The sequence below is a fragment of the Massilia agrisoli genome, assembly GCF_020831365.1.
GTDB lineage: Bacteria > Pseudomonadota > Gammaproteobacteria > Burkholderiales > Burkholderiaceae_D > Telluria_A > Telluria_A agrisoli.
The window spans coordinates 285,110-339,705 of record NZ_JAJHPV010000014.1 but is presented as its reverse complement, the minus strand read 5'-3'; the positions used below and the strand labels follow the sequence as shown (position 1 = coordinate 339,705).

The following is a 54,596-nucleotide window of genomic DNA, read 5'->3' as shown; positions in this document are numbered from 1 at the left end:
TCAGCATGACGATCGACGACCTCGAGGATATCCGCGAAGACGAGGCGCGCCACTTCCTGATGGTGGCCGATGCCATTGACGCGCTGGGCGGCGATCCCACCTCGCAGACGCCAAGCGCCGACCTGTGCGGCGTCGAATCGATGGGACTGGTACAGGTGCTCAATGACCCGCGCACCAGCATTGCCCAGTCGCTGCACGCCATCGTCACGGCCGAACTGAGCGACAAGGCCGGATGGGAAACCCTGATAGCGCTGGCCGATGAACACGGACTGACCGACATGGTGACCAACTTTACCGTGGCATTAAATGACGAACGGGAGCACCTGGCGCTGGTACAGACCTGGTATGAAGAGGCCATTGGCCTGACCTACGGCGACGTGGAGGTGGGTGGCGACGACGAGGGCACCTGACGAGACGGGCAAGGGGTTCGTTAAACATGCTGCACCTGGGTGGCCGCCAGCGCGTGGCCACATCGTTGCGTCCAAACCTCGGTAATTTCTCCTCGACACACCATATGAAATACAATGCGGCATGACCCAGATTTCGCTTGTCCTGCCGTTTGCCCTGCCCCCTCCTGAACTGGCTCCTGACCTGGTGCGTGCACTGGAGGTCCCGACCCTTGCCAGCCTGATAACCCGCACCTCGTCCTTCGATGCGGTTCCTTTCGACGGCCCGCTGCGGATGCTGCCGCATGAGTTGTGGCTGGCGCGCGCAATCAGCCTGGACGCAAGCGACCGGCCGGCGCTGGCGGCGCAAGCGATGCTTGGTTACGGGCTCGACCCGGCCGACGGCAACTGGTTTATCGTCCACCCGTCCCACATCGAAATCGCGCGCAGCCACATGCTGATGGCCGACATGCGCACCCTCGACCTGGACGAGCGCCATTCGCGCATGCTGTTCGATGCCGCCAAGCCCTACTTCGACGAAGCCGGCAAGCCGCTGCTTTATGGCGACGCCTGCACCTGGTTCATGCGCGCCGATGGCTGGACCGGGCTCGATACGTCGACCCCGGATTCGGCCGCAGGCATGAACCTGTCGGACTGGCTGCCGCGCGGCGACAAGTCGACCGAATACCGCAAGCTGCAGAACGAAGTCCAGATGCTGTGGTTTCAGAACCCGGCCAACAGCGAGCGCGAAGCCCGCGGCCAGCGCGCCATCAACGCATTCTGGCCATGGGGCTGCGCGAGCGCGCTCGAGTCGGTTCCATCCACGGCCCCGACACTGGCCACGCGCGATGCGCCGGGCTGGTTGTCGTCCCTTGCCCAGGTGCGCGATCCCGCGCTCAAGGACGTGCTGGCGAGCGGCGATGGCGATGCTATTTTCGTCTGCGGCACCGTCACCCAGGCCGCCATCGGCGCCGACTGGGCGGCATGGCTGGCGCAGATGAAGCACCTCGAAAAGACCGTATTTGCACCAGCGCTTGCGGCGGTACGCGATGGCCGCATCAAGAAACTGCGCCTGGTCCTGAGCCACCGCGACCGCCACCTCGAATTGACCACGACCAAACTGGCCCAGAACATGTTCTGGCGCCGCCCCACGCTTGACCGACTGCTGCCATGACCCGTATCGCCATCCGCCCCTGCCCGTTCCGAACCTCCGAGATGCTGCGCCAGGGCGGCGTGCACCCGGTGCTCGCCCGCCTGTTCGCTTCGCGCGGACTCACCGACGCGCGCGAGCTGTCGAGCGAACTGGCGGCGCTGGTGCCACCTTCAGGCCTGCTGCACATCGACGCTGCGGCGGCCTTCCTCGCTGACGCCATCGCGGCGCAAAAGCGGATGGTCATCGTGGCCGACTACGACTGCGATGGCGCCACTGCCTGCGCCACTGCGCTACGCGGGCTGCGCGCGATGGGCGCGCACGTGGACTACATCGTGCCGAACCGCTTCGAGTACGGCTATGGACTCACGCCGGAAATCGTCGCGCTGACCGCGCGCGAAAAGACACCGGACATCATCATCACCGTCGATAACGGCATCGCCAGCATCGATGGCGTGCTGGCGGCGAAGCGCCTTGGCATCGACGTGGTCGTCACTGACCACCACCTGCCCGGCGACACCCTGCCGGAGGCGCGCGTCATCGTCAATCCGAACCAGCCGGAGTGCGGCTTCCCGAGCAAAAACCTCGCTGGCGTGGGCGTCGTGTTCTACGTGCTGCTGGCCTTGCGCGCGGAACTGCGCCGGCGCGGGGTGTTCGACGCACAGACCCAGCCCAAGCTCGACAACCTGCTCGACCTCGTCGCACTGGGCACCGTGGCCGACGTCGTCAAGCTCGACGCCAACAACCGCATCCTGGTCGCCCAGGGCATCAAGCGCATGCGCGCCGGCCGCATGCACCCCGGCGTGGCAGCGCTGTTCCGCGTCGCCGGGCGTGAAGCGCGCAGCGCATCGCCGTTCGACCTTGGCTTCGCAGTCGGCCCGCGCCTGAACGCCGCCGGCCGGCTCGACGACATGTCGCTTGGGATTGAATGCCTGATCACCGATGACGAAGGCCGCGCATGGGCGATCGCCCAGCAGCTCAACGACATCAACCTGAAACGGCGCGAGATCGAAGCCGACATGCAGGACACCGCCCTGCTCCACCTCGACGCCTTCGAGCCGGCCAGCAGCAGCACCATTTGCGTGTTCGACGAAAGCTGGCACCAGGGCGTCATCGGCATTGTCGCCTCGCGCCTGAAAGAGAAATTCTTCCGGCCGACGATCACCTTCGCGCCGGGCAGCGACGGCTGGCTGAAGGGCTCGGGACGGTCGATTCCCGGCTTCCATTTGCGCGATGCGCTCGACCTGGTGTCGAAACGCGCACCGTCGCTCATCGACAAATTCGGCGGCCATGCGATGGCGGCCGGCCTGACGATCCGCGCCGACGCACTGGCAGCCTTCTCGGAAGCCTTCGAAGCGGTCGGCCGGGCGCTCTTGACCCAACAGCAGCTGGAACGGGTGATCGAGACCGATGGGCCGCTTGAAGACGCGTATTACACGACCCAGTTCATCGAAGTGATGGACGGGCAGGTCTGGGGGCAGGGTTTTGCGCCACCGGTCTTCTGCGACGAATTCCGCGTGATCAGCCAGCGCATCCTTAAGGAGCGGCACCTCAAGCTGCTGTTGGAGCGCAATGGCCAGCGGTATGACGCAATCTGGTTCGGCCACACTGCCTCGGTCGGCGACCGCGCGCGCGTGGCGTTCAGGCTGGACGCCAACGAGTACAACGGCGTCACCAAGGTTCAGCTGATGGTCGAACACGCCGAACCGGCGTGACGCAGCTGCGGCGCGAAGCGGTCAGCCCAGGTTCTTCTGCGCAGCCAGCAGCAAACCTCCAACCACGCCTGCGGTAGCGATCCACACCGCCACCCGGGTCATGAGCGCCATATACTTCGCGCGCTCGGCCGGGTTATTGACCCAGTTCCGGCTAAACCTGGCGCCGTCGCGGCCAACCACAAAGTACACCGCCGGCAGGAAGATAAATACCGCCGCGACGCCGAGCCAGGCCGCATTCTCCGCAAGGCCGGACGAAAATGCCCCTTCCCCGGACCACGCCGCAAACAGCAGCACGCCCAATCCCGTCCAGATTCCTGCAAGGGCTGCGGTTCGGTTGCTCGGTTGATTGTTCATCTCTTCCCTTCTGTGAATGGCGGACACGCCTCGGCTCCGCCCATTCTGCCACGATATTGCCACAAAACAAATATCCTGCGATTGGGCTTTACGCCCGCGAACCTTACTTGCGCTGATTGCAAAATCGGAGTATAAATAGTCCATTACCGGAGGTGCCATGAACAACCTTGCTTATGCTTACCCAAAAAGCCGCTTCGAACCGGCCGTGCTGGTTGACCTGAACGCCCGGCCGGAGCGCGAACGCCTGTCCAAATCCGCCCTGAAGGGCTTCTTCAAGCTGGCGGCAGCGTGGAAGCTGCGCGATGAAGACGCGCGCGAGCTGCTGGGCGGGCTGTCCTCCTCCACATTCTACGAGTGGAAGAAAAATCCTGAGCGCGTGCTGGAGGTCGACCGCATCACCCGCATCTCCTACCTGCTTGGCATCTACAAGGCGCTGCATATCCTCTACGGCGACAAGCTGGCCGACGAGTGGGTGACGCTGCCGAACAAGAACCCGGTCTTCGGTGGCCGCACGCCGCTGTCGCAGATGCTGGCCGGCGGCCTGCTGGCGATGCAGATGGTGCGCAAGCTGCTTGACGCCCGCCGCGGAGGCCTTTGACCTTGTCGCGCGAACCAAAGCTGGCGCAGCTGCGCCAGTTCGATACCTGCCGCCTGATCCCCTCGCGCTTCGCCGATGTCGAGGATTCCGTGCTGGGCCCCCTCGCCGATAGCAACGACGAGCTGCGCGACCTGTTCGACCTCGACAACGCCACCAATGAGCGGCTGCGTGGCGAGTACGGCGGCCTGCCCGGCATTGGGGTCGACGAGCTGGTGTTCGGCGTGCCCAACTTCAGGATCATCAACGCCGCCTACACCTATCCGCGCCCGGAAGGCAGCCGCTTCAACGATGGCGAACGCGGCGCGTGGTACTGCGCCTTCGACGCCGCGACCGCGCTGGCCGAGATCACCTTCCACAAGACCGTGGAATACCAGGAGATCGACCGTTTCGACGACAGCGTCACCTACCAGGTCATGCTGGCCGATTTCACCAGCACCTTCCATGACCTGCGGGGCGAGAAAGGGTTTGAGAAGGTGCTCGACCCGTCGAGCTACATCGACTCGCAGAAGCTCGCAGCACGGCTGCTCGACGCCGGCTCCATGGGCGTCATCTACCCCAGCGTGCGCCTGGCGGGCGGCGTCAACCTGGCGTGCTTCCGCCCCGCACTGGTAGGCAATGTGCGCAAGGGGCAGGCGTATCGGTTAACATGGGCGGGTTCGCCGGTTCCGGTGATCGAATCCATCTGACTTAATACCGACTCAAGCATGAAGACCAAGCCCGAAAACGATACCGACCTGCGTATCAAGATCAACCGTGAGACCGCGCGCCTGCCGTGGTCCGAGCTGCAGAAGCATTTCGCGCAAGGGAACGTGGTGTACGTCAGCCCCGAACTCGACCTGGTCGATGTCGCCGTTCGCATCTCGCATGACGACAAGGACAGCATCAGCCGCTGGATGGCCGAAGGCAAAGTCGCCAAGGTCTCGGACGTGCAGGCGGCCACCTGGGCCGCGGCCAATTCAGAAGTGTGGGCGTCAGTCGTCAGTCCCTTCGTGCTGGTGCAGCCTGAGAAAACGAAACTCCATTGAAACCGCTCAGCGATGAGAAGATCATCGATTCATGGTCGAAGAATACCGGCCCATGGACCAATGCGGTGCGCGGCGGCGAAATCGAAAGCCGCAAACTCGTCACTGACCAGGCGATCGTCGATGCGGTGCGCAGCCGCTCGCCACGCACCGGCATCGACATTGGCTGCGGCGAGGGCTGGCTTGTGCGCGCCCTTGACGGCATTCGGATGATCGGCGTCGACGTCGTGCCGGGCCTGGTGGAAATGGCAAACAGCGCGGGCGGGGGCGACTTCCGCGTCATGTCATACGAGCAGATCGGCGCGGGCGCTCTCGACGCAACCGCCGATGTCGCGATCTGTAATTTCTCGCTGATTGGAAAAGAGTCGGTCGAAGGCCTGCTGCGCGCCGCGCCATCGCTGCTGGGCGCCGGCGGCGCATTCATTGTGCAGACCCTGCACCCGCACCTCGCTTGCGGCGATGCGCCTTACCAGGACGGCTGGCGCGAGGGATCGTGGTCGGGCTTCAGTGCCGATTTTACCGATGCGCCACCCTGGTATTTCCGCACGCTCGAAACCTGGGTCCGGCTCTTTGGCGAGAGCGGCCTGCGCCTCGTCGAGATGCGCGAACCCGTTCATCCGGCGACCGGCAAACCGGTTTCCGTCATCTTTATCGGCGAACGCGCCGCTTAAATTACTGTTAGCGACAATGAAAACTATCTTTACTGCGCCCGTCTTCGATGCAACCGTCATCGTGAACGGGAACGAATTGTTCAAGGGCCAGGGCTCGGCAAGCATGTGGGCCGAAAAGCTCGCCGCTGAAATCGGCAGTCCCGTGACAGTCGAAAAAATCGGTACCGGATGGGCGCTGCGCGGCCAGGTCGATGGCGCCGACTGCACCTGGGGCATCCACGGCCAGCGCCTGATGCAGATCGACCGTACCTGACCGCTGCCCGTCGTTTTACGGCGCCGGCGCGCGGTGCTTCATGGCGTGCGCCATTTCCTTGATCAAGACAGCCGCGCGCGGCTCATCGCGTGCAAATCCCATTGCGCCGTCGCGCAGGGCCATCGCCAGCTGCTGCATCGCTTCCGGATGCTCGAGTTCTGCCGCGGCTTCCAGCCACCGGCGCGCGCCATCCTCATCCCTTGCCAGGCCATCGCCCGAAAAGAGCATGTTCGAGACCATGAACATTGCAGCGGGAACGCCAGCCTTGGCCGAGGCGAGCATCGCATTGGCAGCTTGGTCCCGGGCGCGCGGCGTATCGACTCCCTCCAGCCGCACCGAGCCGCGCTCGCCGGGCGCAGTACCGCCGCCGCGTGCCAGGTCCACCGAATAAAGCGCAAAGCCCTTGCCCAGGCCATCATCGGCGCGCAGCTGCGATACATTGTGCAGGCCTGCTTCATGCGCCAGCGCGGTCATCCCTGGCGCTGAATGGAACACGACGGGTCCTGCGGTCTTCACTTTGGCAAACGTCCAGCTGCGGCCGCCGCCGTGCATGGCGCGCTCCAGGTTCTTCGTCGACTTGATGTAGGCGATCAGCACTTCGCGGTTATTGTCCGGCGATGCGATCACCGTTTTGCTGCCGTCGAGGCCAGGGAAGCCGCCACCACCGCTGGCGCGGTAGTTGTTGGTCGCGACCAGGAATTCGTCAGCCGCGCTTACCGCCTTGCCCCGGTAACTGAGGCCGCGGATCCGGTCGCCCACCGGGCGCGTCACGTCGATTTCATAGCGCACGTCCGGCGAAGTCAGCGTGTCGAAGTTATAGGAAGCGAAGGCCGGGTTGACCAGCTCCTGCGCGTCCTTGCGCGTCGGGTCAATGGTGTTGAAGCGTCCGGCGGCGTGCTCCAGCCAGGCCTTCAGTTCCCTGCCGTTGACCTTCACCGCATACAGCGCGTTCGGGTACAGGTACAGGTCTGCCGCGTTGTTCAGCGCGAGGCTGCCCGCCGCCACGTCGGTGAAGTCCGTCACGCCCGCGTTACCGCTCTTGAAAGGTGCGGACATCGACAGCACCGGCAGGCTGCCGTACCGCGGCATTGATGCCTTGACGTACTTCGCGACGTACTCTGCCTGCGCCAGGTTCACCACGGCCATTGCGGAGACGTCGCCGACATCCGCAAAATAAGTCGACATCCGGAAGGCAGTCGTGCCCACCGGCGTCTTGACGTAACGGATCGTCGCTTCATGCTCCTTTGCCACCAGCGCCGCCACGGCAGGATCGGCGGCGACATAGCTTTTGTCCGCGCGCTGGGCACTGCGCGCCTCCACCGTCGTCCTGGTTTTATCGACCACCCAGCGCTGTCCGTCATGCGCCAGCTGCAGGCCGATCACGCCCAGATGCTTGCCCCACAGGTTCGCCATCACCGTGGGCACGCCGTGCACCAGGCCTTTGGCCTTGTCGACGCCCGGCAGGTTGAACTGCGCGACCGTGCTCCTGGCGTTCGGGAAAACCTGGTGCGAATGCCCGATCAGCATGGCGTCGATGCCCGGCACCTGCGCGAGGTAGTAGTTGGCGTTCTCCATCGTTGGCGAGTACGGCGCCGCATCCAGGCCGCCGTGCGAAATCGCGACAACCAGGTCGGCCCCCTTGGCGCGCATCTCCGGGATGTACTTTTGCGCCGATTCGCGAACGCCTTCCGTGTAGACCTTCCCATCGAGCCAGCGCTTGTCCCACGACATGATGGTTGGCGGCGCAAAGCTGATAATGCCTACCTTGAGCGTGGCCAGAAACGGTTTCCCGGCCGCGTCCTCGGCGCTAATACGCTTCTCGATGATGTGATACGGGGCGAACAGCGGCTGGCGTGTCTTCAGGCTGTAGACGTTCGCCAGCACCTGCGGGAACGCCGGTCCGGCGCAGCGCGGCTTCGACGGGTCGACGCCATCGACCTGGAAGCGGTTGCCGGTAACCTGCGACAGGTGCGCCAGGCCGTAGTTGAATTCATGGTTGCCGATGCCGCCGCCGTCGAACTCCAGGTGGTTCATCGCCTTGTAGATCGACAGGACCTGGTCGCAGGCGAGCGGCGCCACCAGCGCCTCGTAGTCCGAGAGCGCGGTGCCCTGGATGGTGTCGCCGTTATCGAGCAGCAGCGTGTTGGCGTACTGTTTGCGCGCCTCGGCGATCAGCGCGGCGGTGCGGTCGAAGCCGAAAGAGGCATCGGGCGCGAGCTTGTAATAATCGTAACCGACCACGTTCGAGTGCAGGTCCGTCGTCTCCAGCAGCGCGACCGTGGCGCGGCTTCCGGCAGGGGCGCTGCCCGGCACGGTGGCGCAAGCGGCCAGCAGGGCTGGAACGAGCAAAGTGTAAATTTGATAACGCATGGTAGGCCCGGGTGTGGAGTATGGGCCCGATGATACGGGACTGCCGCCAGCGCGGGCAAGCTGCCGCCTTGCAGCGCCCGTCATCGGGTATAATCTAGGGTTCGATTCAACCAATTATTTAGACCGGAACGCCATGGAAGCCGAACGCATCAACGCCCTCTCCGCCCTGCTGAACGATCTCACCGATCGTGAAGCCGAACTTCGGAGGTATCTTTGACTTCGATAAAAAGTCAGAGAAGCTCGAACAAGTAAACGAAGAACTCGAAGATCCGACCGTCTGGAACGATCCGAAACGCGCGCAGGATCTCGGCAAAGAGAAGAAGGCGCTGGAGGCGGTCGTCGACACGCTGACCAAGGCCAAAGCCAACCTGGCCGACGCCAACGACCTGTTTGCGATGGCGCGTGAAGAAGGCGACGACGACACGCTCGAAGCGATCATCGGCGACGCGGAAGAAATCCGCAAGGTCATCGAATCGATGGAGTTCCGCCGGATGTTCAACAATCCGATGGACCCGAATAACTGCTTCATCGACATCCAGGCTGGCGCGGGCGGCACCGAAGCGCAAGACTGGGCGTCCATGCTGCTGCGACAGTACCTGCGCTACTGCGAACGCAAGGGCTTCAAGGTCGAGATCATGGAACAGTCCGACGGCGAGGTCGCGGGCATCAAGACCGCCACGCTGAAGGTCGAGGGCGACTACGCCTACGGCCACCTGCGCACTGAAACCGGCGTTCACCGCCTGGTGCGCAAGTCGCCGTTCGACTCGGCCAACGGCCGCCACACCTCGTTCACCAGCCTGTTCGTGTACCCGGAAGTCGACGATTCGATCGAGATCGACGTCAACCCGGCCGACATCCGCATCGACACCTACCGTGCGTCGGGCGCGGGTGGACAGCACATTAACAAGACCGACTCCGCGGTGCGCATGACGCACATGCCGTCGGGGATCGTGGTCCAGTGCCAGAACGACCGCAGCCAGCACCGCAACCGCGCCGAAGCGATGGACATGCTGAAGGCGAAGCTGTACGAACTCGAACTGCGCAAGCGCATGAGCGAGCAGCAGAAGCTGGAAGACTCCAAGACCGACGTCGGCTGGGGCCACCAGATCCGTTCGTACGTGCTGGACCAGTCGCGCATCAAGGATTTGCGCACCAACTTCGAGACCGGTAACACCAAGGGCGTGCTGGACGGCGACCTGGACGATTTCATCTCCGCGTCCCTGAAGCAGGGCGTATGACGATGAGCGATACGAAACGCGCATTCGTCTTCGACATGGACGGCACCATCGTCGACAACATGTCCTTCCATACCGATTCGTGGATCGCGTTCTTCAAGCGCCGCGGCAAGGACATCGACGCCGATGAATTCTTCCGCACGACGGCTGGACGCCAGGGCAAGGAGATCATCCGTGCGCACATGGGCGAGCACCTGCTCGACCATGAAGTGCTGGAGCTGAACCTCGAGAAGGAATCGGTTTACCGCGAACTGTATGAGCCGCACCGCAAAACCGTTACCGGCTTCGACGACCTGATCGAGCAGGCCAAGCTGCGCGGCGTCGCGCTGGCGGTGGCCACGGCTGCGTCTAACGCGAACATCGAGTTCACCCTTGACGGCCTCGACCTGCGCCGCCACTTCGACACCGTCGTCGGCGCGGCCGACGTCGCGCGCGGCAAGCCGTATCCGGACGTATTCCTGCTCGCGGCGGAACGCTGTGGCGTCAAACCGGAAAACTGCATCGTGTTCGAAGACGCGCCGCTTGGCGTCGAAGCGGCCCGCCGTGCAGGCATGCGCTGCGTCGTGCTGACGACCACCCTGCCCGCAGAAGCCTTTGCCGAATTCGACAACGTCATCCACATCGCCAGCGACTTTTCCGAGCTGACGATCGACGAGCTGTTCCCCGCATAATTACACAAACTAGCGATACTTATCATGACTACGGATATCCAAGAACAAGCCGCCGCACCGGCCGACGACAACAAGATCATCGCCGAGCGCCGCGTCAAGCTGGCAGCCCTGCGCGAAAAAGGCGTGGCATTCCCGAACGATTTCCGTCCACAGCACAAGGCGGCCGACCTGCACGAACAGTACGGCGCCAAATCGCGTGAAGAACTGGAAGCTGAAGCGATTCCCGTGGTCCTGGCCGGGCGCATGATGCTCAAGCGCGAAGCCGGCAAGAAGGCCGCTTTCGCCACCCTGCAGGATTCGTCAGGCGCGCGCGCCGACGGCCGCATCCAGATCTACGCCACCCTCGACCTGACTGGCGAGGCGGCGATGGAAGCGCTCCACCACTACGACCTGGGCGACATCCTTGGCGTTGAAGGCACGCTGTTCAAGACCAAGACCGACGAACTGACCATCAAAGTCACCAGCCTGCGCCTGATCACCAAGTCGCTGCGCCCGCTGCCGGACAAATTCCACGGCTTGGCCGACCAGGAGACCAAGTACCGCCAGCGTTACGTCGACCTGATCATGAGCGAAGAGACGCGCCGCACCTTCAAGGCGCGTACCGCCGCAATGTCGTCGATCCGCCGCTTCATGGAAAAGCACGAGTTCATGGAAGTCGAAACGCCGATGCTGCACACCATTCCTGGTGGCGCCGCAGCGAAGCCGTTCATCACCCACCACAATGCGCTCGACATGGAGATGTTCCTGCGTATCGCGCCGGAGCTGTACCTGAAGCGCCTGGTGGTCGGCGGCTTTGACCGCGTGTTTGAAGTGAACCGCAACTTCCGCAATGAAGGCGTCTCGCCGCGCCACAATCCAGAATTCACGATGATGGAGTTCTACGCGGCCTACGTTGACTACCAGTGGCTGATGGACTTCACGGAAGCGGTCATCCGCCAGGCCGCGATCGATGCGCACGGCACCGCGATGCTGACCTACGGCGGCCGCGAGCTGGACCTGTCGAAGCCATTCAACCGCCTGACCATCGTCGGCGCGATTAACAAGTACGCACCGCACTACACCAACGAGCAGCTGAACGATCCGGCATTCATCCGCACCGAGCTGAAGAAGTTTGGCGTGAACCCGATGGCAGGCTGGGGACTGGGCGCGCTGCAACTGGCGCTTTTCGAAGAAACGGCCGAATCCCAGCTCTGGGAACCGACCTACATCATCGACTACCCGGTTGAAGTGTCGCCGCTGGCGCGTGCTTCCGACACGCGCGAAGGCATCACCGAGCGCTTCGAACTGTTCATCGTCGGCCGTGAAATCGCCAACGGCTTCTCGGAGCTGAACGACGCCGAAGACCAGGCCGCGCGCTTCCACGCACAGGTCGCGGCGAAGGACGCCGGCGACGAAGAAGCGATGTTCTATGACGCGGACTACATCCGCGCGCTGGAATACGGCATGCCGCCAGCCGGCGGCTGCGGCATCGGCATTGACCGCCTGATGATGCTGATTACGGATTCGCCAAACATCCGTGACGTGATCCTCTTCCCGCACCTGCGCCGCGAAGAGTAAGCAAAATGAGAATGGGGCCCGGAGGGGCCCCATTTTTATGCCTGAAGTGCTTCAATTGACGTTCTTCGCTATAAAGAAAACGACGGCCACAAGAAGTGTCCCGAAGCCATACATTTTCCAGGTAAGCGTGTTGATCGCCTTTAGCAGATCTTCCTTGGTAGCATAGGTCGCACGTATCACAGCCACGTCAAGTTTCACTGCCGCCAAGTCGGCTTTTACCGTTGTGAATTCGTCTTTGACAAAAACCAGATCGTCTTTGGCCGCATGATTTGAACGAATGACGGCCAACTCCGCCTTGACCGACGACACCTCGGCGTCCAGCACTGCGATTTTGCTTTCGATGTCCATACTCGCATCATCGAAGCGCGCGCCGCAGCTGTCAACCAGCGCACGATTAGTTCATCGGCGTGGTTGACGTTGCTCAAGTTACTGAACGATCCGATAGCAAGGAATATAGGCCTTGCCCGGCAATTTCATCCGGCTCTGCTCGACAAACGACGTCAGCAGCGCATCCATCGGCCCCATGATTGCCGGGTCGCCGTGGATTTCAAAATGCCCGTATTTTTCAATTGCGCGGATACCCTCGTCCTTGACGTTACCCGCCACTACGCCTGAAAACGCGCGCCGCAAATTGGCCGCCAGCTGGTGCTTTTCCTGGTTTTTATGCAGGCTCAGGTTGCGCATGTTCTCGTGGGTCGGCTTGAACGGACGCTGGAATTCGTGATCGATGCGCAGCAGCCAGTTGAAGTAATAGGCATCGCTGCGCGACTTGCGGTACTCGCGCACTTCCTTGATACCGGTCTGCATTTCGCGCGCCACCAGTTCGGGATCGTCGACGATGATCTTGTAGCGCTTCTGCGCGTCTTCGCCGAGGGTGTGGCCGATAAAATCGTTAATCTGGATGAAGTAGTCGCGCGAGGTTTCAGGGCCGGTGAAGATCAGCGGGAATGGCATCTCGGCGTTATCCGGGTGAAGCAGGATCCCGAGGATATACAGGATTTCTTCAGCAGTACCGGCGCCGCCCGGGAACACGATAATCCCGTGACCGGTCCGCACAAACGCTTCAAGGCGCTTTTCAATATCCGGCATGATCACCAGGTCATTGACGATCGGGTTTGGCGACTCGGCCGCGATAATGCCCGGCTCGGAAATGCCCAGGTAACGGCCGCTGCTGCGGCGCTGCTTGGCGTGGCCGATGGTGGCGCCCTTCATCGGGCCTTTCATTGCGCCCGGGCCGCAGCCGGTGCAGATATCGAGGTCACGCAGGCCAAGCTGGTAGCCGACCTCTTTCGAATAGTTGTATTCGATCCGGTTGATCGAGTGGCCGCCCCAGCAGACCACCAGGTTCGGATTGCGCTGCGGTTGCAGCACATTCGCATTGCGCATGATGTGGAAGACCGCATCGGTAATGCCTTCGGTGCGGGTGAGATCAAAATGCGGGTTATCGGTGATTTCGCTGCTGATGAAAATAATATCGCGCAGTACCGCGAACAGGTGCTCGTGAATCCCCTTGATCATTTTGCCATCGACAAACGCGATGGCCGGGGCTCCCTTGATTTCGAGCTTGATGCCGCGCTCGCGCTGCACGATGCTGATGTCAAATGATTTGTAACGCTCCAGCAGTTCCTTGCCATCGTCAATCGAGCTGCCGCAATTGAGCACGGCGAGCGCGCAATTACGGAAAACCTGGTAAAGGCCGCCCTGGCTGGTATCGAGAAGCTTGACGACTTCGGACTTCGACAGCACTTCAAGCCGGCCTTCCGGCGAAATGAGGGTATCGATAACGTCGTGCTCCATAGTACAGATTCCTTTTTCAATTTCTGTGAAACGATCAATGCCTGCATTGCCAATATACGACAACTGGCGCAAATACGTGCATGGCTTTCGCAAGGCGTGTGGCAGGTAAGTACACGCCGAATACCACATCTGGCAAAAATTCGCAGAATGTGAAGGATTTACATTAAAATGCAGCCCAGTTGGAAATATCGCCCCCTCTGTGGCGCGGTTTTTCCACCGATGATCGTATCAACCATAACCAGTCAGGAGACCCCCGCATGAGCGGAGCCGCTACCACACCAAATCAGGAAGTCGCCATTCCCGAGTTCAAGCAGATGATGGGACACCCAAGTCCGCTCTGGATGTTATTCATGACCGAATTCTGGGAGCGCTTTGCTTTCTACGGCATCCGTTGGGCACTTGTGCTTTACATCGTCGCGCAGTTCTATGAAGGTTCGGGCGCCGGCGAGGCAGCCGCCAACCTGACCTATGGTTCCTATCTCGCGCTGGTGTATGCCGGCGCAGTATTCGGCGGCTATGTCGCCGACCGCGTCATCGGCTATCAGCGCTCGATCCTGATCGGCGCGCTGTTCATGGCGGCAGGCCTGTTCGCCATTACCGTCCCCGACCCGCAGATCTTCAACCTCGGCCTGGCCACCATCATCGTCGGTAACGGCTTGTTCAAACCGAACATCTCGACCATGGTCGGCAAGCTGTACGCGCTGAACGACACCCGCCGCGATTCCGGCTTCACGATCTTCTACATGGGTATTAATGCAGGCGCGTTTGTCGCACCGATCCTGACCCAGGTGCTGGCGCAAAAAGTGTTCGGCACCGGCGATATGCCAGCGTACAAAGTCGTCTTCTTCGCATCCGGTATCGGCATGTTGATCAGCCTCGTATGGTTCTACATCGGCCGCGCTTCGCTCAAGGGCATCGGCGCACCGGTCGAAGGCGGCGAAGGCCGCGGCCGCGCGATCCTGGTCGCAGTTGGCGCGCTGGTGGTTATCCCGCTCGTGTACTTCCTGCTCACGCTGGGCGCTGCGAAGCTGCAGATCATCCTGACCATCCTGTTCGTGGTCCTGGCCATCATGCTGATGATCGAAGGTATCCGCGAAGGTAAAGTCGCACGCGACAAGACCATCGCGATGATGATCATCTTCGCTTTCAACGTGCTGTTCTGGATGTTCTTCGAACAGGCTGGCAGCTCGTTCACCTTCCTCGCGGAGAATATCGTTGACCGCGCCGGCGCGCTGGGCATGGACGTATTCCCGACCGCCTGGTTCCAGAGCGTGAACTCGGTCGCCATTATCGTCTGCGCACCGATCATCGCCTGGGTATGGGTGGCGATGGGCCGCAAGAACGTCAATCCTTCGATCCCACGTAAATTCGGCCTCGGCATCCTGTTCAACGGCCTGGCTTTCGGCCTGCTGATGTACGCCCTGTCGTTCCTGGTCGATCCAACCTACGGCAAGATCCCGTTCTGGACCCTGTTCGCCGTGTACTGGATCCAGTCGATCGGTGAGCTGTGCCTGTCGCCAATCGGCCTGTCGATGGTCACCAAGCTGGCGCCAACCCGCCTGGTTGGCCTGGGCATGGGCGGCTGGTTCCTGTCTACTGGTATCGGCAACAACCTGTCGGGCATCTTCGCGAGCCACGTCAGCGGCACCGAAGGCATGTCGATTGCGTCGGCGCTGTCCGGCTACACCTTCGGCTTCTGGTCGCTGATGGTCGGCGGCTTGATCCTGTTCCTGCTCGCACCGCAGATCCAGAAGCTGATGCACGGCGTGAAGTAAGCGTCAGACAGCTTCATGGAAACGGCGGCCTGCGGGCCGCCGTTTTTTTTATGCGTTCTGCTCCAGCTGGCGCCGCATATCGTCCATCTCCGCGACCAGCCAGGCGCGAAAGCGCTGCACCTTCGGCATATTCTCCTTGTGCGGATTGACCAGGAAGCGGTAGCCACTCGCAAACGGCGCGCTGCGGCAGTTGATCTGCCTGAGCGAGCCTTTCAGGATATCCTGGCATGCGATCCCGTACGCGACCAGCGCGATCCCCTGCCCCGCCACCGCTGCCTGCGCCAGCACGCCCCAATGGCTGTACCCGCGCGAGAAATCATACTTGCCCTTCAAAGCCCGGTTCTCATTGAGCAGCTGCAGCCATGACTCGGGCGACTTCTCGTACAACAGTGGGAAATTCGGCAGGTCCGCCAGGGTCAGCTCCGACTGGCCGGGCGCCAGCAGGTCGGGACTGTAGACCGCGATCAGGCGCTCGCGGAACAGCAAGGCCGGGTCGCCGTCGGTGACCGGCCCATACCGTACCGCGACGTCGGTCGAATCATCTTCCAGGTCGACCTGTGCATCGTTCGAATCGAGGCGGATGTCGAGCTCCGGATACAGCTTGGTAAAGCGGTGCATGCGCGGCACCAGCCATTTGATGGCGAACGAATGGGTCGTCGAGATGCGCAGTACCGACTCTTCGCTGCCAGCCTGCAGGGCCCCGATCTTCGCGCGCAGTTCGCCCAGCATGCGGCCGACGGCAATCGCCAGCTCCTGCCCTTTTTCAGTGAGCGTCACGTGGCGCGGATGGCGGATGAACAGCGCGAACCCCAGGTTTTGCTCCAGGTGCCGGACCTGCTGGCTGATCGCCGCCGGTGTCTTGTGCAGCTCCTGCGCCGCCAGCTTGAAGCTTCCCCAGCGCGCCGCGCAGTCGAAGTCAATCAAGCCAGAAAGACTACGCACTGGTTTCATACCCGCACCATGGATAAGTTTTTCTTAGTCATTGCAATAATTTTTCTCGGTTGATCAATTGCCATCAGGAGAAGAAAATATACGGCATCCAAGAGGAAAACGCCATGCACAAGAATATATTGGTGATCGGTGGAACTCGGCATGTCGGCAAGCTGCTCGTGCAGAAGCTCGTCAATGCCGGCCACCAGGTCACTATCGCCACCCGCGGCCGCGCACCCGACCCATTCGGCGCGCGCATCCAGCGAATCCGCGTCGACCGCCGCGATGAAGCTGCCATGCGCCGCGCCTTCGCCAGCATCGAAGGCTACGACATCGTCTACGACCAGATGTGCTACAGCCCACTCGACGCGGCTATCGCGGTGCGGGTGTTCGCAGGGCGGGTGAAGCGTTACATCGTCGCGTCCACCGTCGATGTATATCGGGGACTGATGGGGAACCAGGAAAGTCCGTTCGCCGAAAACGACCTGAATGTACTGGGGCAGCTGATCGACACTCGCTACCCATGGCACGACCCGTCGCGCGCGGTGGAGAGCTACGTGGCAGGCAAGCTGCAAGCCGAAGCCTACCTGTACCGCGACGGCTCGCTGCCGCTGGTGACAGCGCGCATGGGCCATGTGCTGGCGGGTCCCGAGGACTTTACCGGGCGCCTCGCGCATTACGTGGACCTCGTACGCCTGCGTGCGCCGCTGCGCTATTCCAACGCGGCCGCCGCCAGCTCATTCATCAACGCCCACGTCGCCAGCAGCTTCCTGGCCTGGACTGGCGCCCAGGACTTCACCGGCCCGATCAACGCAGCATGCGACGGTGGCATGTCGGCGTTCGACCTGCTGCATCGCGCCGGTCGCGCGCTGGATGAAACGGTAAGCGCCATCCCTGCGGCCAAGCTGGCGGCGGCGGGCGAACTAAGCCCGTTCGACTATCCTCACGCGCTGATGATGGACACCAGCCGCGCGGCGCTCCTGGGCTACCGCTTCGGGCACATCGACGAGTGGGCCGACGACGTCATTCGCCAGCACGACCTCGCCTTCGTCTGACCGAAGGCGCAGCGTCAAAAAACGGGGGCTTCTGCCCCCGTTTTTAATTCCAGCGGAAAAGCAGCGAGATTCCAATCGACTATAATTCGCCCGACCAAGGCGCCCACGCCCCCCTTCCGGCCTTTTCGTTTCCAAAATCGGGGTCAGACCACCGGTTTTTTGAAAGATTTCGCAAAATCGGGGTCAGACCACTGGTTTTTTGAAAGATTTCAAATTCGCGGTGGTCTGACCCCGATTTTGGAAATTCAAATTGGCGGTGGTCTGACCCCGATTTTGGAAATTTCCCCAGAGAGTGCAGCTTGAGAATTTCTTCCCGCTTGTCGCGAAAACCTTCTGTTAGTGCAAACCGCGGTTTTGTCCTGGTTATCCTGATCTTGCTGTTGGCCGGTGTTGGCGCGGCCGGGTGGTTCTTGTGGTCGATCGCCAAGAACGTGCCAGAGATCGATGCCGTCACCGATTACAAGCCCAAGATCCCGCTGCGTATTTATACTGCCGACCAGGTCTTGATCGGTGAGTTCGGCGTGGAGCGGCGCGACTTTGTGCCGATCGCGCAGATGCCGGACCTGATGAAGAAAGCCGTGCTGGCGATTGAGGACACGCGCTTTTATGAGCATGGCGGCATCGACTGGATCCGCGCGATGGGCGCCGCCAGGGCAAACCTGAAGGGCGGCTTCCGCGAGGGCGCATCGACCATCACCATGCAGGTGGCGCGCACCTTCTTCCTGTCGCGCGAGAAGGTGGTTTCGCGCAAGCTGACCGAGATCGCGCTGGCGCTGAAGATTGAGAAGGCGCTGTCCAAGGACCAGATCCTTGAGCTGTACATGAACCAGATCTACCTCGGCCAGCGCGCCTACGGCTTTTCCAGCGCGGCGCGCGCATACTTCGGCAAGCAGCTCGACCAGTTGTCGGTCGGCGAAATCGCCATGCTCGCGGGCCTGCCGCAGAATCCGTCGCGCCACAACCCTGCCGTCAACCTGAAACGCGCTACCCAGCGCCAGCACGCGGTCCTCAAGCGGATGCATGACCTGGACTACATTACCGAGGCCCAGTACCGCGAAGCGGTGGACCAGCCGGTGCGGGTCAAGCCAGGCGGCCAGCAATTCGCCACCCACGCCGAATATGTCGCCGAGTTGGCGCGGCAGGCCGTGTTCGAGCAGTTCAAGGACGAGGCTTATACATCGGGCATTCGCGTGACGACGACAATCATGTCGAAGGACCAGGACGCCGCTTACGAATCCGTGCGGCGTAACGTGCTGGCCTACGACCAGCGCCACGGCTACCGCGGCCCCGAGGGCTTTATCGACCTGCCGGCCGACCCAGCCGAGCGCGACATCGCCATCGACGAGGCGCTCCAAAAGCGCCCTTCTTCCGACGGCTTGATACCAGCAGTGGTCACCGCTGCGTCGGCGCGCCAGGTTAGTGTCGAGACTCAGGGTGGCGATTCGCTCGAAATTAGCGGCGCCGGGCTGCGCTTCGTCGGGCAGGCGTTGTCGGAGAAGGCAAAGGCGTCGATCCGCTTGCGCCCTGGCGCGCTGGTGCGCGTGATGCAGGACAGCCGCAGCAAGGCGTGGTCCATCGTGCAGGTCCCGCAGGTGGCGGCAGCCTTCGTCGCGCTCGACCAGAACACCGGCGCCTATCGCGCGCTGGTGGGCGGCTTCGACTTCAACCTGCAGAAGTACAACCACGTCACGCAGGCATGGCGCCAGCCCGGCTCCGCGATCAAGCCTTTCGTTTATTCGGCGGCGCTCGAAAAAGGCTATTCGCCGGGTACGATGATCCTGGACGAAGCGCTCGACCTCCCCGGCGAGAACGCGGGAGCTACCTGGTCTCCGCAGAACGATGACGGCAAGTTCGATGGCGTGGTGTCGATGCGCGATTCGCTCGCCCACTCGAAAAACGTGACCACGGTGCGGCTGCTGCGCGCGGTATCGGTACCATACGCGCACGAGTACTTGCGACGGTTCGGCTTCGACCATACCCGCCATCCGAAGAACCTGACGCTGGCCCTCGGCACCGGCGCTGTCACGCCGCTGCAGATGGCTGGCGGCTATGCCGTCTTTGCCAACGGCGGCTATTCGGTACAGCCTTACCTGATCGCGAAAATACAGGATGCCAGGGGCGCCGTGATCCAGCAAGCCACGCGACCGGCCACGCCGCCCGAAGAACAGCGCGTGATCGACCAGCGCAATGCCTTCGTCACCGACACCATGCTGCGCGCGGTGACCTTGTATGGAACCGGCGCCGCGGCCAGCGACCGTCTCGGCCGAACCGACCTGGCCGGAAAAACCGGCACGACCAGCGATGCCATCGACGGCTGGTTTGCGGGATACGGCGGCAACGTGGTCGCGGTGGCGTGGATGGGCTATGACGAGCCGAAATCATTGGGCGGACGTGAATTCGGCGCCACCTTGTCGCTCCCGATCTGGATCGACTATATGAAGGTGGCGATCGCAAAGACGCCCACCCCGGAGCGCGCGCCGCCGCAAGGCGTAATGCAGGAGAACGGCGAGTGGATCTACTCCGAATTTGCGGAGCTGGCGGATTTCAAGTCCATCGACATCACGCCTTTGCCCGAGGCCGCCCCCGATGATCCGGCTGAGGAAGAGCAGCCGCCGCCACCGCCCGAGCTGCCACCCGATTGATGTAGCGCGCACGTTAGCGAATCCGGGATTTTTGGCAGGCTGGTACACTCGTTATCACTTCAATATCCTGTGCCAAACCCGTATGGCGACGCCTGCCCGACTGAGCCTACTGACGTCCATCCCGATCGTGGTTGTGTCGGCGCTCGCGCTTTGGCTGGGCATCTCGGCGGGGCTTGGCCACCTTGAGCGCGAACTGCAGGCCGTGCAGGAATCACACCTGCGCTTCACCTTGGGCGAGCTGCGCGCCAGGCTCCGCTCCGGCCTCGACCTTGACGTGCATTTTGCGGCGGCCGGCAAGGCCCAGGGGCTTCTTGACGCGGCGGTTCGTGCCGAGCCGCGCATCGCGAGCATCACGGTTGTCGACGCCAGCGGCGCGGTCATATTTAGCAGCGGCGCCGCCGCCAGCGCGCCGCGTTTATCTCCCAAAGAGCAGCGCATGCCCAGCTTCAGCATGCGTGAAGCCGGCTCGCTTGTCATGTCCTCGTCCCTCGTCGATGATAACGGGGCGCACTCGGGCGCCGTCGCAATACGGTATGACCCCGCCGAGCCCCTGGCTGCCATCGGACTGGCTCGCCGCGAACTCGCACTGGCCGCCACGGCAGCGTTGGTGGTGCTCGCCCTTTGCTGCGTGCTGGGTTTTCATGCACTGATCCGGCACAGCCAGCGCCGCTTCGACCTGATGGCCTCACGCCTTGGCTCCGTGCGCTCCCGTGCCGGACTCGATGCCGGTCTCGTGCTGGTCGAGCAGGCCAGCATGGCGTCGAAGACGGCGCTGCACGAAGTGAACGCCGCCCGCGATGCGCTGGCCAGTCGCGAGCCGTCGCGATGAATCAGGCATTACCCGGCCAGCGCCAGCTGTACGCCAGTCCTGCCAGCCGTTACTGCATGCTGGTGCTGGCGGTGCTGCTAATGGCGCAGCTGGCCGTGGCCGCGTACTCCTGGTCAATCTCGAACCGTATCCTGCTGCCCGAACTCGAACGAAAAGCGCAGGCCGTCGCAACGACCCTTGCAAACGAGATGACCGGGGCGCTGGCGCAAGGCGGCAGTGCGAAGGACATCCAGCGCTACTTCGACGCGACCCTGCGCGAGCACCCTGACGTCGCCTTTGTCGTGCTCACCGGCGCCGACGGCCGGGTGCTGTATCGCAGCGGCCAAGGCGGCGAGATCATGGAGCCGGAACGCTACCTGCGCAAGTCGGCCGAGATCGTGCACCGTTATATCCATTACGGCCTGGTAGAGGCAGGCGTCGACCGCCGCTACCTGCGTAGCCGCAGCGGCAGCATGCCCTGGGTGCTGGGCGCAATCGCACTCGCAAGCCTGGCCGCCGCGCTAGAGTTCCTGCGCTGTTCGGTCACCCTGAACGTCATCGCGCCGATGCGCCAGGCGCTCCATCTGATCGGGCGGATGGCGACAGGCGACTTTCGCTACCGTGCCGAGGGCAGTTCGCCGCAAGTGCTGGTGGCAGGCCTGAACCAGGCTTGCGCCAGCATTAACCGCGCGTTCGGGGACCTGGCGCGGCTGGCGGCCACGCCGTCACGACGCGCCCTCGCGGAGCCGGTGGTGCGACGGCTGCGCAAGGCCTACCGCTTCGCCGAGCATGGCATCAGCCGGGACCTGTTGCAAGAACGCGCCATTGCAGTCCGTGTGCTTGCCTTCGTTCCGATGTTTGGCGATACGCTGGCGCGCGCCCTCCTTCCGATCCACGCGGGGACAATGTCGAGCAGTGCCGGACTGCTGCCATCTGGGGTTGGAGCGGCGCTGCCGCTTGCCGCATTCATGGCCGGTGCTGCGGCCGCCCTCCCATTTGCCGGCGGTTGCCTGGCACGCGCCGACCGGCGCTCGGTCTACCTGGCCGGGGCACTGGTGACCGGTGCAGCACTGGCGGCCACCGGACTGGCGAACGACTACATCACGCTCTGCGCGGCACGCATCGCAGCAGGCGCTGGCTACGCCATGCTGTTTGCGAGCTGCCACAGCTATGCCTGCGACAGCACTGGCCCGGCAGACCGGCCGGCAGCGTTGGCCAGCTTGTTCGGTGCGATGCTGCTCGCCGAGTTGTGCGGCCCATTGATCGGCGCCGTATTAGCCGAACAGGGCGGCGCGCGGACAGTCTTCACAGCGGGCGGATGGCTTCTGCTCGGCGCGGCGAGCATCAGCTTCGCATTGCTGGGCGACGGCAACGCGCAACCAAGGGTGAGCGTGCTGCCCACCATGCGCCGTCCGCGCGTAAATGCCCGCGCGCTGGCGCTTGGCGTGCTTTCCATCGCACCGTCAACGTTCATCTATGCTGCTTTCCCGATGCTGCTCGCGCCGCTGGCCTTGTCAAAGCTCGGCTATCCGCTGCTCGATGCCGCTTATATCCTCGCCGCGTATGGCGCGACAGCGGCGCTGCTGACGCCCGCTTTCGGCCGCCTCGGCCGGCGTTTTAATATCCATGCGCCGATGGCATGCCTCGGGGCCATGCCTGGCGGGCTGGGATTGATGCACCTCGCCGGCGCCGGGGATGCGAATGCGCTCGCGGTAGCACTGGCCCTTCTCGGCTTTGGCCATGCGATGAGTATCCCCGCGCAGCTCGCGCTCGCCACCCGCTTTAACAAATCCAGCAGCGCTGCGGGAAATGGATTTTCAGGCACCGGCGTGAGTGGTTTGGCCGCATTCGGCGGCGCTGCGTGCGGGGCAATGGGCGCGGGTTCGCTTTCTTCGGCATTGGGCGCTGCCCAGGCCGCGCACGTTCTCGGGATAGCGTCGATAGCATGCGCCTTTGTCTTCGCGCTGGCATTCCTGAAGCTCGGACCGGGAGAGGCTGAGGAAGCCCCCGACGATCACGACCTGCCTTAGCGCGCCTGGCAAAGCCTCTTGCTTGCTGCGATTACAACATGACCAGTACACTGCGCTTTTTCGAACATCGATCCGCTGCCAGCCAGGCGGATATAAGTGATGAAGTGGAGCGAACCGTGGGTTCAGATGCTGGGTAGGCAAGCGACGTTTAATCCAGACCCGGATTAAAACGTGGTGCGACCTGGAGTGCGATGCTGCTGGCCCTTGGGTTCGCGAACGTGCTCATGAGTGATCAAGCGCCCATCGGCATGATTGAGAGAATGCCGATTGTCATCGCACTGGGTTTTTCACTTGCTACCCTGATTGATTTTTGGCATTGGGGCAGCCCGCAATCGATTTCCTCGGGCCCTAACGGCATCGTGCGGTCCAAAGGGATACCCATACGTTAATCCCGTGGAAGCATGACGTAGCCCAGTCGCTAAGCCTCGCCTGCCTCCCCCCTCACCTGTTACGCTACGTCAGCAGCTGATGCCAGGGGTACTTACCCCGAACGCGCCGCACTGCCAGCGCCAGCTTCCGTGATCACCCTCCGAAAGAAGCCAGCCAGGCCGGGGGCGTGCTGGTCAAAGGTGAACTGCCCACGCTCCTGCCATACGTTCGCCCTCACCTTGCCGATGCTGGCGCGTTCGCGCATCACTTGCCCCAGTTCGCCGGGCGATTCAAAAAAGACGCCCATTCCCAGCCGCTGGGTCATCGACTGGGTCGCCACCAGTGCACCGGGATTGGCCCGCTGGATCATCGGCAGGCCCGCGCAGGCAAGCGTAGCCATCCGGGCCGGATAGTTCAGGTCGTCCCAGTCGGCGCGGCGGATTTCTCCCCTATTCTTGCTGTCAAACGCGTGCAGCCAGCCGGCGTCGTAGCGCGAAAACTCAGTCACCCAGCGGGACTGGTCGACATTGGCATGCAGGTGCAGGTGCTGCGGCGCCAGCTTGCGGGACGTATCTATCCAGTCGCGCCACTGGCCCTGCGTAAAGTCTCCGTAGAAATGCACATGGATATCCTGGGCGGCCAGTGCGGCAATGCAAGGCGGGTGCAAGCCAATCGGCCTGCCCGGCACAACCGTATGAAGCTGGCCGTCGGACACCGTATGGTTGTGGGGTCCACAGGCCATACAGGCGGTGACCGAGTTCTTCAAGCGCGAGTATCCGGTCGGCGTTATAGGCAAGCTCGCCCCCCAGCAAGATTTTCAGTCCGTCGCGGGCGCGTTCAGGCAGCGGACGCTCACGCAGCTGCCGGCATTGCTCTAGGCGCCACGGCCTCCGCGGTACAGTCTCCAGACCCGTCGTCGACAATCAATGCTTCCCAATCGCTGAAGCTCTGGGCAAGCAAGCTGTCGAGAGCCCGCTCGATGAAGTGGCCTTGTTCATATGTCGGCATCAACACACTGACCAGGGGCCCGGCAGCTGGTGATGACGTCGGCTCCACAAATCGCCCTTCCAGTCGTAAGCTAATCAAGCGCAACTACACCCGGGTTCCTCCCGTCGGTTTCAGCTGCCGGGCGCCCAGCTCAGCGTGGCGCGCCCGCACCCGGGCCCGCCCTGCTGGCGCTGGCGGCAAGATGCGGATCAGGCAGCATCAAGGGATCGCGCAGCTTGATGATCTGCTCCAGCCCGTCCGTGTCGACCACCTTGATGCTGTTCAGGCTGACGCCATCGTGATCGACCCAGATTTCGCTCACATGGGGAATGTTGTGTTCCCAGCGCTCCAGCATAATTTCCAGCATTTCACTCCTGTGGTCATACGTGATGCCATTGAGCGGCGCGTACCGCGACTCAACCTGTACCCCCAACGAAAGCGATTCAACATCAATCTCCGCCTGCTTGCCGGTCAGCACTTTTGACATTGAATCGAAGTACGTTGCCCAAGATGCCTTGTCCAGTTTTTCGATGCTCATGGTGACCTCCTTGTGTCGTACTTACACTGTATACTTCGACACGCCACGCTGCCGAAAATTCCACGGCCGGGCACGGGAGGCTTCAGTCCTGGTCGCGCTGCCTGGGGTAGAATTGCCCCTGGACACACGCCCGCACAAGCCCCAATGATCATGAAATGGATTTCCCGCCTGTTTGGCTCCGCGCCCGCGGCTGGAAGCGCGCAGCCTGCGGCAGCGAACCAGCCTGTGCAGGCAAGCCACCAGGCCCCGACGCAGTTCGCCATGCCCCCCTCCGAAATCGACGCCATGTTCTACCGCTGGGTGACCGGCGCCGGGGAACAGGACACGGCCGCCGGCACCGGCAAGCTCGTGCTGGACGAGCTTGGCCGCCTGGTCGAATCGCCCTCGTCGGGCGCCAGCCTGGTGCCCCGCGTGCCGGCCGTCATTCCGCAACTATTGCGCAGCCTGCGCGACGACAGCATCACCAGTGCCGACCTAGCGCGCCAGCTGTCGCAAGACGTGGTGCTGGTGGCCGAAGTCATCCGAGAAGTCAACAGCCCTTTGTACCGCCCGACGGTGCCGGTGCGCAACCTGGAAGGCGCGGTCATGCTGCTGGGCGAAAACGGCCTGCGTATGCTGCTTGCGCGCGTGTCGTTCCGGCCTATCATCAGCATGCAGTCGGGCCACTACGCGCGCATGGTTGCGCCGCAAATCTGGAGCCAGGCCGAGAAATGCGCGCTCGCGGCAAGCCTGTTGTCGACCCGGACCAGCGCCAGCCCGTTCGAAGCCTACCTCGCCGGCCTGATGCAAAACGTCGGCCTGATCGTCGCCTTCCGCCTTATCGACCAGTTGTCCCCGGACCAGGGGTTGCCCTACTCCGTCGAATTCTGCAGCCACTTGTTCAGCGATGCGCGGGCCCTGTCGAGCCGGATCGCCGTGCTGTGGGATTTCCCGGACTCCGTCGCGGCAGCGATCGAGCAGTCGGGCCAGCCGGGAGCCTCCGGACTGGCGCAAGCGCTTGCCTATGGCGACCAGGTGGCCAAGCTGAGGATGATGGTCGACGCCGGGCGGCTTGATCCCGCTGTTGCCGACGCCATGGGCCCCGCGGCGCGCGATGTATTCGACAAAATCAAAAACGAGGATGATTAATGGCGTTTCAGATTGAGCACAAACTTGTGATCGGCGTGGCGTCGAGCGCGCTGTTCGACCTGACCGGATCGCACCAGGTCTACCTGGACAGCGGACCGGAGGAATACCGCAAGCACCAGGAGCAGAACCTCGACGTCATCCTTGGCAAGGGCGTGGCCTTCCCTTTCATCCGCCGCTTCCTCAACATCAACAAGTGCTTCCCGCGCCAGATGCCGGTGGAAGTCGTCCTGTTTTCGCGCAATTCGCCGGAAACCGGCCTGCGCGTGATGCGGTCGATCGCCCACTACGGGCTGGACATCTCGCGCGCCGCCTTCATGACCGGCCAGTCGCCCTACACCTACCTGCCGGCCTTTAACGCTTCGCTATTCTTGTCCGCAAACGAAGACGACGTGCGCAAGGCGATTGACGCCGGCTACCCGGCTGGCCTGGTGCTGCCTTCCCAGATCAACGACGACGATGACGACATCGAACTGCGCGTCGCCTTCGATTTCGACGGCGTGCTGGCCGACGATGAGTCCGAGACGGTCTTCAAGCGCAACGGCCTTGACCAGTTCCATGCCCACGAAACCGAGCACATGGCGGTGCCGCACCAGCCAGGCCCGCTGGCCGACATGTTCCAGAAGCTGGCGCTGATGCAGCGGCTCGAGGAGCGCATGCAAAAGCGCGATCCCGGCTACCGCAAGGTCCTGCGCATCGCGATCATCACCGCGCGCAGCGCGCCATCGCACGAACGCGTCGTCACCACGCTCAAGAGCTGGGGCGTGTCGGCCAACGAGACCTTTTTCCTCGGCGGGATGAACAAGACGCGCGTGCTGTCCGTCTTCAAGCCGCATATCTTCTTCGACGACCAGCTGACGCACCTGACATCGGCTCCCGGCGGCACAATCCCGATGGTTCACGTGCCGTTCGGCGTCGCCAACCGGGGGCAGATATAATTACCAACCCTTTTGAGCACCCTTAAAGCCGTCGCCTGCATGCCTTTCGATTTAAAGAAGTCTCTCCCTAAAACCGGCACCCGGTTTGCGCTGCCTACCCTGTACGGCTCATCGGACGCGTACGCGCTGTCGGTCACCGCGCTCGAACTCAAGGCTGCCAGGCAGATGCTGACCGTCGTCGTGGCCAGCGCCAGCGATGCCCAGCGCCTGCTCGACGAGATTCCGTGGTTCGCCGAAGGGAAACTGGCATGCCACCTGCTGCCGGACTGGGAAACCCTGCCCTACGATGCGTTTTCGCCGCACCAGGACCTGGTGTCCGAACGCCTGGCGACGCTGCACGAAATCCAGAACGGCCAGTGCGACGTGCTGATCGTCCCGGCGACCACGGCGCTGGTGCGCCTGGCGCCGCCGTCCTTCCTGGCGGCCTACACCTTCTTCTTCAAACAGGGCGAAAAGCTCGACGAGGCGCGCCTGAAGTCGCAGCTGACACTGGCTGGCTACACCCACGTGTCGCAGGTGATGTCGCCAGGCGAATACTCGGTGCGCGGCGGCCTGATCGACCTGTTCCCGATGGGCTCCGCGCTGCCATACCGGCTCGACCTGTTCGGCGACGAGATCGAAACCATCCGCACCTTCGACGCCGACACCCAGCGCTCGCTCTACCCGGTGCGTGAAGTCCGTTTGCTGCCGGGCCGCGAATTCCCGATGGACGAACCGGCCCGCACGGCCTTCCGCAGCCGCTGGCGCGAGCGCTTCGAAGGCGATCCATCGCGCTCGGTGGTGTACAAGGACATCAGCAGCGGCATCGCCTCGGCCGGCATCGAATACTACCTGCCGCTGTTTTTCGAAGAAACGGCCACCCTGTTCGACTACCTGCCGCAAGGCACGAGCCTCGCGCTGGTCGGTGACATCGACGCGGCCATCAAGCGCTTCACCCTCGACACCGAATCGCGCTTCCGCTTTTTGAAGGCGGACCGCGACCGCCCGATCCTGCGGCCGGACGAACTGTTCCTGAGCGACGAAGCCTTCTTCACCCTGGCCAAGCCTTACGGCCGGCTGGCGATCGCCAAGGACAATGACGGCCAGCCGTCCGAACTGTCGGCGCCGATCCCCAACATCGCCGTCAACCGCCGCCTCGACGATCCGCTGGCGAACCTGCGCTCCTACCTGATGCAGGGCGGGCGTCGCGTGATGATCTGCGCCGAGTCGAACGGCCGCCGCGAGACGCTGCAGCAGTACTTCGCCGAATACCAGCTCCAGCTGGCGCCAGTCGAAGGCTTCGAAGGCTTCCTGCAGTCCGATGCCAAGCTGGCCCTCGGCGTGGCGCCGCTGCAGGCCGGCTTCGAGTTGGTGGAAACCCGCGCCGGCGACCTGGTGTTCATCACCGAGACGGAGCTGTATGCGGGTTCGGGCCGCCGCGTCGGCAAGAAGAAGCAGGAAGCCACAACCCAGGTCGAAGCGATGGTGCGCGACCTGTCCGAGCTCAAGATTGGCGACCCGGTTGTCCACATCAACCACGGCATCGGGCGCTACATGGGCCTGGCCAGCATGGACCTGGGCGAAGGCGAAACCGAGTTCCTGCACCTGGAGTACGCCAAGGACACCAAGCTGTACGTCCCGGTATCGCAGCTGCATGTGATCTCGCGCTACTCGGGCGGTTCGCCCGAAGACGCGCCGCTGCACTCGCTCGGCTCGGGCCAATGGGAGAAAGCCAAGCGCAAGGCCGCCGAACAGGTGCGCGACACCGCTGCCGAGCTGCTTAACCTATACGCCCGCCGCGCCGCGCGCCAGGGGCATTCGTTTGAATATTCGGCGCACGACTACCAGAACTTCGCGGACAGTTTCGGCTTCGACGAAACGCCCGACCAGATGGAAGCGATCAACAACGTCATCAAGGATATGACCTCGGGTAAGCCGATGGACCGCCTTGTCTGCGGCGACGTTGGCTTCGGCAAGACCGAAGTGGCGCTGCGGGCTGCCTTCATCGCGGTCATGGGCGGCAAGCAGGTGGCCATTCTGGCGCCGACCACGCTGCTGGCCGAGCAGCACGCGCAGACCTTTGCCGACCGCTTTGCCGACTGGCCGGTGCGCATCGCCGAGCTGTCGCGCTTCCGCACCGGCAAAGAGATCACCGCAGCCATCAAGGGCATGGCCGACGGCACCCTCGACATTGTCATCGGCACCCACAAGCTGCTCTCGAACGACGTCAAGTTCGACCGACTTGGCCTGGTCATCATCGACGAGGAACACCGCTTTGGCGTGCGCCAGAAGGAAGCGCTGAAGGCGCTGCGCGCCGAAGTCGACGTGCTGACCCTGACCGCGACACCGATCCCGCGCACGCTGGGCATGGCGCTCGAAGGCCTGCGCGATTTCTCGATTATCGCCACCGCGCCGCAAAAGCGCCTGGCGATCAAGACCTTCGTGCGCAGCGAAGACGGCTCGATCATCCGCGAAGCCTGCCTGCGCGAGCTCAAGCGCGGCGGCCAGATCTACTTCCTGCACAACGAGGTCGAGACCATCCAGAACCGCCTGGCGATGCTGACCGAACTGCTGCCCGAAGCCCGCATCGGCGTCGCGCACGGCCAGATGCACGAACGCGACCTGGAAAAGGTGATGCGCGATTTCGTGGCGCAGCGCTTCAACATTTTGCTGTGCACGACCATCATCGAGACCGGCATCGACGTCCCGACGGCGAATACCATCATCATGCACCGCGCCGACAAGTTCGGCCTGGCGCAGCTGCACCAGCTGCGCGGCCGCGTCGGCCGTTCGCACCACCAGGCCTACGCCTACCTGCTGGTCAACGATGTCAGCAGCCTGTCGAAACAGGCGCAGCGCCGCCTCGACGCGATCCAGCAGATGGAAGAGCTGGGCAGCGGCTTCTTCCTGGCGATGCACGACCTTGAAATCCGCGGCGCCGGTGAAGTGCTGGGCGAAAACCAGTCCGGCGAAATGCTGGAAGTGGGCTTCCAGCTGTATTCGGATATGCTGAACGAGGCGGTTCGCTCGCTCAAGGCGGGCAAGGAGCCCGACCTGGCGGCCCCGCTGGCCACCACCACCGAAATCAACCTGCATGTGCCTGCCCTGCTGCCGGCGGACTTCTGCGGCGACGTGCACGAGCGCCTGTCGATCTACAAGCGGCTTGCCAACTGCGAGCAGCAGGACCGCATCGACGACATGCAGGAAGAACTGATCGACCGCTTCGGCAAGCTGCCCGACGCCGTCAAGGCGTTGATCGAAACGCACCGCCTGCGCATCGCCGCGAAGGCCGTTGGCATCGTCAAGATCGATGTGCATGCGGAGGCGGCCAACCTGCAGTTCATGGTCAACCCGCCGATTGAATCGATCCGCATCATCACCCTGATCCAGAAGAACCGCCACATCAAGCTCGCGGGCCAGGACAAGCTGAAGATCACCGCCAGCATGCCCGACCTTGCTGCACGCGTGAACCAGGTTAAGCAGACCATCAAACAACTCCTCACATGAACATGAACCTGGTATTACAGGGGCCTAGCGCAGAGCGCGGCGCCCTCGACCGCATTGCCGCACTCGCGTCGCCCGCGCGGGTCAACCCTTTGGGCGCACACGCGATCCGCTGCGAGCAGTTCGCCTATTCGCTTGAGCTGAAGCAGGCCATCGAACTGGCTGCCCACGCCGCGCAGGTGGACGCGACCTTCATCGAAGCGGGCCGCACCCTGTCCGGCTTCCGGCTGGTGGCGATGGACATGGACTCCACCCTGATCACGATCGAATGCATCGACGAGATCGCGGACATGCAGGGCCTGAAGCCGCAGGTGGCCGAGATCACAGAAGCGGCCATGCGCGGCGAGCTCGATTTCTCGGATAGCCTGAAGCGCCGCGTCGCCCTGCTCGAAGGCCTCGATGCATCGGCGCTGGAGCGCGTGTACGAGGAGCGGCTGCAGATTTCGATGGGCGGCGAGAACATGCTCGCAGCCGTCAAGGCGGCCGGCCTGAAAACGCTGCTGGTATCGGGCGGTTTTACCTTCTTTACGGCGCGGCTGCAGAAGCGGCTCGGCCTCGACTTCGTGCATGCGAACGAGCTGGAAATCATCGACGGCAAGCTGACCGGCCGCGTAGTGGGCGGCATTGTCGACGCCGAAGAAAAAAAGCGCACCGTCGAACGCGTCTGCGCACAGCTGGGCGCCACCCCGAAGCAGGCGATCGTCATGGGCGACGGCGCCAACGACCTGAAAATGATGAAGGTCTCGGGACTGTCGGTGGCCTTCCGCGCCAAACCGGTGGTGTACCAGCAGGCGGACGTGGCGCTGAACTTCAGCGGCCTCGACGGGTTGCTCAATATCCTCGCGGATTAAAGTCAACGCCGGGTAAGTTTCACTGTTGTTTCGCCTTGTAACAGAAGGTAATCGCCAAGCGGAGCGCAGTGAAATTTCATATGATGTGGTATCCAGCAGGAGAACCGCATCATGAAAACATTGATCATCATTGCAGCCGCAGCCGCGCTCGCCGGCTGCGCAACCGCGCCCGGTCCCCAGTACGGCAGCTACCCTGCGCCAGCCGACCCGTCGCAGTGGCACGTGGTTTCCGTGACACCGGTTCCACCGGGTACGGGCGCGCGTGTCGCCGCCAATTCGCCGGACGGTTCGCGGGTGGAATATTCGTCTTCGCCAGTCTATGTGCCGCAGCCGGTCTATGTGCCGCAGCCGGTGTACACGCCGCAGCCATCGTATTACTACCCGCCGGTGTCACTGAGCCTGGGGTTCGTTTTCGGACGCCACTGGAGCAGCGGTGGGCGGTATCGCGGGCATCACCACCACGGCAGGCGTCACCGCTAGCGGAATAATTGCGTCAGCAATTATCGTGGATGTGACGACATGAAGCGATCAAGGGCCGGAATTCCGGCCCTTGTTATTTTTCACTCCCAAAATAGGCCCGTGTCGCCGATGATCCGATGGCGCAGGTTACCTCCCAAAGCGTGCTGGTGGCGCTAACCGTCAGCGCACCTTCGATGCAGGTTTCGCCCATAACCGAACAAGCCTAAGCCAGCACCTTGCTCAAGAACAACGTCCTTTACGACTTGCTGGTCAAGAATGCTCTCTTCGGTATCGACTATCCACAACAGGAGACGCGAAATGGCAAGCGACCTTTACCTGCAAATCGACGGAATAAAGGGGGAATCGTACGACGCGGGGCATATGGGTTGGATCGAAGTCGACACAGTCAGTTGGGCGGTTACACAGCCGAAAAGCGCTACCGCATCGACTGGCGGCGGGCATACTGCCGAACGTTGCGAGATGACAGAGATCTCCTTTACAAAGGCCGCTGACCTGGCTTCACCGATTTTGCTGCAGATGTGCGCCGGCGGAAAGACGATTCCAAAGGCGCGGTTTGAATTCATGCGTGCCGATGGAGCAGACTCAATTAAGTATTACGAGATCGAATTGGAGAACGTGCTGATTGCACACGTTGCACCGAGTTTGGGCGCTGGTGCCCTCGTATCGGAGAGCGTGGGGCTCAAGTTTTCCAAGGTTGGCTGGAAGTACACTCAGCAAAAGGTCGGCGGCGGCACGGCAGGGAACACCGCCGGGGGCTGGGACCTCGCGTCGAATCGCTATGCGTGACCACTTGAAGCGTTCAGCGCTGATACTCGCCACTCTCGTGCCGGTGCTGGCCAGTCACGCGCAGCCCGTCTCCGAGCTTCCTTGGATGACCGGACAGCGGCTGGTCAAGTTGTTGGGAAACGTGGACCCACGCACCGTCGATTGGACTCCCGACAGCCCGTTCCGCAGCAGAGCAATTGCAGCAGAGTTCCACGACATGGCGAATGGGGAATTCGTCCACGGGTACATTCAAGCAGTACACGATGCTAGCGAGGGTAAGGAATGGTGCTGGAGCCAGCATATGCCGAAACCGGATGAGCTGGTGGACGAAGCGAGGCGCAGCTTACAGCGAATGACGGACGCACAGCTCAAGCAAAATGCGGCTGCCCTCATTGCCGAGGTATGGCGAAAGAAGTTCCCCTGCCCTGTCGAGTCCAAACGGAGGAAGAGATGAGAGTACCCTTAGCCACACTCAGGGTGCATTTTCCCGACAAGCAGAACGTAGAACCCGAAGAGCTTTACCACTGGATCGGCTACCCGGAGAACGTAGGGAACCCGAATTTCGAGAATACATGCGCGATCCGGCTGAGTCTGGCGTTGCTCGGGGCAGGCTACCCGAATCCGGGAGGGTGGCCGATCAAGGCAGGGAAGTACAAAGGGCGCGCAATCGAGACGAAGCAGCGAAAGCTGAGTAACTGGCTGGTTCGCCAGCTCGGTCAGCCTGAGAAGTTCAAGAATGGACTGGAGGCCGAGAGCAAGATCGGGACGCGGCGGGGAATTGTCTAGTTTTTTAACATCTACGGTGACGAGCGGGAGCAAGGACATATCGCAATCATCGCGAAAGACCGGTGGGGCAGATACATTCGCTGCGGGAACGAAATTGACGGCACGGCGACCGGTTGCTACTGGTCATCCAAGGATGTCTGGTTCTGGAAGCTGCTGTGATTGGCCTAAATGGTCACACCAAACGCCTCGCGCAGCGCCAGCGCGTTCGGCACCGAGGCGCCTGACGCCGTATTATCGAAAATGCACCACACGTCCCTGCCCGCCTTTGCGTGGACCGCCATGTCCTTGCCCAGGTCTTCGAGATAGTCGTCCGCGTACGACGAATAATAGATCCGCGGCGACCCGTGCAGGCGCACGTAGATGTCGGCGGTGGTTGGTTCGTGCGGACCTGGTTGGCCTTTGGCGGGGTCGGCGATTACCCGCGTGACCGAGCGCGCCGTCAGCAGCGCTGTCGCTTCGCGTGAGAACCAGGACGGATGCCTTGCCTCGCAGGCGATCATGCAGCTGAACGTGTCGGCGGCACGTTCGAAAAAATCCTCCGCAACGTCGGCATCAAATTCGGACTTCGGCGGCAGCTGTAGCAGCAGGCATCCCAGTTTGCCGCCCAGGGCCGAGACCTCGGATGCAAACTGCGCCAGCGGCGCACTAATGTCGCGCAATTTGGCGTCATGGCTGATGGTGCGCGGCAGCTTGACCGAAAACCGAAAGCCATCGGGCACGCTTTCGGCCCAGCGCGCATACGTCTGCGGGCGGTGCGGCCGGTAGAACGACGAGTTGATCTCGACCCCGCCAAACACCTGCGCGTAGCGTTCAAGATGGCTGCCTTCCCCGGAAAAGGCCGCGGCGACCTCGCGCGGGATCGTCCAGCCGGCGCATCCGATCCGGCAGATGCCTGTTCTGTTTTGCGTCATGCAGGCAGTCTGGGCGCCTGCGCCCGGACGATCTGTACGGGTGCGCACGTAGCCGTCGGGGCAGGCCCGCCGATCTGTCTTACAATGGTGATATTGACCACATTTTTGCGGGGGGAGGTATCCATGGCAGAACCACTACACATCGTTTGTCCGCATTGCGACGCAGTCAACCGCCTCAGCCCGGAGCGCCTGAGCGACCAGCCGGTATGCGGCAAGTGTACGCGCGAACTGTTCATGGCGAAGCCCTTGGATGTGTCGAGCGCGCGCTTTGCCAAGCACATCGAGCGCAGCGATATCCCGGTGCTGGTTGATTTCTGGGCGCCGTGGTGCGGTCCGTGCAGGCAGATGGCCCCGGCCTACCAGCAGGCCGCCCAGCGACTGGAGCCGACGGTCCGCCTCCTGAAGGTGGACACGGAAAGCGCGCAGGACCTCGGCGCGCGCTATAACATCCGCTCGATTCCGACGCTTGCCCTGTTTCACCGCGGGCGCGAGGTGGCGCGTCAGCCGGGCGCGATGGATGCCGGCGGCATCGTCGCCTGGACCCAGGCCCAGGTGCAGGCTGCCACGGCCCGATAGCTGTCCCCACAACAACATCACCAAGAAGGAGCCCTCCCATGTCCCAACAACTCGTCCTCGACGACCTGTCCGACGCCAAGAACCTGGCGCGTATCCTCTACATTGCGCACGGCATCACCTTCTTCTTCTCGCTGGGGATGCTGTCGATCCTGCCGGTGATCGTCAACCACGTCAAACGTCCCGACACCGCCGGTACGCTCGTGCATAGCCATCACACGTGGATGATCCGGACTTTCTGGTACTACGTGGTGTGGATGGCCCTTGGATGGCTGCTGGCAGTGACCTTGATCGGATTCCCGCTCGCCCTGGTGATCTGGGGTGTCGCGTGGATCTGGCACGCCTACCGCCTGATCCGCGGGTTTGTCGACCTGAACAACAACCGCGCCGAGTACGTGTAGCGGCCGGCGCGCTACAGGACCGCGAGCGCGCGCTCGATGTCGGCGATCAGGTCGGCGGTATCTTCCAGGCCGATATTGAAGCGCACCAACGTGCCGCTGCCGGTCCAGTTCGAGCGGATCGCCTTGATCCGGTAAGGCATGACCAGGCTGTTTGCGCCGCCCCAGCTGTAGCCAAGGCCGAACAATTCCAGGCTGTCGACGAAGCGGTCGGTCTGTTCTTCGCTGTAGCGCGCGTCGAACAGCACCGAGAACAATCCGCCCGCGCCGGTGAAGTCGCGCTTCCAGTTCTCGTGCCCCGGGCAGTCTTCGAACGCCGGGTGCAGCACCCGGGTGATCTCCGGCCGCGCCTTGAGCCATGCGGCGACCTTGCGGGCGCTGGCGTCGTGGGCCTCGAAGCGCAGCTTCATGCTTGGCAGGCCGCGCATGACCAGGTAGGCGTCATCCGCGCTGACGCCCATCCCCAGGCGCATGTGCGCCATCGCCAGGCGCTCGTTCAACGCGGCGTCGCGCGTGACCAGCGCGCCCATCAGCACATCCGAGCCGCCAGACTGGTACTTGGTCAGCGCCTGCATCACGATGTCCACGCCCATGTCGAAGCCGCGCAGCGCCAGGCCGGCGGACCAGGTATTGTCGAGCGCGACCAGCACGCCGCGCGCATGCGCCGCCTTGCAGATGGCCGGCAGGTCGGGCACTTCCATCGATACCGAACCGGGGGCTTCGGTCCAGATCAGTTTCGTGTTCGGCTGGATCAGGCCGGCGATGCCGGCGCCGACCAGTGGATCGTAGTAGCGCGCGGTGATGCCGAAGTCGTTGCTCAGCCACTTGCCCAGTTCGCGGTTGGGGTTGTAGACGTTTTCGGGCAGCAGGACGTCGTCGCCGGTTTTGAGCAGCGCGAAGTCGACCATCGCGATGGCGGCCAGGCCGCTCGGGGCCAGCAGGCAGTGGGTGCCGCCCTCCAGTTCGGCCAGGCGTGCTTCGAGCGTGAAGGTGGTAGGCGTGCCATGCAGGCCGTAGGTGTAGGACTGCTTGTTTTTCCAGTCGCCCGAGCGCATGGCGGCGACGTTTGTGAACAGGACTGTCGAGGCGTGGTGGATCGCCGGCGGGAAGGCGTCGAAGCCTTCCGGGGCGGTGTAGTCCGGGTGGATCAGCGAGGTCTGGAGGGATTTTTTCATGGCCGTGGAATAGTTCGGCGGATGCGGCCTCGGCGGCAGCCCGCTTACCCGCCCTACGGTCGATGGCTATCGTAGGGCGGATAAGCGCAAAGCGCGCATCCGCCGTTTTTACATTAAGCGACAGACGCCCACAGGTCGTGCGCGTCGGCGTTGGTAATAACAACATCGGCAAATTCGCCCACCACCAGCTTTTTGCCAGGCACCAGCGAACGCTTGATGTGGACCACGCCGTCAATCTCAGGCGCATCCGCAGCCGATCGGCCGATCGCTTCCTTCGCGCCGACTTCGTCGACCAGCACGCGCACGGTCTTGCCGATCTTGGCCTGCAAACGCTTGGCCGAAATCTCTTCCTGCAGCAGCATCACGCGGGCGCGGCGTTCTTCGCGCACTTCTTCCGGTACCGGATTGGCGATCTCGTTGGCGGTCGCGCCTTCCACCGGCGAGTAGGCGAAGCAGCCCAGGCGGTCGATCTGCGCTTCCTTCAGGAAGTCGAGCAGGTATTCAAACTCTTCTTCGGTCTCGCCCGGGAAGCCGGCGATGAAGGTCGAGCGGATCACGAGGTCCGGGTTCATCGCGCGCCATGCCTGGATGCGGTCGAGGTTTTTCTCGCCGCTGGCCGGGCGCTTCATGCGCTTGAGGACATCCGGGTGCGCATGCTGCAGCGGGATGTCGAGGTAAGGCAGGATATTCTCGCCGGTCATCATTGGGATGACCTGGTCGACGTGCGGGTACGGGTAGACATAGTGCAGGCGCACCCATGCGCCGTACTGCTTGGCCAGCTGGCCGAGGGCTTCGACCAGTTGGGTCATGTGGGTCTTGACCGGGCGGCCATTCCAGAAGCCCGAGCGGAACTTGACGTCGACGCCGTAGGCGCTGGTGTCCTGCGAAATGACCAGCAGTTCCTTGACGCCGGCCTTGAACAGGTTCTCGGCCTCGAGCATCAGGTCGGCGATCGGGCGCGATACCAGGTCGCCGCGCATCGACGGGATGATGCAGAAGCTGCAGCGGTGGTTGCAGCCTTCGGAAATCTTCAGGTAGGCGTAGTGCTTTGGCGTCAGCTTGATGCCCTGCGCCGGCACCAGGTCGAAGAACGGCTCGTGCGGCTTCGGCAGGTGCAGGTGGACGGAGTTCATCACTTCGCCAACCGCGTGCGGGCCGGTGACGGCGAGTACCTTCGGGTGCACCTTCATGATGATGTCGTCGCCGGCGGCATCCTTCTTGGCGCCCAGGCAACCCGTCACGATGACCTTGCCATTGGCGGCGATCGCCTCGCCGATGGCGTCGAGCGATTCCTGCACCGCGGCGTCGATGAAACCGCAGGTGTTGACGATGACAAGGTCGGCGCCTTCGTACGACTTGGCCGTATCGTAGCCTTCTGCGCGCAGCTGGGTCAGGATCTGTTCGGAGTCGACCAGCGCTTTCGGGCAGCCGAGCGAGACGAAACCTACCTTGGGCGCGGCGGCGGGAATACCGACGACAGGATCTTGTGCGGGAACGGGAATACGGCGGAGTTCGGACATGGGGGAGCGAGGAAATTGCAGGGGAATCGGCTATTGTACCGCACTGCAATGCCTCGATGTTGGGCGATGTACGCCGGAGACGCCTAGGCGTGGCTCCGGCGCAGCCCGGGTATTTACTTCTTGTCTACAGGTACGAACGGAAACGCGCCGAAGATGCTCTTGCTCTGCGATTGCATCTGTTCCTGCATCTGCACGAACAGGTTCTTGCTCTGGTCGATGTAGTTGTTCATCATGCCTTGCATCATCGGGCCCTGGACATTCATGAACTGGGTCCACATTTCCGGGCTGAACGGCTTGCCTTCAAAGCCGCCTGCCGCGCCGCTGGTGAACTTGTTCTGGATGTCGGTGAACGCCTGGACGTTCTTCTCCAGGTAAGAACCCATCATGCCCTGCATCGCGTGGCCGTAATAACGGATGATTTGCGACAGCACGACGCTCGAGAACATCGGCGCGCCGTTGGCTTCCTCTTCGAGGATGATCTGCAGCAGGATGCTGCGCGTCAGGTCGTCGCTGGTTTTCGCATCGACAACAGTAAACTCGTCTCCATCCAGCACCAGTTGTTTTACGTCTGACAAAGTGATGTACGAACTCGTCTGCGTGTCATACAAGCGACGGTTAGGGTACTTTTTGATCAGGCGTTCAGCGCTCTTTTTTGCACTACTCATCTCAGGTTTCCACTATTGCGCCGCAGCGCATTTGAATGATTACGAAAAAAAAGCGGACTCTGGTCCGCCTTCCATCAAGCCCACTCCGGCGATTATAGAGTGAATAATCAGGAACATACCACTTTGTGGGGATGAATGCAGTATTTATTGCACTGCATACTAAGCGTAAATACACGGCAATGAATATTGCCGTGTGTTCAATGCAACGCCAGCCTTAGTCGCCGCGCACTTTGACATAGCGGCCGGGGGCCGGCTCGATCGGGCGGTATTGCGCATTGCCGGGCTTGGCGGGAGCTTTGATGTCCTTGCCGCCGTTGTCAGCGAGGAACTTAGCCCACTCGGGCCACCAGCTGCCTTTGTGCTCGGTTGCGCCTTCGAACCACGCAGCCGCGGTTTTCGGACGCGCCTTGCCATTGGTGTCGTTCACCCAATAGCTGCGCTTGTTTTTCGATGCCGGGTTGATCACGCCGGCGATGTGGCCCGAAGCCCCCAGCACGAAGCGGTTGGCCTTTGGTTTCTTTGGATTGAGGATGGACATCGACTCGAAGGCCGCAGTCCATGGCACGATGTGGTCTTCCTTCGAGCCGAACACAAAGACCGACGCATCGATGCAGTCGAGGTGGACGGGCACGCCGGCAACGGTCAGCTTGCCGCTTTCGCGCAGGTTATTCTCCAGATACATGTTTCGCAGGTACCAGCAGAACATCGGTCCGGGCAGGTTGGTGCTGTCGGCATTCCAGTACAGCAGGTCGAACGCAGGCGGTTCGTTGCCCTTGAGGTAGTTCGACTGCACGTAGTTCCAGACCAGGTCGTTCGGACGCAAGGCCGAGAAGGTCGTCGCCAGGTCGCGGCCAGGCATCAGCCCGCCCTGGGCCAGCGCCTGCTCGCGCAACGCTACCTGGGCCGGGTCGATGAAGACGTCCAGCACGCCGGTGTCCTTGAAGTCGAGCAAGGTCGTCAGCAGGGTGACGCTGGCGGCGGCCTGGTCGCCGCGGCCGGCCAGCACGGCCAGCGCACTGGCAACGATGGTGCCGCCGACACAGAAGCCGAAGGCGTTGATCTTGTCCTGCCCGGTGATCTCGCGGGTGACCTCGATGGCTTTGATGGCGCCGGTTTCGACGTAATCGTCCCAGGTCAGCGAGCCCAGCGATTTGTCCGGATTTCGCCATGACATCAGCATCACGGTGTTGCCCTGCTCTACCGCGTAGCGCACGACCGAGTTTTCAGGCTGCAGGTCGAGAATGTAGAACTTGTTGATGCACGGCGGGACGATCAGCAACGGTACCTGGTGGACTGTCGGGGTGACCGGATCGTACTGGATCAGCTGGAACAACTCGTTTTCGAACACGACCTGTCCAGGCGCGGTGGCAACGTTGCGGCCGACCTCGAAGGCCGACTCGTCCGACTGGGAGATGCGGCCCTTCTGCATGTCCGACAGCATGTTGGCCAGGCCTTTGGCCAGGCTCTCGCCCTTGGTATCGATCAGTTTCTGTTGCGCTTCCGGGTTGGTGGCCAAGAAGTTAGCCGGCGACATCGCATCGACCATCTGCTGGACGGCAAAGCGGATTTTCTGGTGCTCGCGCGGCGGCGCGTCGACGGCTTCGGCCAGCGCGGTCAGGAATTCGGCATTGAGCAGGTAGGACGCGGCGTGAAAGGCGGTCAGCGGATTGGACTGCCAATCGGGCGAAGAAAAACGCTTGTCCGACAAGGTCGGCTTGCGCGACGCGATAAAATCCTGCCACAGCGCGCCGGCCTTTTGCATGTAGTCGCTGCGGATCTGCTCCAGCCTTTCCGGCTTGATTGAAACCCCGGCGTCCTTCATCATGCTGGCCAAGGGGTTGGCGCTTTGCTCAGGCATCTTGAACCATGACTGCCATCCCTGGGGATTGGCAAACTGCGTCATCCAGGCCGAGGCCATCGCTTGCGGATCGGGCATATTCATGTGGGCATCCATTGTTAAAATCGTGTTTCAAATAAAGGAAAACCTATGTTGATCGTCGCAATAGCGTGGATTTACGTGGTCGCGCTGATGTCGCTGACCGAAACATCCATCGTCGCCGGCGTCATGACCTTCCTCGGCTACTGCGTGCTGCCATTATCAATACTTTACTATCTTACAGGCTCCAAGCGCCGCCGGCGCAAGGCCGAAGCGAAGGCGGCGCGCAGTGCGGCAGCGGGCAGCGACGGCGGCTGATTTTGCTGAATTGAGCAGTATTGGCCAAGGCCGCTTACCCTACTTGAGCCAGATCAAACTCGCCTGGCGCCCGGTCACGTGGTCGCGCCGGTAGGAATAAAAGCTGTCCCGCTCGGTGAAGGTGCAGTGCGTTCCGCCTGACACGCGGGTGACGCCATCGCGCGCCAGGAACAGCCGCGCCAGCACATACATGTCCGCAAGGTACTTGCCTTCGCGTCCGGGGTAAGGGGCGAAGGCCGCCCTCGCCTGCCGTGCTTCCGCGTCGCCGCGCGCGCCCGCCAGGAAACTTTCCAGCACATCGGCGCCCACTTCAAAGGCTTGCGGCCCGATCGCCGGTCCCAGCCATGCAGTGATGTCGCCGGCGCCGCGCGCGCGCATTGCTGCCACCGTTTCGCCCAGCACGCCGCCAGCCAGCCCGCGCCAGCCCGCGTGCGCTGCCCCGACCACCTTGCCGCCGAGGTCGGCAAAAAGCACCGGAAGGCAGTCGGCGGTCATGACAGCGCAGACCACGCCGGCGCGGTCCGACACGCCCGCATCGGCCACCTGCACCGGACCGCCTGGCGTCACGGTGCCTGAATCGGCCACGGCGATGCCATGCACTTGCGATGTCCACGCTGGGGTTGCCGGCAGCAAGGACTGCAGCCGCGCGCGGTTCTCGCGCACGGCGTCCGGATCGTCGCCGCAGTGCAGGCCAAGGTTCAGGCCGCCTCCGCCGCGGCCATCATCGTAAGGCCCGGTGCTGACGCCGCCGCCGCGCATCGTGGCCATCGCCCCGATGTTGGCGGGCGCGTCCGGCCAGTCCGGCGTGATGAACTGCGCTTGCGTCATGCCGCTTCAGGCTCGGGAATGCCGGCCCGGGCGATCAGTTCGGCAAAGTCGGTGGCCAGCGGCACGATCCATTCCCAGTCTTCGCCGGTAGCGGGATGCACAAGGCCGAGCCTGCGCGCCTGCAGCGCCTGGCGGTGGAAGAACGGCGCCAGGTGCTGCTTGCCATACACGGTGTCGCCCACCAGCGCGAAACCGATCGACATCATGTGTACGCGGATCTGGTGGGTGCGGCCTGTTTCAAGCTGGCACTGCACCAGGCTGACCGGGCGGCCTTCCAGCACGCCGCTGCAGAGCCGCTGGTAATGGGTGATCGCCGGCTTGGCCGAGAAGTTGGTCGAGACGGCCATCTTGACCCGGTCTTTCGGGTGGCGGCCCATCGAGGCGTCAATGGTGCCGGACAACTGCGGCGTGCCCCACACCAGCGCGAAGTACTCGCGCTTGACGCTGCGTGCCTGCAGCTGGCGCACCAGGTCGGTTTGGGCGGCAAGCGTCTTGCCGACGACCATCAAGCCGCTGGTGTCCTTGTCGAGGCGGTGCACGATGCCGGCGCGCGGCACGTTGGCCAGCTGCGGGCAATGGTGCAGCAGTCCGTTGAGCAAGGTACCGGACCAGTTGCCTGCGCCAGGGTGCACGACCAGGCCGGCCGGTTTGTTGATGACGATGATGTGTTCATCCTCGTGCACGATGTCGAGCGCGATGGCTTCTGGCGTGTAAGCTTGGTCTTCCGGTGCGCTTTGTGGCAGGATAACGACCGTTTCATCGCCATACGCGGTATCCTTGCCGCGCTTGGGCTTGCCGTCGACGAGCACGTGCCCGCCTTCGAACCATTGCTGGAGGCGGCTGCGCGAAAATTGCGGCACCAGGCCGGCGACGACTTTGTCGAGGCGCTGGCCGCATGCATCAGGCGCCAGTTCCAGGGTAATCGGGGACAGGTCGGATCCGGCAGCGGCTGGCGCGAATTCAGCGTCCAGTTCGTCGTCAAAGTCCGGGTCTTCGGGTAAATCCGCCGAATTCGGCGTTGGAGTTAATATCACAGCATTCCCATCGGCTATAATCAGCCTTTCGTTGAAACTCGAATAATTCTTGCAAAAAGCTATGCAAAAAAAATTGAAAGTAGTTGTTGCTTCGTTCCTTCTGCTTGGTATGTCAGCTTGCAACTTGTTGCCGGAAAAAACCGACGAGACCAAAAACTGGTCAGTAGAGAAATTATACGCTGAGGCGCGCGAGGAAATGGCCTCCGGCCAGTACGAGAGTGCGATCAAGATGTTCGAGCGCCTCGAATCCAACTACCCGTTCGGCACCTACGCCGCCCAGGCACAGATGGAAATCGCGTATGCCCATTACAAGACCCAGGACCAGGCACAGGCGCTGGCGGCGGTCGAACGATTCATCAAGCTGCACCCGAACCACCCGACGGTCGACTACATGTACTACCTGCGCGGCCTGATCAGTTTCAACGACCAGGTTGGCTTCCTTGGCACCCTGTACACCCAGGACCCGACCGAGCGCGATCCGAAGGCGACGCGTGAATCGTTCGCTGCGTTCAAGGCGCTGGTCGACAAGTTCCCGAATAGTATCTACCGGGAAGACGCGATTGCGCGCATGAGTTACCTGGTCAACGCGATGGCCCAGTACGAAGTGCACGTGGCGAACTATTACTTCCGCCGTGGCGCCTACCTTGCCTCGCTGAACCGTGCCCAGAACGCCGTGCAGGATTACCAGGACGCGCCAGCGATCGAAGAAGCGTTGTGGCTGATGGTCCAGAGCTACGACAAGCTCAACATGCCTGAGCTGCGCGACGACGCCCGCCGCGTCTTCGTCAGGAGCTTCCCGAACAGCCGCTTCCTGAACCCGAATGCACAGGGCAAGCAATGGTGGAAGTTCTGGGCTGGCAAAGATAAGTAATCACATGCCCTGAGCCCCCCGGGGCTCAGGCAAGCTTGCGGCGGAACACCCAGTTCTTGTCATTCGACGCATCTTTCGCGAAAGCATAGCCATCCATGTCAAAGCGCTTCAGCTTTTGCGGGTCGGTAATGCCTTTCACTGCCGCATAGCGCGCCATCATGCCGCGGGCGCGTTTGGCAAAGAACGAGATGATCTTGTACTTGCCGTTCTTCCAGTCCTCGAACACCGGCGTGATCACCGGGACCGGCAACAGCTTCGGCCTGACCGACTTGAAGTATTCCTCCGACGCCAGGTTCAGCAGCACTTTCGCGTCCTGCTCCGCAATCACTTCGTTCAGCTTGCCGGTGACCGTGTCGCCCCAGAACGCATACAGGTCCTTGCCGTGCGGCGTCGCCAGGCGCGTGCCCATTTCGAGGCGGTGCGGCTGGATCAGGTCGAGCGGCCGCAGCACGCCGTACAGGCCGGACAGGATGCGCAGGTTCGACTGCGCGTACGCGAGCTGCTTCGGCTTGAGCGAGCGCGCGTCGAAGCCGTCGTAGACGTCGCCGTTGAAAGTCATGATGGCCTGGCGGCCGTCGGCCGGGTCCTCGTTCCAGCTGGCGTAGCGGCCCACGTTGAGCGTCGACAGGCTGTCCGAAATGCTCATCAGGCTGCCCAGTTCGGCAGGCGAATACGCGCGCAGCACGTCGATCAGTTCGCGCGAGCGGTGCAGGAAATCAGGCGTGGTGTGCAGCTTGGTGGTGGGAGGCGTTTCGAGGTCGAGCGATTTTGCAGGCGACAAGACAATCAGCATAGAATTAATTCAACAATCAAACGATAAACAATCCGACATGATACCTGCTCCAGCGAAACGCATCGTCATCGATACCAATGTCTGCCTCGACCTGTTCGTGTTCCATGATCCGCGCTGGAACGCGCTGCTGGCCGACATCGAAAGCGGCGCGCTGGAGGTGGTCACGCGGCATGATTGCCGTGATGAGTACCATGTGGTGCTGCACTACCCTCACCTGCCGCTGGACGAGGCCAGCCGGCCACTGTCGGCCCAGCGTTTCGATGCGCTGGTCAAGGTGGTGGCGCCCGAGCCCAAACTGATCCGCCTGCCCGTGTGCAGCGACAAGGACGACCAGAAATTCCTCGAAGTGGCGCGCGACGCCAATGCCGATATCCTGATCACTAAGGACAAGGCGCTGCTAAAACTGGCGCGCAAGACGGCGCAGGCAGGTTTGTTCCGCATCATGTTGCCGGAAGCATGGGTGAAAGCACGGGCTGCCGAAGCTGCGCTAGAATAAAAAATCGCTTAATAACTTTCCAAGCATTATGAATAGCCCTACCCCCACCCTGCGCACCAAGCTCCCGGCCGTCGGCACCACCGTTTTCACCCGCATGTCGGCACTGGCAGTCGAGCACAGCGCAGTCAACCTGGGCCAGGGCTTCCCCGATTTTGCCTGCGACCCAAAACTGCTGGACATGGTGAGCGACGCCATGCGCGCCGGCCATAACCAATATCCGATGATGTCGGGCGTGCCGGCCTTGCGCGAGGCCATTGCCGCGAAAGTGGCCGCCCTGTACGGCCATGCCTACGATGCCGGCTCGGAAATTACCGTCACCTCCGGCGCCAGCCAGGCGGTGCAGACGGCGATCCTGTGCTGCGTCCATCCAGGCGACGAAGTGATCCTCATCGAACCCGCCTACGATTGCTACCTGCCGAACATTGCCCTGACTGGCGGCGTCGCAGTGCCGGTGTCGATGGAACTGGGCGCCGAGGGCTACAGTGTGCCGTGGCAAAAGCTGGCCGCCGCGGTCACGCCGCGCACCCGGCTGATCATCATTAATTCGCCGCACAACCCCACCGGTTCGATCTTGCGCGAGGCAGACCTGCACGCGCTGGCCGATATCGTGCGCGGCACCGACATCCTGGTGCTGTCGGACGAGGTCTACGAGCACATGGTGTTCGACGGTGCGCGCCACGAATCGGTGTGTCGCCACCCGGAACTGGTGTCGCGTTCATTCGTCATCTCCAGCTTCGGCAAGACCTACCACGTGACCGGCTGGAAGGTCGGCTACGTGGCCGCGCCGAAGACCCTGATGGCGGAGTTCCGCAAGGTGCATCAGTACAACGTGTTCACGGTCAACACGCCGATGCAGCACGGGATCGCCAGCTACATGGCCGATCCGAAGCCCTACCTTGAATTGCCCGCTTTCTACCAGCGCAAGCGCGACCTGTTCCGCGAAGGGCTGTCGGGCTCCCGCTTTACGCTGTTACCGGCAGACGGCACTTACTTCCAGTGCGTGCGCTACGACGCCATTTCCGGCCTCGACGAAGCGGCCTTCGCGGAATGGCTGACGACGGAAATCAAGGTCGCGGCGATTCCGGTATCGGCTTTCTACAGCCAGCCGCAGGAGTCGGGCATCGTGCGTTTCTGCTTTGCCAAAAAGGACGAGACGCTGCAACTTGCGCTCGAGCGCCTGTCACGCTTGTAAGATTATCGCCAGAAGGCCGCCATGGCAGACATGCAAGCCGATCACACTGTTCCCGCCGCCCAGGCCTCGGTCCTGCGCAGCCTCAACGTGCTTGCCCAGCGGCTTGAACGCGCATTGAACATGCTGGGCAACGGCAGCAATGCCGATACCGAACTGCGCGCGATTGCCAGCGGCATCATTGCCGCCGTTCGGCAGGCGCCCGACGTCGCGCTCGCAAGCATCTATCTGAACCAGGTCGCCGGCCCCTATGCCGTGCGGCATTGCGTAGAGGCTGCGATTGTCTGCGCCCTGATCGCGCCAGTCATGGATAACGGCGCGGCGCAAACCTGCCGCATCGTCGCGGCGGCGTTGACGATGAACGCGGGCATGCTGCGCCTCACCGAGACTTTCCAATTGAAGGACTGCGCACTCAGCGCCGGGGAGCGCAGCGCCATCCTGCGCCATCCGGTGGAGAGCGCCGAGCTGCTGCGGCGGGCGGGGATCGACGACGAGGAGTGGCTTGCCTGCGTGTTTGCCCACCATGAACTCGATGATGGCAGCGGTTATCCGGAAGGACTCAGCGCCGATGCCATTCCGGAAGCCGCCAGGCTGGTCGGCATGGCCGACCGCTACTGCGCTCTAGTTTCTGCGCGCAATTACCGCCGCTCGATGCTGGCGCCGGAAGCCCTCGATAAACTGCGTGCCGATTGCCGGCACCCGTGGCTGCTGGCCGCGTTTGAACAAGAGATCGGGCAGTATCCGCCCGGGACGCTGGTGCGGCTGGCGAATGGCGAGACCGGCGTGGTGTCGATGCGCCGGGGCATCGATGGCGCGCGCCAGGTCTGCTCGCTGCGCGACACGCTCGGGGTGCCGTTTGAACCGTTGGAACGGCGCAGTACGCGTGAGCCGCTGTTCCAGATTGTGGCGGCCCTGCACGAAGACAGCGCCGGGCTGCGCTTCAGCATGCGGCAAATCTGGGGCGACGCCGCTGCGGTCTGACTATTTTGCGAACGAGGCCATAAACTCCGGCAAGCTAGCCACGCGGTCGGCGTTGATTTTCGCCACACTCGGCCGCTCGCCCATGCGTTTCAGGTAATCCTTTACCGGCAGCGATGCCAGCAAGTCTTCGCCGTAGATTTTCTTGGTGGCCGATATCGCGAGCGGAAGATGACAAACCGCGACGCAATCGGCGAGCGTGAATTCTTCGCCTGCAATGTAAGGCGAGAACTTCGCCAGCTGCGCGAAGGCAGGAATGTTCCTGGCCAGCTGCTTGCGCACGCGCTCTTTGGTGCTGTCCGATATGGCGCCGCCGAAGAACGCCGCACCGTACAGTTCACGCACGACCAGTTCGAGGTGCAGTTCCATGAAGGTGATCAGCTCCTGCACCTTGGCGGCGCGGAACGGGTCGGCTGGCAACAGCGCAGGCTGTGGGTAGCGCGCTTCGATGTAATTGACCAGCACCTGCGATTCAGCCAGTGTCCCCTCTTCCGTTTCGAGGTACGGCACTTTGCCCAGCGGCGACTTGGACATGATCTCCGCCTTCGGCGTTGCCAGGGTAACGCACTCTTCGAAGGGCACGTTCTTTTCCAGCAGTACCAGCTTTACTTTGTTGTAGTAATTACTCGCGGCGAAGCCACATAACTTCAGCATATCTGCTCCAGACGGTTAGCGCGACAGCAGTTCCAGCTTGCGGTCGACGAATGCCCGCAGTTGCGGGGTAAGGTTGGACGACTGGCTGGCGCGTTCGTACGCTGACACAGCCTCCGCCGTTCGTTTTTCGGCCTGCAGCGCGATGCCCAGGCCCATCCACCAGACGCCGTTGCCCGGTGCGCTGCGCAGTGCAGCCTGGTACTGGTCGGCCGCCTCGCGGTGGCGCTCGTCGCGTGCCAGTGCGCCTGCGAGGAAAGCATGGTACTCGCCATTGCCCTGCGCGTAAGGCAGGGTGCGCATCAAGGTATCGATGCCCGACGTGCCGCCCTCGATCTGCAGCCGCGCCAGCAGCATCGCCATTGCCGGCTGGCGCGGGTCCAGCCTCAGGCCATCTTGCAGCGTGCGCATTGCCGGCCCCTTGCGGCCTGCCTCAACCAGCAGCCCCACCAGTGTCTGGCGCGCCGCCTCATGGCGCGGTTCGATGCTGATGGCCCGCTCGAATCCCGCAATGGCTTCGCCGACGCGGCCATCTTGCAGGCTGGCGAGCGCACGGTTGTATTCGCTTTCGGCACGCTGGCGCGCCGTCATCTGGCGGCCGGCGTCGGCCAAGGGCTGCACCCGTGCAGGCGCCGCCTGTGCCGGTTCAGCCACGGGCTTTGCGGCGGCCACTGCCACGCGCACTGCGCGCCTGGGCTTTTCAATCGGTGTGACCGCTGCCTTGCGCACCGGTTCCGGTTCCGTAGCTGCTTCCTGTTCTGGCTCAGCTACGGGAGCCGCTACCACCTCCACAATCGGCGTTGGCGGCGGCAGATCGTCCACCACTTCCGGGGGCATCAACCGGGTAAGCTTGACGGGTGTGGTCATGACCACGCCGGCCGGCACAGGCGCCGCGGGGCGCTTGAGCCACCAATAGCCGACGCCGGCAGCCAGCGCCAGCGCCACCGCAGCCGCGGCGCCAATAGCCACTACCGAAGGGTTGCGGCCCTGGGCGACCGATTTGAGGTTCGTCTGCGCCGCGGCACCCGGAGCGGAGCCCCGTGCATCGAGGTCCTGCAGCATTTTGTTAATCAGGCTCATCTTGTCAGCGCCCAGACCAGCCCGCCGGCAGCGGCCAGCAGCGAGCATGAAGCAGCGGCCCACGGCCACAGCCGCCGCCTGGCGGTAATGGTGTCGCGCGCGGCCTCCGAGACATGCTGGTGCGTTACCTCCTGCTTGCCCTGGCCGTAGGCCACCATCAGGGACTTGTGCGCAAGGATGTTCACCAGGCGCGGAATGCCGCCGCTGGCGCCATACAGCTTGGCCACCGCGCCGCGGCTGAACAGTCGCGCGCCCCCGTAGCCGGCAACGCGCAGGCGGTGCGCCAGGTAGTAGTCGAGGTCATCCTTGCGCAGCGGGCCAAGGTGGTAATGGAAAATAATGCGTTGGGCGAGCTGGCGGACCGATTCCAGTTCCAGCTTGCGGTTCAGTTCAGGCTGGCCGAACATGACGATCTGCAGCAGCTTGCGCTTTTCTGTTTCAAGGTTGGTCAACAGGCGCAGCGCCTCCAGGCTGACCACGGGAATTGCTTGCGCTTCGTCCAGGCACAGCACCACGCGCTTGCCTTCGACAGCCAGGCCCATCAGGCGCATCATCAGCGCCTTGATCAGCTTGTGCTGGTCGACGCCCTTCTCCAGCTCGATCGACAATTCGTCGGCCAGCGCGAGCATCAGGGTACGCGGCTCAAGGTAGGGATTAGGAATGTAGGCGGTGACAAACTCGTCGCCCAGGGTCGCCATGAACTTGCGGCACAGCAGTGTCTTGCCGGTGCCGACTTCGCCGGTAATCTTGATGAAGCCTTCGCCATTGCGGGCCGCCACCAGCAGCGTGTTGAGCGCTTCTTGCGAGTGGGGGCTGGTAAAGAAGAAGCTCGTGTCTGGCGTAATGCTGAACGGAACTTCCCGCAGGCCGAAGTGCTCGGTGTACATTACTTGCGCCTTCCTGCGTTCGGGTCCAGGTCCTGGATGCGGCGGCTGGTGTCGAGCAAGTCCTGGTTCCAGTTCTCGCCGCCTTCGACGATGGTCGGCTTGATCAGCACCACCAGCTCACGCTTTTGGTTGACATTGGCCTTGTTGCGGAACAGGTTGCCGATGACCGGCAGGTTGCCCGCGCCGGGCACTTGCGAGCGGTCATTGGTCGACGCCTGGCGCATCAGGCCGCCGATCGCGACGACCTGGCCATTCTGGCCGCGCACCATGCTGTCGATCTCGGACGTCGACGACGCCGCCAGCGGCAGGCTGAGGTTGCCGGCGCTGCCCAGGTTGATGCCCTTGGTTACCGTGGTGACCTGGCTGACGGACGGGTGCACGTGCAGGATGATGTTGCCCTTGTCGTCGATTTGCGGCGTTACGTCCAGCACCACGCCCGAGAAGAACGGCTGCAAGGTCACGCTAGGCGTGACGGTGTTGCCGGTGGCGCTGGTGTTGGTGGTCGTGGTGACGCCGGTCACATAGAATTCGTCGGTACCGATTTTCAGCACGGCTTTCTGGTTGTTCAGGGTTGCAACACGCGGGCTCGACAGGACGTGCACGGTGCCCTGCGACTCCAGGAAGGAAATCAGCGCGGCGAAGTTATTGGTCTGGAAGGCCAGGCCGAACAGCGAACTGCCAAGGCTGCTGGCATTGGCCAGCGCGAAGCCGGTGGAGGCGACCAGGCCGGTGGCGTCGGTGATCGCCGGAGGCTGGCCGCCGCCGAACGGCAGCGGCGCCAGCGTGGTGCCCGGCCCGACGTAGCCGGTCGACACGCGGTTGTCGTGCGAACTCTTGAACGAGGCGAAGGAAGCCCAGTTGATGCCGCTCTGGAAGCTGTCGTTCAGCTCGACTTCGAGGATCTTGGCTTCGAGGATTACCTGGCGGTCCACCGACAGCTGGGTGGCCTTCAGGTAGCGGTCGACGTTGCGCAGTTCTTCCGGCATCGCGCGGATCACCAGCACGCCCGACTGCGGGCTGATCACAACGCTGCGCCCGCCCTTCTCCGACGGCCCGACGATGGCCTCGATGGCCGACTTCAGGTCAACCCAGAAGTCATTGCTCGACGTGGTGTTGACGCTGGAGCTGTCCGCGGCCTCGCGGCTGCCGTTGGCGTCGCCCTGGTTATTGTTGTTCTGGTTATTCTGGTTGTTCCCGGTAGAGTTGCCGCCGCTGTTGCTGACGCCGGCGTTGGCGACCGAGGTCGAGGTCACGCGCAGGTTCGACATGCCCTTGCGCGCGCCGATCAGGTAGTTGACCTGGAACATGCGGGTCTGCATCGTCAGCGGCTTGATCGAAATGCGCGTGCCTTCGATCTTGTACTCGTAACCGTACAGTTCGCGCACCGCGTCGAGCGCCTCGACCATCGTCACGTCCTTCAGGTTGGCGGTGATGGTGCCGCTCACTTCCGGGTGGACCAGCATGTTGTAGCGGGTGCCGGCCACCAGTGAATTGAAGAACTGCTGTGCCGGCACGTTGTTGAACGACACGTTGAAGCGTTCTTCCAGCGCCGGGCGCGCTTTCGGCAACTGGGCGGCAAGCGCCGAGGCCGGCGGCAGCAGCGCGTTCGAGACAGCATCGTCGACCCTGGCCGCACTGGCCGGCCTGGCGGCCGCGCCAGCGACCTCGGCACTGATCTTGTCGTAAGTGGCGCGCTCGGAAGGCGTGCCGCAGCCCGCCAGGCCAAGGGCGGCGGCGATCAGGAGGATTTTTTGCATGCTGTCTGTCTTCATGGCGTGGCTATTGTTGTACGGACTTGGTGTTCTGGCCGGCCACTGTCGCCGGGAACAATTTCAGCACTTGCTTCTTGCCGCCCTTCGACAGCACGACCTCGGTTTGCGTCATGCGTTCGACGCGCGCACCTTTGAAGCTGTCGCCCAGGCGCACCGTTTCGCCGTCGATCACCGCCACATGGCGTCCACCCGGCGTGCGGGCGATCAGGATCGACTGCAGGTGCGGGCCGTCCGGCGCCGCGGCGCCAGGCGCACCTTTTGAAGGCGCCAACATCGATGCCGGCGGACGGGTCGGGTCCTGCAACACCTGGGCGCCTGCTGCGCTCGCCAGCAGTGTACCTGCTGCAACAAGCAATATCCGGAAAGTCGTTTTCAAAGCTTCATCCATTTCCGGTCCAGGCTCAGCGTATGCAGGGTCAGGGTCAGGCGCGAATCGGGATACTCCTCGACCTCCAGCGCGGCGCTGCTCCACAATAACTGCGTGGGCATGGTCTCGAGCGCATTCATGTAGTTGATCATGTCGAGATAGTTGCCGCGCACCGTCACCTGGACGCCGTGGCGGTACAGCAAGGCGGCAGGTGTTGCTCCAGCGGCAGGTGAGGCGGCCGGTTCGGCGGCGTAGCTGGCCTCCGCCACCGGCGCGGCCGGCAGGGTTTTCATCGACACCAGGGCCAGGCGTCCGTTTGCGGCGAGAATCGTTTCAAGCAGCGGTGCGATTTTCTCCGGCGCCACCAGGCCCTGCTCCAGCGCGCGCAGCTTGCCGCCAAGCGAATCGATGTCGGCCTTCACCGCAGCAAGACGCGCACGGTTCGGTGCATCCGGGTCGATCGAGAAGCCTTGCAGCTTGGCGCTGATCTCGCCGTCGATCCCACTAATGTTGTTACGAACCTGGGCAACCTGCGTGCGCAGCGCCTTCTCCTTGGCAAACAAGGAACCCAGCATCAGCGAATAGACGACGAACAAAATGGCCGCGGCTGCCGCCACGAACACCATGGCCCGCTCGCGCAGGCTGAGTGCATCGATCTTGTTACCAAGCGCTACCAGGCGAGCCTTCATCGCGCCGCCTCCTGCATGACCGATTCAAGGCGGAACTCGACAAACGGCGCGGCGACGGTCTTGCCGCCGTCCCCCTTGGTTTCGCCTTGCGCAATCTCGAGGCTGGCGAAAGACTTGCCCTGCATGACAGGCTCGCGGGTCAGGCGGTTGATGTAGCCCGGCACCATGCTGCCTTCCATGGCGCGGCCCCGGATGCCGATGTCGGCGCCCGCGACCGATACTCCCGTGAGCCACAGGCCCGGCATGTTCTGGCGCGCAAGCGCCTTGTAGTATTCGGAGAACCCGGTCGTGTTGCCCAGTTCGCCGCGTTCGAGCACGCCCGACACCCGCTGCAAGGAGCGCAGCTGCGCTTCAGCTTCCGCAATTTCAGCCATCAAGGCCGGGCTCGGCTGCCGTGGGGCAAATTCGGCATTGACCATCGCCTGGCGCGCCTGCTTTTGCACCAGCTGGGCGTTGACCATCTGGGCTTCCTTGTCGAGTTTATCGACGTGATGCTTGCCGTAAGCAACCATCGCTAGCGAACCGAACAGCAGCACCCCGAGCGCCTGCGCCATGGCGAGGCTGCTGAAGACTTTCTTCTGCTTCAGGAATACCGGGTTAAAGAGGTTAATCTGCTGGCTCACAGCTGCGTCTCCTCATGGCGCAGGGCGGCGCCAATGGTGAAGAAGAAGCGCTGCTGGACTGCCTTGTCCAGCAATTCGGGAATGCGGCTGATATCGAGCGCCTCGCCAAGGTCCATGGTCTGGACCGGCGTGTACAGGTTGCTCGACAGGTATTCTTCGAGGCCGGTCACGCCGCTTGGTGCGAGCAACAGCCTGGAGACGCTGATGAAATGGAACTGCCGGTCAAAGTGGTCGAGCGAGCGTTGCAGCTCGAGCGTGATCTTGTCGAAGCTGGCGTGCTTGCGGTCGTGGTCGGCGTCGAGTAACTGCTCAAGCGTGACATCGATGCGGCGCGACAAATACAGCTCGCCATTGAATGTCACGGTCAGCAGGCCGCCGTCGGCGCCAAACGACAGCATGGCCAAACCCCGGCCTTCGGGCTCCATCAAGCCGGAGATGTTGCGCTGCGCCATCTCTGGAATGTCGATCACCGACAAGCCGACCTTGGCTGCGGCAAACATGCCCTGGCGCGTTTCGATGACGCTGTTGCGCGCCGCGACCGCGAACATGCCGTGGCTGGTGCGCACTGCCGCATTCTTGTCGACCGGGATGTCGAGCACGTCGATGGTGGCGTCGTCGACATGGAAGTCGAGCATATCTTTCAGGCGCCAGCGCACGGCGGTCTTGAGTTCTTCGACGGGAACGTTTGGCGCCTCGACGGCCAGCATCTGGTACTCGCCGCCGGACAGGATGGTGGTGCAGTGGTAGGACGCGGCACCCAACTCGCGGCCGGCTTTCTCCAGCAAGTCCGCACCGGGATGTCCAGCATAGAAGACGCAGGTATCGACGGCCGGCCGGCTTCCAGGAATGCGTGAAATGCTGGCGGCAGCAATACCATCTGCGAGCATCGCAAACGACAGCCAGGATTCAGTCTTCTTCGCTTTTTTGAAAAAACGCATGCAGGGCAAGAGTAAGTTAGGCGACTTGATGAAGACCGCGCCGTAGACACTTGATTATATTCAAGTTCCAGCGAGTATCGATACAAAATTTACAAGGAGGAAATAAAAATTCTGATTTCGGCCCGGATGCGTGCAAATACGCCACGCGAGGGCCGCTTAGTGGAGTTCGCGCAGGTAAATCAGCGGGCTCTTGTAGGTGCCGAACTTGAGGCGGCCTTTGGTGCTCGGCAGCCATTCCAAATGGTCGATGACCAGGTCGGCTTTGCCCGCCGCCGCCGGCGTGGCCTTGACGCTGTAATTCCTCACCCCATTCACTAGCCTCTCCAACCCGAGCGGTCCAATGGACAGCGCGAGCGCGCCCGTGTTGGAGAACGCCGCTTTGGCGGGATCGATTTCGCTTAGCTGGTCATTACTGCTCAGTTCCCAATTAGTGCCGGTCCAGTACTGCGCACTAAGCTTCAGCGGCAGGGGTAGCCGCTCGGAGCCATGCGCATTAGGAACCAGCAGGCGGCCATTGACGATCTGGATCCCACCTTCCAGCGAAGTGCCTGGATCTTGAAGTGAAGTAGCCGAATCCGCGTCCACCGCGCGCACATGAACGGTGTCTGGCGCGCTCCACGGTG

The 54,596-nt window shown here is 62.7% G+C and carries 58 protein-coding genes and 1 pseudogene (2 of these 59 running past the window's edge); 33 read left to right on the top strand and 26 right to left on the bottom strand.

The annotated features are described in order from the left end of the window. From LMJ30_RS15880 to recJ, 3 genes are all read left to right on the top strand, one after another. Window positions 1–410, top strand: the 3' portion of a protein-coding gene (locus LMJ30_RS15880; RefSeq protein WP_229433307.1) for a ferritin-like domain-containing protein. It extends 328 nt beyond the left edge of the window; 410 of the gene's 738 nt are visible here — the last part of the coding sequence; its start codon lies beyond the left edge, outside the window; the stop codon is at window positions 408–410. A gap of 121 nt (window positions 411–531) precedes the next feature. Next, window positions 532–1,560: a hypothetical protein gene (locus LMJ30_RS15875; protein WP_229433306.1), complete on the top strand. Its 1,029-nt coding sequence runs from the start codon at window positions 532–534 to the stop codon at window positions 1,558–1,560. Next, a complete protein-coding gene (gene recJ / locus LMJ30_RS15870; RefSeq protein WP_229433305.1) occupies window positions 1,557–3,251 on the top strand; it encodes a single-stranded-DNA-specific exonuclease RecJ in 1,695 nt (564 codons plus the stop codon). The genes LMJ30_RS15875 and recJ overlap by 4 nt, the downstream gene beginning before the upstream one ends. A 21-nt stretch (window positions 3,252–3,272) precedes the next feature. Here the strand turns inward: recJ and LMJ30_RS15865 are convergent, their stop codons facing one another. Next, window positions 3,273–3,632, bottom strand: a complete 360-nt coding sequence (locus tag LMJ30_RS15865; RefSeq protein WP_229433304.1) for a hypothetical protein — start codon at window positions 3,630–3,632, stop codon at window positions 3,273–3,275. 130 nt (window positions 3,633–3,762) lie between these two features. On the opposite strand from LMJ30_RS15865, the gene LMJ30_RS15860 reads away from it, so the two are divergent. Genes LMJ30_RS15860 through LMJ30_RS15840 form a run of 5 tightly spaced genes read left to right on the top strand, consistent with a single transcriptional unit; the run spans window position 3,763 to window position 6,149 of the window. Further along, entirely contained in the window at window positions 3,763–4,203 is a 441-nt protein-coding gene (locus LMJ30_RS15860; RefSeq protein WP_229433303.1) for an MbcA/ParS/Xre antitoxin family protein, read from the top strand. A 2-nt stretch (window positions 4,204–4,205) separates the two neighbouring features. Then, on the top strand, window positions 4,206–4,889 hold the full coding sequence (locus LMJ30_RS15855; protein ID WP_229433302.1) for an RES family NAD+ phosphorylase: 684 nt from the start codon (window positions 4,206–4,208) through the stop codon (window positions 4,887–4,889). 18 nt (window positions 4,890–4,907) lie between these two features. Then, window positions 4,908–5,228: a DUF2288 domain-containing protein gene (locus LMJ30_RS15850; protein ID WP_229433301.1), complete on the top strand. Its 321-nt coding sequence runs from the start codon at window positions 4,908–4,910 to the stop codon at window positions 5,226–5,228. Next, window positions 5,225–5,896, top strand: a complete 672-nt coding sequence (locus LMJ30_RS15845; protein ID WP_229433300.1) for a class I SAM-dependent methyltransferase — start codon at window positions 5,225–5,227, stop codon at window positions 5,894–5,896. The genes LMJ30_RS15850 and LMJ30_RS15845 overlap by 4 nt, the downstream gene beginning before the upstream one ends. A gap of 16 nt (window positions 5,897–5,912) precedes the next feature. Then, entirely contained in the window at window positions 5,913–6,149 is a 237-nt protein-coding gene (locus tag LMJ30_RS15840) for a dsRNA-binding motif domain-containing protein (protein WP_229433299.1), read from the top strand. 369 nt (window positions 6,150–6,518) lie between these two features. Here LMJ30_RS15840 and LMJ30_RS15835 read toward each other — a convergent pair. After that, window positions 6,519–8,519 (bottom strand): annotated as a pseudogene (locus LMJ30_RS15835) (bifunctional 2',3'-cyclic-nucleotide 2'-phosphodiesterase/3'-nucleotidase); the annotation flags it as partial. A 133-nt stretch (window positions 8,520–8,652) separates the two neighbouring features. On the opposite strand from LMJ30_RS15835, the gene prfB reads away from it, so the two are divergent. From prfB to lysS, 3 genes are all read left to right on the top strand, one after another. Then, window positions 8,653–9,757 (top strand): peptide chain release factor 2 gene (gene prfB / locus LMJ30_RS15830; RefSeq protein WP_229433298.1). Its coding sequence is split into 2 segments (ribosomal slippage): window positions 8,653–8,733 and window positions 8,735–9,757, totalling 1,104 coding nucleotides; the frame shifts between segments, so codons are not numbered across the junction. Window positions 9,758–9,759: 2 nt separating this feature from the next. Further along, the gene (locus tag LMJ30_RS15825; RefSeq protein ID WP_229433297.1) at window positions 9,760–10,425 is read left to right on the top strand and encodes an HAD family hydrolase; all 666 of its coding nucleotides are present in this window, start codon (window positions 9,760–9,762) and stop codon (window positions 10,423–10,425) included. 24 nt (window positions 10,426–10,449) lie between these two features. Next, window positions 10,450–11,982 carry a lysine--tRNA ligase gene (lysS, locus tag LMJ30_RS15820; protein ID WP_229433296.1) on the top strand — a complete coding sequence of 511 codons (1,533 nt, stop codon included), beginning with the start codon at window positions 10,450–10,452 and terminating at the stop codon, window positions 11,980–11,982. A 51-nt stretch (window positions 11,983–12,033) separates the two neighbouring features. Here the strand turns inward: lysS and LMJ30_RS15815 are convergent, their stop codons facing one another. Both LMJ30_RS15815 and ppnN read right to left on the bottom strand, forming a co-directional pair. Continuing rightward, window positions 12,034–12,330, bottom strand: coding sequence for a hypothetical protein (locus LMJ30_RS15815; RefSeq protein WP_229433295.1), 297 nt, complete (start codon window positions 12,328–12,330; stop codon window positions 12,034–12,036). A gap of 78 nt (window positions 12,331–12,408) precedes the next feature. Continuing rightward, window positions 12,409–13,779 carry a nucleotide 5'-monophosphate nucleosidase PpnN gene (gene ppnN, locus LMJ30_RS15810; RefSeq protein ID WP_267869676.1) on the bottom strand — a complete coding sequence of 457 codons (1,371 nt, stop codon included), beginning with the start codon at window positions 13,777–13,779 and terminating at the stop codon, window positions 12,409–12,411. A gap of 257 nt (window positions 13,780–14,036) precedes the next feature. On the opposite strand from ppnN, the gene LMJ30_RS15805 reads away from it, so the two are divergent. Further along, window positions 14,037–15,554: a peptide MFS transporter gene (locus tag LMJ30_RS15805; protein ID WP_229433294.1), complete on the top strand. Its 1,518-nt coding sequence runs from the start codon at window positions 14,037–14,039 to the stop codon at window positions 15,552–15,554. Between the two features lie 48 nt (window positions 15,555–15,602). Here the strand turns inward: LMJ30_RS15805 and LMJ30_RS15800 are convergent, their stop codons facing one another. Beyond that, window positions 15,603–16,505 carry a LysR substrate-binding domain-containing protein gene (locus LMJ30_RS15800; protein ID WP_229433293.1) on the bottom strand — a complete coding sequence of 301 codons (903 nt, stop codon included), beginning with the start codon at window positions 16,503–16,505 and terminating at the stop codon, window positions 15,603–15,605. Between the two features lie 104 nt (window positions 16,506–16,609). Between LMJ30_RS15800 and LMJ30_RS15795 the strand changes: the two genes are divergently transcribed. Beyond that, window positions 16,610–17,539: an NAD(P)H-binding protein gene (locus tag LMJ30_RS15795; RefSeq protein ID WP_229433292.1), complete on the top strand. Its 930-nt coding sequence runs from the start codon at window positions 16,610–16,612 to the stop codon at window positions 17,537–17,539. 79 nt (window positions 17,540–17,618) lie between these two features. Here the strand turns inward: LMJ30_RS15795 and LMJ30_RS15790 are convergent, their stop codons facing one another. Next, a complete protein-coding gene (locus LMJ30_RS15790) occupies window positions 17,619–17,966 on the bottom strand; it encodes a hypothetical protein (RefSeq protein WP_229433452.1) in 348 nt (115 codons plus the stop codon). Here LMJ30_RS15790 and LMJ30_RS15785 point away from each other — a divergent pair. From LMJ30_RS15785 to LMJ30_RS15770, 4 genes are all read left to right on the top strand, one after another. Beyond that, window positions 17,857–20,181 (top strand): penicillin-binding protein 1A, encoded by a 2,325-nt coding sequence (locus LMJ30_RS15785; RefSeq protein ID WP_371873029.1) that lies wholly within the window; start codon window positions 17,857–17,859, stop codon window positions 20,179–20,181. The genes LMJ30_RS15790 and LMJ30_RS15785 overlap by 110 nt on opposite strands. An 82-nt stretch (window positions 20,182–20,263) precedes the next feature. Beyond that, a complete protein-coding gene (locus LMJ30_RS15780) occupies window positions 20,264–21,010 on the top strand; it encodes a hypothetical protein (protein ID WP_229433291.1) in 747 nt (248 codons plus the stop codon). Next, window positions 21,007–23,019 (top strand): MFS transporter, encoded by a 2,013-nt coding sequence (locus LMJ30_RS15775; protein WP_229433290.1) that lies wholly within the window; start codon window positions 21,007–21,009, stop codon window positions 23,017–23,019. Before LMJ30_RS15780 ends, LMJ30_RS15775 begins: the two co-directional genes overlap by 4 nt. A gap of 191 nt (window positions 23,020–23,210) precedes the next feature. After that, window positions 23,211–23,408 carry a hypothetical protein gene (locus LMJ30_RS15770; RefSeq protein ID WP_229433289.1) on the top strand — a complete coding sequence of 66 codons (198 nt, stop codon included), beginning with the start codon at window positions 23,211–23,213 and terminating at the stop codon, window positions 23,406–23,408. Between the two features lie 92 nt (window positions 23,409–23,500). Here LMJ30_RS15770 and LMJ30_RS15765 read toward each other — a convergent pair whose 3' ends face one another. The 3 genes from LMJ30_RS15765 to LMJ30_RS15760 all read right to left on the bottom strand — a co-directional run bounded on the left by LMJ30_RS15765 (window position 23,501) and on the right by LMJ30_RS15760 (window position 24,913). Beyond that, a complete protein-coding gene (locus LMJ30_RS15765; protein WP_229433288.1) occupies window positions 23,501–24,010 on the bottom strand; it encodes a hypothetical protein in 510 nt (169 codons plus the stop codon). Window positions 24,011–24,240: 230 nt separating this feature from the next. Next, complete coding sequence (locus LMJ30_RS21880) at window positions 24,241–24,396, bottom strand: glycosyltransferase family 2 protein (protein WP_371873023.1); 156 nt, start codon at window positions 24,394–24,396, stop codon at window positions 24,241–24,243. A 130-nt stretch (window positions 24,397–24,526) separates the two neighbouring features. Continuing rightward, window positions 24,527–24,913 (bottom strand): DUF5335 family protein, encoded by a 387-nt coding sequence (locus tag LMJ30_RS15760; protein ID WP_229433287.1) that lies wholly within the window; start codon window positions 24,911–24,913, stop codon window positions 24,527–24,529. A 150-nt stretch (window positions 24,914–25,063) separates the two neighbouring features. On the opposite strand from LMJ30_RS15760, the gene LMJ30_RS15755 reads away from it, so the two are divergent. The 8 genes from LMJ30_RS15755 to LMJ30_RS15720 all read left to right on the top strand — a co-directional run bounded on the left by LMJ30_RS15755 (window position 25,064) and on the right by LMJ30_RS15720 (window position 33,341). Further along, window positions 25,064–26,041, top strand: a complete 978-nt coding sequence (locus LMJ30_RS15755; RefSeq protein ID WP_229433286.1) for an HDOD domain-containing protein — start codon at window positions 25,064–25,066, stop codon at window positions 26,039–26,041. Further along, entirely contained in the window at window positions 26,041–26,976 is a 936-nt protein-coding gene (locus tag LMJ30_RS15750; protein WP_229433285.1) for a 5'-nucleotidase, read from the top strand. Before LMJ30_RS15755 ends, LMJ30_RS15750 begins: the two co-directional genes overlap by 1 nt. A 39-nt stretch (window positions 26,977–27,015) precedes the next feature. Continuing rightward, window positions 27,016–30,462, top strand: a complete 3,447-nt coding sequence (gene mfd / locus LMJ30_RS15745; protein ID WP_229433284.1) for a transcription-repair coupling factor — start codon at window positions 27,016–27,018, stop codon at window positions 30,460–30,462. 2 nt (window positions 30,463–30,464) lie between these two features. After that, entirely contained in the window at window positions 30,465–31,310 is an 846-nt protein-coding gene (gene serB, locus LMJ30_RS15740; protein ID WP_229433283.1) for a phosphoserine phosphatase SerB, read from the top strand. A 111-nt stretch (window positions 31,311–31,421) separates the two neighbouring features. Next, on the top strand, window positions 31,422–31,790 hold the full coding sequence (locus LMJ30_RS15735; protein WP_229433282.1) for a hypothetical protein: 369 nt from the start codon (window positions 31,422–31,424) through the stop codon (window positions 31,788–31,790). Window positions 31,791–32,087: 297 nt separating this feature from the next. Then, window positions 32,088–32,576 (top strand): Hcp family type VI secretion system effector, encoded by a 489-nt coding sequence (locus LMJ30_RS15730; protein ID WP_229433281.1) that lies wholly within the window; start codon window positions 32,088–32,090, stop codon window positions 32,574–32,576. Then, window positions 32,569–33,009 carry a Rap1a/Tai family immunity protein gene (locus tag LMJ30_RS15725; RefSeq protein WP_229433280.1) on the top strand — a complete coding sequence of 147 codons (441 nt, stop codon included), beginning with the start codon at window positions 32,569–32,571 and terminating at the stop codon, window positions 33,007–33,009. Before LMJ30_RS15730 ends, LMJ30_RS15725 begins: the two co-directional genes overlap by 8 nt. Continuing rightward, window positions 33,006–33,341 (top strand): T6SS effector amidase Tae4 family protein, encoded by a 336-nt coding sequence (locus LMJ30_RS15720; RefSeq protein ID WP_229433279.1) that lies wholly within the window; start codon window positions 33,006–33,008, stop codon window positions 33,339–33,341. Before LMJ30_RS15725 ends, LMJ30_RS15720 begins: the two co-directional genes overlap by 4 nt. Before the next feature lie 164 nt (window positions 33,342–33,505). On the opposite strand, the gene LMJ30_RS15715 is transcribed toward LMJ30_RS15720, so the two are convergent. Beyond that, on the bottom strand, window positions 33,506–34,252 hold the full coding sequence (locus tag LMJ30_RS15715; RefSeq protein WP_229433278.1) for a DUF72 domain-containing protein: 747 nt from the start codon (window positions 34,250–34,252) through the stop codon (window positions 33,506–33,508). A gap of 123 nt (window positions 34,253–34,375) precedes the next feature. Between LMJ30_RS15715 and trxC the strand changes: the two genes are divergently transcribed. Together trxC and LMJ30_RS15705 are read left to right on the top strand one after the other, a co-directional pair. Next, window positions 34,376–34,828 (top strand): thioredoxin TrxC, encoded by a 453-nt coding sequence (gene trxC / locus LMJ30_RS15710; RefSeq protein WP_229433277.1) that lies wholly within the window; start codon window positions 34,376–34,378, stop codon window positions 34,826–34,828. A 38-nt stretch (window positions 34,829–34,866) separates the two neighbouring features. Then, window positions 34,867–35,226: a DUF4870 family protein gene (locus tag LMJ30_RS15705; RefSeq protein ID WP_229433276.1), complete on the top strand. Its 360-nt coding sequence runs from the start codon at window positions 34,867–34,869 to the stop codon at window positions 35,224–35,226. A gap of 11 nt (window positions 35,227–35,237) precedes the next feature. Here LMJ30_RS15705 and LMJ30_RS15700 read toward each other — a convergent pair whose 3' ends face one another. The 4 genes from LMJ30_RS15700 to phaC all read right to left on the bottom strand — a co-directional run bounded on the left by LMJ30_RS15700 (window position 35,238) and on the right by phaC (window position 40,525). Then, window positions 35,238–36,398 carry a cystathionine beta-lyase gene (locus LMJ30_RS15700; RefSeq protein WP_229433275.1) on the bottom strand — a complete coding sequence of 387 codons (1,161 nt, stop codon included), beginning with the start codon at window positions 36,396–36,398 and terminating at the stop codon, window positions 35,238–35,240. Between the two features lie 113 nt (window positions 36,399–36,511). Next, window positions 36,512–37,918, bottom strand: a complete 1,407-nt coding sequence (gene rimO, locus LMJ30_RS15695; protein WP_229433274.1) for a 30S ribosomal protein S12 methylthiotransferase RimO — start codon at window positions 37,916–37,918, stop codon at window positions 36,512–36,514. A gap of 113 nt (window positions 37,919–38,031) precedes the next feature. Then, complete coding sequence (gene phaR / locus LMJ30_RS15690) at window positions 38,032–38,583, bottom strand: polyhydroxyalkanoate synthesis repressor PhaR (RefSeq protein ID WP_229433273.1); 552 nt, start codon at window positions 38,581–38,583, stop codon at window positions 38,032–38,034. Between the two features lie 214 nt (window positions 38,584–38,797). Beyond that, window positions 38,798–40,525, bottom strand: a complete 1,728-nt coding sequence (gene phaC, locus LMJ30_RS15685) for a class I poly(R)-hydroxyalkanoic acid synthase (RefSeq protein ID WP_229433272.1) — start codon at window positions 40,523–40,525, stop codon at window positions 38,798–38,800. Window positions 40,526–40,570: 45 nt separating this feature from the next. On the opposite strand from phaC, the gene LMJ30_RS15680 reads away from it, so the two are divergent. After that, window positions 40,571–40,777, top strand: a complete 207-nt coding sequence (locus tag LMJ30_RS15680) for a hypothetical protein (protein WP_229433271.1) — start codon at window positions 40,571–40,573, stop codon at window positions 40,775–40,777. Window positions 40,778–40,816: 39 nt separating this feature from the next. On the opposite strand, the gene pgeF is transcribed toward LMJ30_RS15680, so the two are convergent. Both pgeF and LMJ30_RS15670 read right to left on the bottom strand, forming a co-directional pair. Further along, window positions 40,817–41,605: a peptidoglycan editing factor PgeF gene (gene pgeF, locus LMJ30_RS15675; protein ID WP_229433270.1), complete on the bottom strand. Its 789-nt coding sequence runs from the start codon at window positions 41,603–41,605 to the stop codon at window positions 40,817–40,819. Beyond that, window positions 41,602–42,639, bottom strand: coding sequence for an RluA family pseudouridine synthase (locus LMJ30_RS15670; RefSeq protein WP_371873022.1), 1,038 nt, complete (start codon window positions 42,637–42,639; stop codon window positions 41,602–41,604). Before LMJ30_RS15670 ends, pgeF begins: the two co-directional genes overlap by 4 nt. Before the next feature lie 61 nt (window positions 42,640–42,700). Between LMJ30_RS15670 and LMJ30_RS15665 the strand changes: the two genes are divergently transcribed. Beyond that, window positions 42,701–43,510 carry an outer membrane protein assembly factor BamD gene (locus tag LMJ30_RS15665; RefSeq protein ID WP_229433269.1) on the top strand — a complete coding sequence of 270 codons (810 nt, stop codon included), beginning with the start codon at window positions 42,701–42,703 and terminating at the stop codon, window positions 43,508–43,510. Window positions 43,511–43,535: 25 nt separating this feature from the next. Here LMJ30_RS15665 and yaaA read toward each other — a convergent pair whose 3' ends face one another. Then, window positions 43,536–44,303 (bottom strand): peroxide stress protein YaaA, encoded by a 768-nt coding sequence (gene yaaA / locus LMJ30_RS15660; RefSeq protein WP_229433268.1) that lies wholly within the window; start codon window positions 44,301–44,303, stop codon window positions 43,536–43,538. Between the two features lie 37 nt (window positions 44,304–44,340). Between yaaA and LMJ30_RS15655 the strand changes: the two genes are divergently transcribed. The 3 genes from LMJ30_RS15655 to LMJ30_RS15645 are packed head-to-tail and all read left to right on the top strand — an operon-like array spanning window position 44,341 to window position 46,969. Next, window positions 44,341–44,799: a putative toxin-antitoxin system toxin component, PIN family gene (locus LMJ30_RS15655; protein ID WP_229433267.1), complete on the top strand. Its 459-nt coding sequence runs from the start codon at window positions 44,341–44,343 to the stop codon at window positions 44,797–44,799. 28 nt (window positions 44,800–44,827) lie between these two features. Then, window positions 44,828–45,991 carry a pyridoxal phosphate-dependent aminotransferase gene (locus LMJ30_RS15650; RefSeq protein ID WP_229433266.1) on the top strand — a complete coding sequence of 388 codons (1,164 nt, stop codon included), beginning with the start codon at window positions 44,828–44,830 and terminating at the stop codon, window positions 45,989–45,991. 21 nt (window positions 45,992–46,012) lie between these two features. Next, window positions 46,013–46,969: an HD-GYP domain-containing protein gene (locus LMJ30_RS15645; protein WP_229433265.1), complete on the top strand. Its 957-nt coding sequence runs from the start codon at window positions 46,013–46,015 to the stop codon at window positions 46,967–46,969. Here LMJ30_RS15645 and LMJ30_RS15640 read toward each other — a convergent pair whose 3' ends face one another. Genes LMJ30_RS15640 through pilM form a run of 8 tightly spaced genes read right to left on the bottom strand, consistent with a single transcriptional unit; the run spans window position 46,970 to window position 53,820 of the window. Continuing rightward, on the bottom strand, window positions 46,970–47,620 hold the full coding sequence (locus LMJ30_RS15640; RefSeq protein WP_229433264.1) for a glutathione S-transferase family protein: 651 nt from the start codon (window positions 47,618–47,620) through the stop codon (window positions 46,970–46,972). It abuts the gene before it with no gap. Window positions 47,621–47,635: 15 nt separating this feature from the next. Next, window positions 47,636–48,697 carry a tetratricopeptide repeat protein gene (locus LMJ30_RS15635; protein ID WP_229433263.1) on the bottom strand — a complete coding sequence of 354 codons (1,062 nt, stop codon included), beginning with the start codon at window positions 48,695–48,697 and terminating at the stop codon, window positions 47,636–47,638. Continuing rightward, window positions 48,694–49,584, bottom strand: a complete 891-nt coding sequence (locus LMJ30_RS15630) for an ExeA family protein (RefSeq protein ID WP_229433262.1) — start codon at window positions 49,582–49,584, stop codon at window positions 48,694–48,696. The genes LMJ30_RS15635 and LMJ30_RS15630 overlap by 4 nt, the downstream gene beginning before the upstream one ends. Then, a complete protein-coding gene (mshL, locus tag LMJ30_RS15625; RefSeq protein WP_229433261.1) occupies window positions 49,584–51,341 on the bottom strand; it encodes a pilus (MSHA type) biogenesis protein MshL in 1,758 nt (585 codons plus the stop codon). Before mshL ends, LMJ30_RS15630 begins: the two co-directional genes overlap by 1 nt. 22 nt (window positions 51,342–51,363) lie before the next feature. Further along, window positions 51,364–51,732: a hypothetical protein gene (locus tag LMJ30_RS15620; RefSeq protein WP_229433260.1), complete on the bottom strand. Its 369-nt coding sequence runs from the start codon at window positions 51,730–51,732 to the stop codon at window positions 51,364–51,366. Next, window positions 51,729–52,412, bottom strand: a complete 684-nt coding sequence (locus LMJ30_RS15615) for a hypothetical protein (RefSeq protein WP_229433259.1) — start codon at window positions 52,410–52,412, stop codon at window positions 51,729–51,731. The genes LMJ30_RS15620 and LMJ30_RS15615 overlap by 4 nt, the downstream gene beginning before the upstream one ends. Continuing rightward, complete coding sequence (locus LMJ30_RS15610) at window positions 52,409–53,035, bottom strand: PilN domain-containing protein (protein WP_229433258.1); 627 nt, start codon at window positions 53,033–53,035, stop codon at window positions 52,409–52,411. Before LMJ30_RS15610 ends, LMJ30_RS15615 begins: the two co-directional genes overlap by 4 nt. Beyond that, window positions 53,032–53,820, bottom strand: coding sequence for a type IV pilus biogenesis protein PilM (pilM, locus tag LMJ30_RS15605; RefSeq protein WP_229433257.1), 789 nt, complete (start codon window positions 53,818–53,820; stop codon window positions 53,032–53,034). Before pilM ends, LMJ30_RS15610 begins: the two co-directional genes overlap by 4 nt. A 61-nt stretch (window positions 53,821–53,881) precedes the next feature. On the opposite strand from pilM, the gene LMJ30_RS15600 reads away from it, so the two are divergent. Beyond that, window positions 53,882–54,019: a hypothetical protein gene (locus LMJ30_RS15600; protein WP_229433256.1), complete on the top strand. Its 138-nt coding sequence runs from the start codon at window positions 53,882–53,884 to the stop codon at window positions 54,017–54,019. Between the two features lie 110 nt (window positions 54,020–54,129). Here LMJ30_RS15600 and LMJ30_RS15595 read toward each other — a convergent pair whose 3' ends face one another. Beyond that, window positions 54,130–54,596, bottom strand: the final stretch of a protein-coding gene (locus LMJ30_RS15595; RefSeq protein WP_229433255.1) for a DUF6701 domain-containing protein. 2,452 nt of this gene lie beyond the right edge of the window; 467 of the gene's 2,919 nt are visible here — the last part of the coding sequence; its start codon lies off the right edge, out of view; the stop codon is at window positions 54,130–54,132.

Excerpts from the sequence above, each read along its gene's own strand:
- rimO (WP_229433274.1), bottom strand. The coding sequence starts at position 37,918 with ATGTCCGAACTCCGCCGTATTCCCGTTCCCGCACAAGATCCTGTCGTC.
- LMJ30_RS15795 (WP_229433292.1), top strand. The coding sequence starts at position 16,610 with ATGCACAAGAATATATTGGTGATCGGTGGAACTCGGCATGTCGGCAAG.
- LMJ30_RS15850 (WP_229433301.1), top strand. The coding sequence starts at position 4,908 with ATGAAGACCAAGCCCGAAAACGATACCGACCTGCGTATCAAGATCAAC.
- lysS (WP_229433296.1), top strand. The coding sequence starts at position 10,450 with ATGACTACGGATATCCAAGAACAAGCCGCCGCACCGGCCGACGACAAC.
- LMJ30_RS15600 (WP_229433256.1), top strand. The coding sequence starts at position 53,882 with ATGCGTGAAATGCTGGCGGCAGCAATACCATCTGCGAGCATCGCAAAC.
- LMJ30_RS15705 (WP_229433276.1), top strand. The coding sequence starts at position 34,867 with ATGTCCCAACAACTCGTCCTCGACGACCTGTCCGACGCCAAGAACCTG.
- LMJ30_RS15730 (WP_229433281.1), top strand. The coding sequence starts at position 32,088 with ATGGCAAGCGACCTTTACCTGCAAATCGACGGAATAAAGGGGGAATCG.
- LMJ30_RS15715 (WP_229433278.1), bottom strand. The coding sequence starts at position 34,252 with ATGACGCAAAACAGAACAGGCATCTGCCGGATCGGATGCGCCGGCTGG.
- LMJ30_RS15640 (WP_229433264.1), bottom strand. The coding sequence starts at position 47,620 with ATGCTGAAGTTATGTGGCTTCGCCGCGAGTAATTACTACAACAAAGTA.
- LMJ30_RS15755 (WP_229433286.1), top strand. The coding sequence starts at position 25,064 with ATGAAATGGATTTCCCGCCTGTTTGGCTCCGCGCCCGCGGCTGGAAGC.
- ppnN (WP_267869676.1), bottom strand. The coding sequence starts at position 13,779 with ATGGAGCACGACGTTATCGATACCCTCATTTCGCCGGAAGGCCGGCTT.
- phaR (WP_229433273.1), bottom strand. The coding sequence starts at position 38,583 with ATGAGTAGTGCAAAAAAGAGCGCTGAACGCCTGATCAAAAAGTACCCT.
- LMJ30_RS15680 (WP_229433271.1), top strand. The coding sequence starts at position 40,571 with ATGTTGATCGTCGCAATAGCGTGGATTTACGTGGTCGCGCTGATGTCG.
- LMJ30_RS15735 (WP_229433282.1), top strand. The coding sequence starts at position 31,422 with ATGAAAACATTGATCATCATTGCAGCCGCAGCCGCGCTCGCCGGCTGC.
- LMJ30_RS15825 (WP_229433297.1), top strand. The coding sequence starts at position 9,760 with ATGAGCGATACGAAACGCGCATTCGTCTTCGACATGGACGGCACCATC.
- phaC (WP_229433272.1), bottom strand. The coding sequence starts at position 40,525 with ATGAATATGCCCGATCCGCAAGCGATGGCCTCGGCCTGGATGACGCAG.
- trxC (WP_229433277.1), top strand. The coding sequence starts at position 34,376 with ATGGCAGAACCACTACACATCGTTTGTCCGCATTGCGACGCAGTCAAC.
- LMJ30_RS21880 (WP_371873023.1), bottom strand. The coding sequence starts at position 24,396 with ATGCCGACATATGAACAAGGCCACTTCATCGAGCGGGCTCTCGACAGC.
- LMJ30_RS15780 (WP_229433291.1), top strand. The coding sequence starts at position 20,264 with ATGGCGACGCCTGCCCGACTGAGCCTACTGACGTCCATCCCGATCGTG.
- LMJ30_RS15815 (WP_229433295.1), bottom strand. The coding sequence starts at position 12,330 with ATGGACATCGAAAGCAAAATCGCAGTGCTGGACGCCGAGGTGTCGTCG.
- LMJ30_RS15665 (WP_229433269.1), top strand. The coding sequence starts at position 42,701 with ATGCAAAAAAAATTGAAAGTAGTTGTTGCTTCGTTCCTTCTGCTTGGT.
- LMJ30_RS15725 (WP_229433280.1), top strand. The coding sequence starts at position 32,569 with ATGCGTGACCACTTGAAGCGTTCAGCGCTGATACTCGCCACTCTCGTG.
- LMJ30_RS15650 (WP_229433266.1), top strand. The coding sequence starts at position 44,828 with ATGAATAGCCCTACCCCCACCCTGCGCACCAAGCTCCCGGCCGTCGGC.
- recJ (WP_229433305.1), top strand. The coding sequence starts at position 1,557 with ATGACCCGTATCGCCATCCGCCCCTGCCCGTTCCGAACCTCCGAGATG.
- LMJ30_RS15760 (WP_229433287.1), bottom strand. The coding sequence starts at position 24,913 with ATGAGCATCGAAAAACTGGACAAGGCATCTTGGGCAACGTACTTCGAT.
- LMJ30_RS15805 (WP_229433294.1), top strand. The coding sequence starts at position 14,037 with ATGAGCGGAGCCGCTACCACACCAAATCAGGAAGTCGCCATTCCCGAG.
- mshL (WP_229433261.1), bottom strand. The coding sequence starts at position 51,341 with ATGCAAAAAATCCTCCTGATCGCCGCCGCCCTTGGCCTGGCGGGCTGC.
- LMJ30_RS15875 (WP_229433306.1), top strand. The coding sequence starts at position 532 with ATGACCCAGATTTCGCTTGTCCTGCCGTTTGCCCTGCCCCCTCCTGAA.
- LMJ30_RS15750 (WP_229433285.1), top strand. The coding sequence starts at position 26,041 with ATGGCGTTTCAGATTGAGCACAAACTTGTGATCGGCGTGGCGTCGAGC.
- pgeF (WP_229433270.1), bottom strand. The coding sequence starts at position 41,605 with ATGACGCAAGCGCAGTTCATCACGCCGGACTGGCCGGACGCGCCCGCC.
- LMJ30_RS15840 (WP_229433299.1), top strand. The coding sequence starts at position 5,913 with ATGAAAACTATCTTTACTGCGCCCGTCTTCGATGCAACCGTCATCGTG.
- LMJ30_RS15860 (WP_229433303.1), top strand. The coding sequence starts at position 3,763 with ATGAACAACCTTGCTTATGCTTACCCAAAAAGCCGCTTCGAACCGGCC.
- LMJ30_RS15700 (WP_229433275.1), bottom strand. The coding sequence starts at position 36,398 with ATGAAAAAATCCCTCCAGACCTCGCTGATCCACCCGGACTACACCGCC.
- mfd (WP_229433284.1), top strand. The coding sequence starts at position 27,016 with ATGCCTTTCGATTTAAAGAAGTCTCTCCCTAAAACCGGCACCCGGTTT.
- LMJ30_RS15615 (WP_229433259.1), bottom strand. The coding sequence starts at position 52,412 with ATGAAGGCTCGCCTGGTAGCGCTTGGTAACAAGATCGATGCACTCAGC.
- LMJ30_RS15655 (WP_229433267.1), top strand. The coding sequence starts at position 44,341 with ATGATACCTGCTCCAGCGAAACGCATCGTCATCGATACCAATGTCTGC.
- LMJ30_RS15770 (WP_229433289.1), top strand. The coding sequence starts at position 23,211 with ATGCTGCTGGCCCTTGGGTTCGCGAACGTGCTCATGAGTGATCAAGCG.
- LMJ30_RS15800 (WP_229433293.1), bottom strand. The coding sequence starts at position 16,505 with ATGAAACCAGTGCGTAGTCTTTCTGGCTTGATTGACTTCGACTGCGCG.
- LMJ30_RS15645 (WP_229433265.1), top strand. The coding sequence starts at position 46,013 with ATGGCAGACATGCAAGCCGATCACACTGTTCCCGCCGCCCAGGCCTCG.
- LMJ30_RS15720 (WP_229433279.1), top strand. The coding sequence starts at position 33,006 with ATGAGAGTACCCTTAGCCACACTCAGGGTGCATTTTCCCGACAAGCAG.
- yaaA (WP_229433268.1), bottom strand. The coding sequence starts at position 44,303 with ATGCTGATTGTCTTGTCGCCTGCAAAATCGCTCGACCTCGAAACGCCT.
- serB (WP_229433283.1), top strand. The coding sequence starts at position 30,465 with ATGAACCTGGTATTACAGGGGCCTAGCGCAGAGCGCGGCGCCCTCGAC.
- LMJ30_RS15635 (WP_229433263.1), bottom strand. The coding sequence starts at position 48,697 with ATGAGCCTGATTAACAAAATGCTGCAGGACCTCGATGCACGGGGCTCC.
- LMJ30_RS15775 (WP_229433290.1), top strand. The coding sequence starts at position 21,007 with ATGAATCAGGCATTACCCGGCCAGCGCCAGCTGTACGCCAGTCCTGCC.
- LMJ30_RS15630 (WP_229433262.1), bottom strand. The coding sequence starts at position 49,584 with ATGTACACCGAGCACTTCGGCCTGCGGGAAGTTCCGTTCAGCATTACG.